The 57,671-nt window shown below is 60.8% G+C and carries 42 protein-coding genes, 5 rRNA genes and 1 riboswitch (2 of these 48 running past the window's edge); of the genes, 27 read left to right on the forward strand and 20 right to left on the reverse strand.

All coding sequences use genetic code 11. The features are described from left to right. The 3 genes from GJB56_RS25005 to GJB56_RS25015 all read left to right on the forward strand — a co-directional run. Positions 1-1,832, forward strand: a 23S ribosomal RNA gene (locus GJB56_RS25005) (it extends 1,303 nt beyond the left edge of the window). 159 nt (positions 1,833-1,991) lie between these two features. Further along, positions 1,992-2,108 (forward strand): 5S ribosomal RNA (gene rrf / locus GJB56_RS25010). Between the two features lie 381 nt (positions 2,109-2,489). Further along, a complete protein-coding gene (locus GJB56_RS25015) occupies positions 2,490-3,914 on the forward strand; it encodes an aldehyde dehydrogenase family protein (RefSeq protein WP_007732506.1) in 1,425 nt (474 codons plus the stop codon). A gap of 63 nt (positions 3,915-3,977) precedes the next feature. Here the strand turns inward: GJB56_RS25015 and GJB56_RS25020 are convergent, their stop codons facing one another. Genes GJB56_RS25020 through GJB56_RS25050 form a run of 7 tightly spaced genes read right to left on the reverse strand, consistent with a single transcriptional unit; the run spans position 3,978 to position 10,966 of the window. Further along, positions 3,978-4,739 carry an HpcH/HpaI aldolase family protein gene (locus GJB56_RS25020; protein ID WP_019746656.1) on the reverse strand — a complete coding sequence of 254 codons (762 nt, stop codon included), beginning with the start codon at positions 4,737-4,739 and terminating at the stop codon, positions 3,978-3,980. A gap of 34 nt (positions 4,740-4,773) precedes the next feature. Further along, positions 4,774-5,733, reverse strand: coding sequence for an aldo/keto reductase (locus GJB56_RS25025; protein WP_021334655.1), 960 nt, complete (start codon positions 5,731-5,733; stop codon positions 4,774-4,776). Then, positions 5,733-6,599: an ATP-binding cassette domain-containing protein gene (locus tag GJB56_RS25030; RefSeq protein WP_051253226.1), complete on the reverse strand. Its 867-nt coding sequence runs from the start codon at positions 6,597-6,599 to the stop codon at positions 5,733-5,735. Before GJB56_RS25030 ends, GJB56_RS25025 begins: the two co-directional genes overlap by 1 nt. Then, positions 6,596-7,429 (reverse strand): ABC transporter ATP-binding protein, encoded by an 834-nt coding sequence (locus GJB56_RS25035; protein WP_113684473.1) that lies wholly within the window; start codon positions 7,427-7,429, stop codon positions 6,596-6,598. Before GJB56_RS25035 ends, GJB56_RS25030 begins: the two co-directional genes overlap by 4 nt. 3 nt (positions 7,430-7,432) lie before the next feature. Then, positions 7,433-8,380 carry an ABC transporter permease gene (locus GJB56_RS25040; RefSeq protein ID WP_019746660.1) on the reverse strand — a complete coding sequence of 316 codons (948 nt, stop codon included), beginning with the start codon at positions 8,378-8,380 and terminating at the stop codon, positions 7,433-7,435. After that, positions 8,380-9,384 carry an ABC transporter permease gene (locus GJB56_RS25045; RefSeq protein WP_205318871.1) on the reverse strand — a complete coding sequence of 335 codons (1,005 nt, stop codon included), beginning with the start codon at positions 9,382-9,384 and terminating at the stop codon, positions 8,380-8,382. Before GJB56_RS25045 ends, GJB56_RS25040 begins: the two co-directional genes overlap by 1 nt. 4 nt (positions 9,385-9,388) lie before the next feature. Then, positions 9,389-10,966, reverse strand: coding sequence for an ABC transporter substrate-binding protein (locus tag GJB56_RS25050; RefSeq protein WP_113684474.1), 1,578 nt, complete (start codon positions 10,964-10,966; stop codon positions 9,389-9,391). 212 nt (positions 10,967-11,178) lie between these two features. Here GJB56_RS25050 and pdxA point away from each other — a divergent pair, with 212 nt between their 5' ends. From pdxA to rrf (GJB56_RS25080), 5 genes are all read left to right on the forward strand, one after another. Further along, a complete protein-coding gene (pdxA, locus tag GJB56_RS25060; protein ID WP_113684475.1) occupies positions 11,179-13,419 on the forward strand; it encodes a 4-hydroxythreonine-4-phosphate dehydrogenase PdxA in 2,241 nt (746 codons plus the stop codon). 28 nt (positions 13,420-13,447) lie between these two features. Beyond that, positions 13,448-14,215, forward strand: a complete 768-nt coding sequence (locus GJB56_RS25065; RefSeq protein WP_003941419.1) for a DeoR/GlpR family DNA-binding transcription regulator — start codon at positions 13,448-13,450, stop codon at positions 14,213-14,215. 640 nt (positions 14,216-14,855) lie between these two features. Further along, a 16S ribosomal RNA gene (locus GJB56_RS25070) occupies positions 14,856-16,373 on the forward strand. 347 nt (positions 16,374-16,720) lie between these two features. Continuing rightward, positions 16,721-19,855, forward strand: a 23S ribosomal RNA gene (locus GJB56_RS25075). A 152-nt stretch (positions 19,856-20,007) separates the two neighbouring features. Beyond that, a 5S ribosomal RNA gene (gene rrf / locus GJB56_RS25080) occupies positions 20,008-20,124 on the forward strand. Together the 16S, 23S and 5S rRNA genes form the textbook arrangement of a ribosomal RNA operon. A gap of 280 nt (positions 20,125-20,404) precedes the next feature. Here the strand turns inward: rrf (GJB56_RS25080) and pdxR are convergent. Continuing rightward, positions 20,405-21,796, reverse strand: a complete 1,392-nt coding sequence (gene pdxR / locus GJB56_RS25085) for a MocR-like pyridoxine biosynthesis transcription factor PdxR (protein ID WP_195849561.1) — start codon at positions 21,794-21,796, stop codon at positions 20,405-20,407. A gap of 49 nt (positions 21,797-21,845) precedes the next feature. Here pdxR and GJB56_RS25090 point away from each other — a divergent pair, with 49 nt between their 5' ends. The 4 genes from GJB56_RS25090 (at position 21,846) to GJB56_RS25105 (ending at position 26,075) form a co-directional block, all read left to right on the forward strand. Further along, positions 21,846-22,304 carry a carboxymuconolactone decarboxylase family protein gene (locus GJB56_RS25090; protein ID WP_113682033.1) on the forward strand — a complete coding sequence of 153 codons (459 nt, stop codon included), beginning with the start codon at positions 21,846-21,848 and terminating at the stop codon, positions 22,302-22,304. Positions 22,305-22,923: 619 nt separating this feature from the next. Beyond that, positions 22,924-24,372 (forward strand): hypothetical protein, encoded by a 1,449-nt coding sequence (locus GJB56_RS25095; protein WP_230091069.1) that lies wholly within the window; start codon positions 22,924-22,926, stop codon positions 24,370-24,372. Between the two features lie 129 nt (positions 24,373-24,501). Continuing rightward, entirely contained in the window at positions 24,502-25,200 is a 699-nt protein-coding gene (locus tag GJB56_RS25100) for a class F sortase (RefSeq protein ID WP_113682408.1), read from the forward strand. Positions 25,201-25,277: 77 nt separating this feature from the next. Next, complete coding sequence (locus tag GJB56_RS25105) at positions 25,278-26,075, forward strand: SDR family NAD(P)-dependent oxidoreductase (protein WP_020968280.1); 798 nt, start codon at positions 25,278-25,280, stop codon at positions 26,073-26,075. A 14-nt stretch (positions 26,076-26,089) separates the two neighbouring features. On the opposite strand, the gene GJB56_RS25110 is transcribed toward GJB56_RS25105, so the two are convergent. After that, entirely contained in the window at positions 26,090-27,211 is a 1,122-nt protein-coding gene (locus tag GJB56_RS25110) for a GGDEF domain-containing protein (RefSeq protein WP_019746669.1), read from the reverse strand. A gap of 175 nt (positions 27,212-27,386) precedes the next feature. Between GJB56_RS25110 and GJB56_RS25115 the strand changes: the two genes are divergently transcribed. Both GJB56_RS25115 and GJB56_RS25120 read left to right on the forward strand, forming a co-directional pair. Next, entirely contained in the window at positions 27,387-28,031 is a 645-nt protein-coding gene (locus GJB56_RS25115) for a GntR family transcriptional regulator (protein ID WP_042950544.1), read from the forward strand. Then, positions 28,031-29,305: an MFS transporter gene (locus GJB56_RS25120; RefSeq protein ID WP_029254359.1), complete on the forward strand. Its 1,275-nt coding sequence runs from the start codon at positions 28,031-28,033 to the stop codon at positions 29,303-29,305. Before GJB56_RS25115 ends, GJB56_RS25120 begins: the two co-directional genes overlap by 1 nt. A 49-nt stretch (positions 29,306-29,354) precedes the next feature. Here the strand turns inward: GJB56_RS25120 and GJB56_RS25125 are convergent, their stop codons facing one another. The 6 genes from GJB56_RS25125 to GJB56_RS25150 form a co-directional block, all read right to left on the reverse strand. Beyond that, a complete protein-coding gene (locus tag GJB56_RS25125; protein ID WP_113682034.1) occupies positions 29,355-30,926 on the reverse strand; it encodes a flotillin family protein in 1,572 nt (523 codons plus the stop codon). Between the two features lie 11 nt (positions 30,927-30,937). Next, positions 30,938-31,453: a hypothetical protein gene (locus GJB56_RS25130; protein WP_063315111.1), complete on the reverse strand. Its 516-nt coding sequence runs from the start codon at positions 31,451-31,453 to the stop codon at positions 30,938-30,940. A 148-nt stretch (positions 31,454-31,601) separates the two neighbouring features. Continuing rightward, positions 31,602-32,903: a M1 family metallopeptidase gene (locus GJB56_RS25135; protein WP_044480251.1), complete on the reverse strand. Its 1,302-nt coding sequence runs from the start codon at positions 32,901-32,903 to the stop codon at positions 31,602-31,604. Positions 32,904-32,914: 11 nt separating this feature from the next. Further along, a complete protein-coding gene (locus GJB56_RS25140; RefSeq protein ID WP_003941141.1) occupies positions 32,915-36,808 on the reverse strand; it encodes a Pls/PosA family non-ribosomal peptide synthetase in 3,894 nt (1,297 codons plus the stop codon). A gap of 122 nt (positions 36,809-36,930) precedes the next feature. After that, positions 36,931-38,784 carry a BCCT family transporter gene (locus tag GJB56_RS25145; protein WP_007727149.1) on the reverse strand — a complete coding sequence of 618 codons (1,854 nt, stop codon included), beginning with the start codon at positions 38,782-38,784 and terminating at the stop codon, positions 36,931-36,933. Between the two features lie 428 nt (positions 38,785-39,212). Continuing rightward, entirely contained in the window at positions 39,213-39,617 is a 405-nt protein-coding gene (locus tag GJB56_RS25150; RefSeq protein ID WP_019746677.1) for a hypothetical protein, read from the reverse strand. A gap of 39 nt (positions 39,618-39,656) precedes the next feature. Between GJB56_RS25150 and GJB56_RS25155 the strand changes: the two genes are divergently transcribed. Next, entirely contained in the window at positions 39,657-39,983 is a 327-nt protein-coding gene (locus GJB56_RS25155; protein ID WP_019746678.1) for a hypothetical protein, read from the forward strand. Positions 39,984-39,998: 15 nt separating this feature from the next. On the opposite strand, the gene GJB56_RS31450 is transcribed toward GJB56_RS25155, so the two are convergent. Continuing rightward, entirely contained in the window at positions 39,999-40,139 is a 141-nt protein-coding gene (locus GJB56_RS31450) for a hypothetical protein (RefSeq protein ID WP_003941170.1), read from the reverse strand. A 244-nt stretch (positions 40,140-40,383) separates the two neighbouring features. Between GJB56_RS31450 and GJB56_RS25160 the strand changes: the two genes are divergently transcribed. The 8 genes from GJB56_RS25160 (at position 40,384) to GJB56_RS25195 (ending at position 50,326) form a co-directional block, all read left to right on the forward strand. Continuing rightward, entirely contained in the window at positions 40,384-41,115 is a 732-nt protein-coding gene (locus GJB56_RS25160; RefSeq protein WP_113682035.1) for an SDR family oxidoreductase, read from the forward strand. A 150-nt stretch (positions 41,116-41,265) separates the two neighbouring features. Beyond that, on the forward strand, positions 41,266-42,633 hold the full coding sequence (locus tag GJB56_RS25165) for a purine-cytosine permease family protein (RefSeq protein WP_019746680.1): 1,368 nt from the start codon (positions 41,266-41,268) through the stop codon (positions 42,631-42,633). A 30-nt stretch (positions 42,634-42,663) separates the two neighbouring features. Then, positions 42,664-44,244: a hydantoinase/oxoprolinase N-terminal domain-containing protein gene (locus GJB56_RS25170; protein WP_113682036.1), complete on the forward strand. Its 1,581-nt coding sequence runs from the start codon at positions 42,664-42,666 to the stop codon at positions 44,242-44,244. Then, positions 44,241-45,350, forward strand: coding sequence for a DUF917 domain-containing protein (locus GJB56_RS25175; RefSeq protein WP_047889584.1), 1,110 nt, complete (start codon positions 44,241-44,243; stop codon positions 45,348-45,350). Before GJB56_RS25170 ends, GJB56_RS25175 begins: the two co-directional genes overlap by 4 nt. Positions 45,351-45,356: 6 nt before the next feature. Further along, the gene (locus GJB56_RS25180) at positions 45,357-46,415 is read left to right on the forward strand and encodes a DUF917 domain-containing protein (RefSeq protein WP_113682037.1); all 1,059 of its coding nucleotides are present in this window, start codon (positions 45,357-45,359) and stop codon (positions 46,413-46,415) included. Beyond that, positions 46,412-47,947, forward strand: coding sequence for a PucR family transcriptional regulator (locus tag GJB56_RS25185; protein WP_113682038.1), 1,536 nt, complete (start codon positions 46,412-46,414; stop codon positions 47,945-47,947). The genes GJB56_RS25180 and GJB56_RS25185 overlap by 4 nt, the downstream gene beginning before the upstream one ends. A gap of 60 nt (positions 47,948-48,007) precedes the next feature. Further along, positions 48,008-48,122: riboswitch (SAM riboswitch) on the forward strand. 53 nt (positions 48,123-48,175) lie between these two features. Further along, positions 48,176-49,501: an aminotransferase class V-fold PLP-dependent enzyme gene (locus tag GJB56_RS25190; protein ID WP_019746685.1), complete on the forward strand. Its 1,326-nt coding sequence runs from the start codon at positions 48,176-48,178 to the stop codon at positions 49,499-49,501. A 210-nt stretch (positions 49,502-49,711) separates the two neighbouring features. Then, positions 49,712-50,326 (forward strand): hypothetical protein, encoded by a 615-nt coding sequence (locus GJB56_RS25195; protein ID WP_020906017.1) that lies wholly within the window; start codon positions 49,712-49,714, stop codon positions 50,324-50,326. Here the strand turns inward: GJB56_RS25195 and GJB56_RS25200 are convergent. Next, on the reverse strand, positions 50,305-51,183 hold the full coding sequence (locus GJB56_RS25200; RefSeq protein ID WP_195849562.1) for a PaaX family transcriptional regulator C-terminal domain-containing protein: 879 nt from the start codon (positions 51,181-51,183) through the stop codon (positions 50,305-50,307). The genes GJB56_RS25195 and GJB56_RS25200 overlap by 22 nt on opposite strands. A gap of 143 nt (positions 51,184-51,326) precedes the next feature. Here GJB56_RS25200 and GJB56_RS25205 point away from each other — a divergent pair, with 143 nt between their 5' ends. Together GJB56_RS25205 and GJB56_RS25210 are read left to right on the forward strand one after the other, a co-directional pair. Beyond that, on the forward strand, positions 51,327-52,325 hold the full coding sequence (locus GJB56_RS25205; RefSeq protein WP_029254370.1) for an alpha/beta hydrolase family protein: 999 nt from the start codon (positions 51,327-51,329) through the stop codon (positions 52,323-52,325). Beyond that, positions 52,318-53,529, forward strand: a complete 1,212-nt coding sequence (locus tag GJB56_RS25210) for a saccharopine dehydrogenase family protein (RefSeq protein WP_070387091.1) — start codon at positions 52,318-52,320, stop codon at positions 53,527-53,529. Before GJB56_RS25205 ends, GJB56_RS25210 begins: the two co-directional genes overlap by 8 nt. On the opposite strand, the gene GJB56_RS25215 is transcribed toward GJB56_RS25210, so the two are convergent. Both GJB56_RS25215 and GJB56_RS25220 read right to left on the reverse strand, forming a co-directional pair. Then, on the reverse strand, positions 53,530-53,874 hold the full coding sequence (locus GJB56_RS25215) for a hypothetical protein (RefSeq protein WP_019746690.1): 345 nt from the start codon (positions 53,872-53,874) through the stop codon (positions 53,530-53,532). Positions 53,875-53,967: 93 nt separating this feature from the next. After that, positions 53,968-54,345 carry a hypothetical protein gene (locus GJB56_RS25220; protein WP_020906022.1) on the reverse strand — a complete coding sequence of 126 codons (378 nt, stop codon included), beginning with the start codon at positions 54,343-54,345 and terminating at the stop codon, positions 53,968-53,970. A gap of 63 nt (positions 54,346-54,408) precedes the next feature. Here GJB56_RS25220 and GJB56_RS25225 point away from each other — a divergent pair, with 63 nt between their 5' ends. Together GJB56_RS25225 and GJB56_RS25230 are read left to right on the forward strand one after the other, a co-directional pair. Beyond that, positions 54,409-54,987 (forward strand): CGNR zinc finger domain-containing protein, encoded by a 579-nt coding sequence (locus GJB56_RS25225; RefSeq protein ID WP_021342723.1) that lies wholly within the window; start codon positions 54,409-54,411, stop codon positions 54,985-54,987. Positions 54,988-55,146: 159 nt separating this feature from the next. Further along, complete coding sequence (locus GJB56_RS25230) at positions 55,147-56,754, forward strand: ABC transporter substrate-binding protein (RefSeq protein ID WP_021342724.1); 1,608 nt, start codon at positions 55,147-55,149, stop codon at positions 56,752-56,754. Between the two features lie 341 nt (positions 56,755-57,095). Here the strand turns inward: GJB56_RS25230 and GJB56_RS25235 are convergent, their stop codons facing one another. Further along, positions 57,096-57,671, reverse strand: partial view of an MFS transporter gene (locus tag GJB56_RS25235; protein ID WP_020968298.1) — the final stretch only. It continues 927 nt past the right edge of the window; 576 of the gene's 1,503 nt are visible here — the last part of the coding sequence; its start codon lies beyond the right edge, outside the window; its stop codon occupies positions 57,096-57,098.

Below are 57,671 nucleotides of genomic sequence, written 5' to 3' on the forward strand. Positions count from 1 at the left end.
TGGGCAGGTGTGTGGATGGGTAGGGGAGCGTCGTGTGGCCATGGAAGCGGCAGGGTGACCTAGCCGTGGAGGCCACACGAGTGAGAATGCAGGCATGAGTAGCGAAAGACGAGTGAGAAACTCGTCCGCCGAATGACCAAGGGTTCCTGGGCCAGGTTAATCCGCCCAGGGTGAGTCGGGACCTAAGACGAGGCCGACAGGCGTAGCCGATGGACAACGGGTTGATATTCCCGTACCCGTGTGAACGCGCCCATGGTGAATCAGTGATACTAACCATCCTGAAGCCACGAGAAGACCTTCGGGTCTCGAGTTGGTGGATGCATGGGACCTGATCTGGTAGTAGCCAAGCGATGGGGTGACGCAGGAAGGTAGCTGAGCCAGTCAGTGGTAATACTGGTGTAAGCGTGTAGGGCGTGACCTAGGCAAATCCGGGTCACACATAGCCTGAGACGTGATGCGTAGCCGATTGAGGCGAATTCAGTGATCCTATGCTGCCGAGAAAAGCCTCTAGCGAGCTTTCACACGGCCCGTACCCCAAACCGACACAGGTGGTCAGGTAGAGAATACTAAGGCGATCGAGATAACTATGGTTAAGGAACTCGGCAAAATGCCCCCGTAACTTCGGGAGAAGGGGGGCCCTGTTTGGTGACGACATTTACTGTCTGAGCTGGGTGGGGCCGCAGAGACCAGTGAGAAGCGACTGTTTACTAAAAACACAGGTCCGTGCGAAGTCGTAAGACGATGTATACGGACTGACGCCTGCCCGGTGCTGGAAGGTTAAGAGGACCGGTTAGTTCCTTCGGGAGCGAAGCTGAGAATTTAAGCCCCAGTAAACGGCGGTGGTAACTATAACCATCCTAAGGTAGCGAAATTCCTTGTCGGGTAAGTTCCGACCTGCACGAATGGCGTAACGACTTCTCAGCTGTCTCAACCGTAGACTCGGCGAAATTGCATTACGAGTAAAGATGCTCGTTACGCGCGGCAGGACGAAAAGACCCCGGGACCTTCACTACAGCTTGGTATTGGTGTTCGGTTCGGTTTGTGTAGGATAGGTGGGAGACTGTGAAACGGTGACGCCAGTTATCGTGGAGTCGTTGTTGAAATACCACTCTGATCGAATTGGACCTCTAACCTCGGACCATGATCTGGTTCAGGGACAGTGCCTGGTGGGTAGTTTAACTGGGGCGGTTGCCTCCCAAAATGTAACGGAGGCGCCCAAAGGTTCCCTCAGCCTGGTTGGCAATCAGGTGTCGAGTGCAAGTGCACAAGGGAGCTTGACTGTGAGACTGACAGGTCGAGCAGGGACGAAAGTCGGGACTAGTGATCCGGCACCGGCAAGTGGAAGCGGTGTCGCTCAACGGATAAAAGGTACCCCGGGGATAACAGGCTGATCTTCCCCAAGAGTCCATATCGACGGGATGGTTTGGCACCTCGATGTCGGCTCGTCGCATCCTGGGGCTGGAGTAGGTCCCAAGGGTTGGGCTGTTCGCCCATTAAAGCGGCACGCGAGCTGGGTTTAGAACGTCGTGAGACAGTTCGGTCTCTATCCGCCGCGCGCGTTAGAAACTTGAGGAAGGCTGTCCCTAGTACGAGAGGACCGGGACGGACGAACCTCTGGTGTGCCAGTTGTTCCGCCAGGAGCACCGCTGGTTAGCTACGTTCGGAAGGGATAACCGCTGAAAGCATCTAAGCGGGAAGCCTGTTCCAAGATGAGGTTTCTCACCCCCTCGAGGGGGTAAGGCCCCCGGCAGACCACCGGGTTGATAGGCCAGAACTGGAAGTGCAGTAATGCATGCAGGTGACTGGTACTAATAGGCCGAGGACTTACCACAAAGAAGCTACGCGTCCACTGTGCGGTATCTGAAACAACACACAGATACTGATGAGAAACTCTGTTTTCTCCGTCATCCATCCATCCGGTAACGGGTTCGGGTTGGTGCACGGTGAAACCAGGTGATCAGAAGTTGGTTACTGTGACAGTTTCATAGAGTTACGGCGGTCATAGCGAAGGGGAAACGCCCGGTCCCATTCCGAACCCGGAAGCTAAGCCCTTCAGCGCCGATGGTACTGCACTCGACAGGGTGTGGGAGAGTAGGACACCGCCGAACACAATGTAGAGAAGCCCCCCAACCAGTGATGGTTGGGGGGCTTTCTCGTACCCAAAACACCCCACTCTTACTGCGAGCGAACGGTACGTTCGTCGCCTCAGATCGACCGAACGTACCGTTCACACCATCACGAGCGAGCACGGCCGGCTCACCACCCCGTCCGGGACCGAGTGAACGACACTCTCACCGCCTCTAACGAGGGGAACGGTACGTTCACGCGATCCGCGAAAAGCCTGCGCTCACCACAGGTCTCGTCAGTCGACGGTCAATCGCGACACCAACCCGCCACGGAACCCGTAGAGCGTGGCTAGGCTCGGAAGAGGTGCCCCGTGTGATCGGGCCCACCTCACCTGTGCACGCGTGATGACTACGGAGGCTTCGATGACCGATATTCTCGACCGCACCAAAATCTATGTTGATGGCGCCTGGATCGAATCCACTGGCAGCGGTCGGATCGACGTTCTCAATCCGGCTACCGAAGAGCTGATAGGAACTGTCGCCGAAGGCACTGTCGAAGATGTCGACGCGGCCGCGAAGGCAGCACGAAAGGCGTTCCCTGCCTGGTCTGCACTATCCGGCGGTGAGCGCGCCGAATATCTTTCCAAGGCCGCGGCGATAATTGCCGAACGCACCGATGATCTTGCGGCGCTTGTTTCGCAGGATATGGGAATGCCGATCGGATTCGCGAAGCCCGTACAAATCGGAATGCCGCTCGCGAATTTGAATGCATTTGCCGAATTGGCTCGCACTTATGATTTCGACGCTCACGAGGTCGGGAATTCGCTGATTGTTCGCGAACCTGCGGGTGTTGTCGGCGCCATCACTCCCTGGAACTTCCCGCTCCACCAAGTTGTCTTGAAGGTCGGCGGTGCGCTCGCCGCGGGCTGCACCGTGGTTCTCAAGCCCACCGAGGTTGCGCCACTCATCACGTACGCTCTCGCTGACATCTTCGACGAAATTGGTTTGCCTGCAGGTGTATTCAACCTGGTGAGTGGCTACGGCCCGGTAGTGGGCGAAGCCATCGCCGGCCACCCTGAGGTCGACATGGTCTCCTTCACCGGATCGACTCGTGCAGGCAAGCGAGTGGCCATCGTTGCCGCGGACACCATCAAGAAGGTCTCGCTCGAGCTGGGCGGCAAGTCGGCGAATGTCATTCTCGACGACGCCGATCTCGAAAAGGCTGTCACGGATGGCGTCGCAAAGTGCTTCATCAATTCGGGCCAGACCTGTTCGGCGCTGACGCGTATGTTGGTTCCCGCGGAGAAGGTGGATGAGGCAGCGGCAATTGCTGCTGCAGTCGCCGCTCATTTCCCGGTAGGTGATCCGACTCAGCCGACTTCGGTGCTTGGTCCTCTGGTGAACGCGAATCAGCTGGGACGCGTTCGCGGATACATCGAGAAAGGTGTGTCGGAAGGTGCCACCGCGGTTGTCGACGGTCGCGAAACTGGTCTGGCCAGTGGATATTTCGTCGGTCCGACGGTGTTCGCGAACGTGACCGAAGACATGACCATTGCGCGCGAGGAGATCTTCGGACCGGTCCTCTCGATCATGGGCTACAAAGACGAGGCCGACGCAGTGCGTATCGCCAACGGCACCGAGTACGGACTGGCCGGTGGCGTTTGGTCAGGTGACCCCGATCGCGCGGATCGCGTCGCCCGGCAACTGCGGGCCGGGCAAGTCGAGGTGAACGGCGGCGCCTTCAACACGAATGCTCCGTTCGGTGGGTACAAGCAGTCGGGCGTCGGGCGCGAGGCCGGCACGTTCGGGCTCGAAGAGTTCCTCGAGATCAAGGCGATTCAGCGATAGTTTGTTCGAGAATGGCGATGCTCCCGTACCAAGTGCGGGAGCATCGCCATTTTTGTACCCGGATCAGGACTTGGCGGCATCCAAATGCTGAGCCGAGATGTTCGCCAGATGTGTCAGGTCCGAGGCCACGGTCGCGAACGTGTAGCCCTCCCCGAGCCGTTGTGCCGCAACCTGACCGGAAGGTGTGTGGATTCCCGCAGCGACTCCGCTGACGGCGGCAGCTTCGCGCACCCGGGTGAGCGCTGCTTCGAATTCCTCGGCGACGTCCGGATCGTTGGAGTGCTTACCGCCGACGGCGATTCGTAGGTCGGACGGCCCGACGTACACGCCGTCCAAACCGGGCACTGCGCAGATCTCTTCGACGTTCGCCAGACCCTGTGGGGTCTCGATCATCGCAAATACAACGGTGTCGCGGTTCGCGTCGGCGGGAACGGGGCCGATACGGAGTTGAGAGCGCATGGGTCCGTAGGAGCGGATGCCGAAAGGCGGATACTTGGCGGCTGCCACGGCGGCCGCTGCCTCTTCGGCGTTGTTGATCAGCGGAACGATGACGCCCACAGCGCCCGCGTCGAGTGCACGGCCGATGGGCGTCGGATTGTTTGCCTCGACGCGCACCATCCCGACAGTGGACGGTGACGAGTCGATGGCGGTGAGCCCGGCGACCATCCCCGAATAGCCGATCAGGCCGTGCTGCATGTCGAGGGCAATGTAGTCCCAGCCGACGTGCGCAATCCATTCGGTCGAGACCGGACTGTCGATGACGGACCAGTATCCGAGAATGCGTTCGCGTCCTCGGATACGTGCGGCGAATTCCTGTGCTGACATAGTGAAGAACTCTTCCTGATGAAGGTCGGGTGTTTCAGCGGTTGTAGTTGGGCATGGGGCCTCGTAGGGCGGCACCGACTAGGTCACACTCTTCGACGGTCGAGGCGTCGAGTGGACCTCGCCCGATGGCCGCGATATTGGATTCGAGGTGCGTAACTTTGGATCCTCCGAGGAGCAGCGATCCGGCGACGGGCTTGCTGACCAGCCAGCGCAACGCAAGCTCGGTCAGGGAGATGCCCGACTGTTCCGCGATCGCCGTCAGTTGTGCAATGGCGTCGAAGATCTGTGTGTTCCAGTATCGCTCCTTGTACATCGACGCAAGACGGGAGTCGCCGAATCGGCCGTCGACGGGGTTTTCCTCGAAGGTGTGGCGCCCGGTGAGCAGGCCCCCACCGAGTGGGTTGTAGACCATGGTGGTCAGTCCGGTCACGTCCGCGAATTCTGCGTATTCTTCTTCGATGCGACGCGCGAGCAAGTTGTAGAGCTGTTGTGCGACGATCGGTCGCGGAGCACCGACTGTGTCTGCGGTGTAGTTGATTTCACTGATTTGCCACGCGGCAAAGTTGGATACGCCGAGTGTGCGGATCTTGCCCTCGGCAACCAGTTCCGCGACGGTGGTAAGAGTTTCGGTCAGCGTGACGGTTCGGTCCGGCTGATGGAGATAGAACAGGTCGACGTAGTCCGAGTCGAGTCTGCGCAGACTTCCTTCGATGCTTGCTCGGAGTCCCTTTGCCGAGAGTGGGCTGTTGTCACCGGCATCGGGGTGTGGCATTCCTGCTTTGGTGGCCAGAGTGACGGAATCGCGTCGGCCATGGAGGAGCTTTGCCAGCATGCGCTCGGACTCACCGCCCGCATAGCCGTTGGCCGTGTCGATGTGAGAGATACCGGCGCCTAGTGCTGCGTCGAGCATCGATCCGGCACCCGATATGTCGACCGTATCTCCGAAGGTCATAGTGCCGAGCACCAGTTTCGGAAGCTCGAGTGGGGCGGTCATCAGGCAACTCCTCGTGATTCGGTCTGCTTGGCTAGCAAGTTCTTGGACAGGGCTGCCACCACGTGGCGTGGTTTGATGCCGACCATGGTGGTGGGATCGAGAGCAGCGCCTCGTAGTGCGCGGGTGTACGGCTCGCGCGGACTGGCGAGAACTGTTTCTGTGGAACCGGATTCGACGATGGCTCCTTTCGACATCACGACTACGGTCTCGCTGATTTCTCGGACGACGCCCAAGTTGTGTGAGATGAAAACGTACGTCAGACCGGTATCGGTCTGAATTTCACGTAGGAGCGCGAGTACCTGCGCTTGCACCGAAACGTCGAGAGCGCTGGTCGCTTCGTCGCAGACCAGGATCTCGGGTCCGCTGGCAAGTGCACGGGCAATTCCGATGCGCTGACGTTGGCCACCGGAGAACTCTGCCGGACGCCGGTGTAGTGCCGAGTTGGGCAGGCCAACGCGATCGACGAGTTCTGCTGCTGCCTTGGCGCGTTCAGACTTGCTCCGAACACCTTTGAGGCGCAGTGGTTCTCCGATGATGTCCTCGGCAGTCAGATGGGGGTCCAGCGATCCGTACGGATCTTGGAACACCATTTGAACGCGAGAGCGGAAGGGGCGCAGTGACTTCTCCGACATCTGCGCGATGTCATTGCCGTCGACGAGAATGCGTCCACTGGTCGGTGTGAGGAGTCGGACGATAGATCGAGCGATTGTCGACTTGCCACATCCGGATTCGCCGACGATGGCCAGGGTCTTGCCCTTTTCCACCGAGAAGCTCACAGCATCCACGGCTCGGAAAACTCCGTCGGGAACCGGATACTCGACAACGAGATCTTCGACGGCGAGAAGTGGCGTTTCGTGGGGGTTCATGCCGAGGCTCCGATCTGTGTTGAACGGGCGGGGTCGCCATCCCAAGGCCCCAGGTGCGGTATGGCGTCGAGAAGCTTTTGTGTGTAGGCGCTTTGCGGTGAGTCGACGAGAACGTCGGCGCTACCGGTCTCGACAAAACGTCCGTCCTTCATCACGTAGATGCGATCGGATACGAGTCGGGCGACTCCGAGGTCGTGGGTGATGACCAGCATTCCGATCCCGGTGCGTTCCTGCAATTCGAGCAATAGATCCAGAATCCCGGCCTGAACGGTGACGTCCAATGCGCTGGTGAGTTCGTCGGCCACGATCAGTTCGGGGCCGGCAGCAAGAGCTCCGGCGATGAGGACGCGCTGCAGCATTCCACCCGACAGTTGATGCGGGTACTTGTCGAGTTGCTTATCCGGATACGGAATGCGTACCTGCTCGAGCAGTTGCACTGCCCGCTCGATTTGTTGCTTCTTCGCGGTCACACCGCTGTGGCGCACTGCTTCTCGAAGTTGGCTGCCGATGGTGTGGACGGGACTCAGAGCCGTCATCGGGTCCTGGGGGATGAGGGCGATGTGTTTTCCACGAATATCGTTCAAGATCTTCGTGTTTCCGAGAATGTCCTGGCCTTTGAACACGGCTTTCCCGGAAAGAACGGCAAGATCGTCCGGAAGCAGCCCGAGGATTCCCATGGCCGTGGTCGACTTTCCGGAGCCGGATTCACCGATGATGGTGACGGTTTCACCGGCGTCGATGCAGAAGGACACCCCGTCGACGGCTCGGATGACGCCATTCGCCGTGACAAGTTCGATCTGGAGGTCGTCGACCCGTAGTAGATTGCCCATGTCTCACGCCTTTGCTTTCTGGGCGTTGCCACGCCCGAACAGGCTTGCGCCCAGTCGTTTCGAACCTGCAGGACGATCGCGCAGGCCGTCGCCGAGTAGGTTCACTCCGACGACCAGTAGCACGATCATCAGACCGGTCAACGTGACGATCCACCATGACGTGGTGATGTAGTCCTGGCCGTCGGCGATGATTCGTCCCCACGTTGCGAACGGACGTTGCGGTCCGGCGCCGAGGTAACTCAACGAACTTTCCAGCAGTACGGCCTGCGCGAGCAGCAGCAGGACGACGAGCGAGGCCTGCTTGACGATGTTCGGAATGACGTGACGAAGCAGAATTGCCATGCGAGTAAGTCCGAGGACTCGAGCTGCAGCTACGTAAGGCTTTTCGCGTTCGACGAGTACCAATGAGCGAGTCAACCGTGCGACCTCGGGCCACTGCGCGATCGCGATGACAAACGTGATGACGGGAATGGACGGACCGAACAGCGCAACGACGAGAAGCAGCATCATCAGCAGAGGCAGAGAAAGCTGTGCTTCGAGTAGGCGGGAGATGACGGTGTCGACCCAGCCGCCGAAGTACCCCGCGGCGGATCCGGCGACTATGCCGATGACCCCGGAGACGATCACGGCGAGAATACCGATCGTCAGAGACACCTGGCCGCCGTGCAGGATCCGTGAGAGGAGATCTCGTCCCAACTGATCGGTGCCGAACAGATGGCCGTCGGTGAGGGGCGGTAGCCGTCGACTGCTCAGGTTGGTCTGGTTCGGATCTGCAAGGGGGAGTAGTCCCGCCAATGCAACAGGAAGAATCACCAGGAGCGCGCAGATCGAGCCGGCCCAGATCTTGACTCGGCTGTCTCGCTTACGGCGCGTGGCTCCGGCGCGTGCGAAGTCTGCCTCGGTGACCGCGCTGGCGCGTGGAGTTGTTGGAGGTTCCAAGACGGTAGTCATCAGTTGGCGCCCTTTCCGAGTCGCACGCGTGGATCCAGGAGGGGGTAGAGGAGGTCCACTGCCAGTTGCACGAGCACGGCGAGAACCGCAGTGACAAGCACGGTGGCCTGGATGAGCGGGTAGTCGCGAGTCTCGAGTGCACGGACCACCAGCGAGCCGACACCAGGCCAGGCGAACACGACTTCGACCACCACGACGCCGTTCAGCATTCCGGCAAATCTGGTGCCCAGCGCGGTGACGATCGGAATCGCAGAATTACGCATCGCATATCGCCAGGTGAGTTCGCGTTCGGATACTCCGCGAGAACGTGCGACCGTGATGTACGGAGAAGCGAAGGCCGAGACCATTTCGCGTCGAACCATCCGGGAGATCAACGCGATCTGAAGGATGGCGATGGTGACGGTAGGCAGGATCAACGACGGCCATGTGGTGAAACCGGCTGCCGGGAGTACTGGGATCAAGACCGCGAAGATCGTCACCAGCATCAGGCCGCTCCAGAACTCCGGCATGGACTGCCCGCCGACGGCTACGACGTTCGCACCGAGTTCGCGTCGGGTGTCCGCGTGACGGGCCATCCACACGCCCAGCGGAATCGAGAGCACGGCGGTCAACAGAATGGAGCTGACGGCAAGGGTGATGGTGTACGGGAGACGGCCGAGGACAACGTCCATGGCCGGCGCCTGGAACGAGTACGACGTGCCGAGATTCAGATGGACGAGGTCCCACAGGTAGATCAGGTATTGAGAGAACACCGACTTGTCCAAGCCCATGTCAGCACGGATTTGTGCTAGATCCTCCGTGCTGGCCAGCGGTCCGGCCAAGGCGTAGGCAGGATCGCCGGGAGCCATTCGGATCAGGACGAACACTGTTGTGAGCGTGAGGAAGATCGTCAAGGCGCTCTGTGCCAAGCGTTTGAGCACGTATTTGGCGGTCGGGTTGATCCTTTTGCGCCGACGCGGAGAGATTCCGAGAGCGGTTTGCGGTTTCGGAGCGGTGAGAGTCATCGCCTCAGGCCTCCAATCGGACGGCGCCGAGGTCGTAGGAGTTGATCGGGGTCAGTGAAACATTTTGTACACGAGTGCGTTTCGCGAGGAGTGCGTTGGGTACGAAGCTCCACAGGCAAGGCCAGGTGTTCCAAATGTCTTGTTGTGCGGCGTCGAGTAGAGCGGTGCGCTTGGTCGGGTCTGGTTCACTGGATGCGGCTTGAATCTTCGCGGTGATTTCGGGGAAGACGTACCCGTGATAGGTGTCGCGAGTTGCTTCCTTCTCCGCTGTGCCGGCGTACATCCCCTGCAACGTGGTCAGTGCAAGTCCGGTTTGGTTGCCGTAGCCGTTGCCCAGCACATCCCAGTCGCCGGTCTTGCCCTGGCGCCAGGACGAGATGTCACCGCCCGGTTCGAACTGCTGGAGTTTGACGCGTACTCCCACGGCCTTCATCATTTCGAGTACCGATTCCATCACCGAGACGTCGTTGGTGAACTCTCCGGTTTCCCAGATGAAGGTGAGTTCGAGGTCGTCGGCGCCTTCGGCCTCGAGCATTTGCCGCGCTTTCCGTGGATCATATTGGTAAGTACCGGTTTTCACGGCTCCGTCCAAGGTCGACGGTGCGGGGCCGGTGGCCGGGACTGCGGATCCGATCAGCACGTCCCGAGCGAGTGACTCACCGTCGATGGCATACGTGAGAGCTTCTCGGACACGCGGATTGGACAGTGGGTGATCGGCGGGCTTGCGGAAGTTGAAGAACAGTTGGTTGATGCGTGTGCTCGGCACTGTGTCCACCTGGACACCAGGCAGGTCGGCGAGTTGTTCGGCGGAATCGGGACTGATCGAGTCGATGACGTCGACCTCGCCGCTCCGAAGTGCGACGACGCGGCCGGCCTCTTCGGGAATGAAGCGGACCTGAACACGACGAACGCCAGGGGCCGGGCCCCAGTAGTTGTCATTGGCGACAAGTGTGTAATCACCGGTGCCCCGGTTCGATTCGCTGACGACGAACGGTCCCGACCCGATTCCGCTCTGCAGTTCGTTGGGTTCGTTCGCAGCGGCCGGGGTGATCAAGATGTTGGACATGAGCGAGTCCAGAACCGGCACCGGGGAATTCGTCCGAAGGATGAAGGTGCGATCGTCGATGGGGACGACCGTCGGCCACTCGGGGAACTGCGGTGCGACAAACGATCCGCTGACCTGCTGGTACATCTGCATTGCCGTCGTGACGTCGTCGATCAGCACAGGTGTGCCGTCGGAGTAACGGATGCCCTCGCGGAGTCGAACCGTCCACTCGGTCGCGCCGGTCGATTCGAACCTGTCAGCGAGAACGAGTTGCGGTGTCAGATTGTCGCCGATCCGGGTGAGACCTTGTCTGACGCCACGTTGAGCCGTGACTGCTGCGTCGAATTGATTGAGTTTGTTGTCGAGGCTGACGAGCGAACGGTTGAGCCCGAGCACCAGGGTGTCCTGGGTCGGCTTCCCGGTAGGGCCGGCGCACGCGGCAGTCGTGCCCAGAAGCGTTGCGCCACCGATCAGCCCGGTGAACTGCAGAAAGGATCGCCGGGAGAGCTGTGGTGTTCGCAAACGAGTATTGGTCATCGGTGACCTTTCGATCCTGACGGGGCAGCGTGGGGGCGACGCTCCGAGCGGACTGTTGGTGAACAATCGCGTCGGGCTCTCGCTTGTAACTCAGCTCACAATGGCACTGTTGCGCACTTCGCGCAAGTCCCGTAACTTCGATTGCGTACTTCGCGCATCGGTTGCGATGCTGTGCATACTCGATTCAGACCGAAAGGGGGTCGAGGAATTCGATGAAACCACTGGTAATCATCGCTGATGATCTTTCCGGAGCCGCGGAGTCGGCCGCAGGATTTCTGCTCCGCAGTTCGGGCATATCGCTTCGACTCGGCCCAGGCGCGCCCGACGGATCAGGAGTGACGGTTTTCGATCTGCACTCACGGCGATCCGACCCCGCCAGAGCCTCTCGTGACGTGAGATCAGTTCTGCAATCGTCTGACGGCTCCGAGATCGTCAAGAAGATCGATTCCCTGCTCAGGGGCAACATAGCGGCGGAGGTTGGAGAACTCTCCCGCGACGGATCCCCGGTCATCGTCGCCGCCGGACTGCCCAGGCAAGGGCGCACGGTGCAAGGCGGGGTGGTGTTGGTCGATGGGGTTGCGTTGCACGCCACCGACCTGTGGCGCGCGGAGTCGAAGCCGGCTCCTCGGTCGATTGCGGAGGCGCTCGGCTCGTCGGCAATTACTTCTGGCGTATCGCTGGACGACATTCGCTCCGGGCGGTTGAGTCAGGTTCTTGCGTCGATCTCAGAAGCCGGGTCGGTGGCGATCTGCGACGTCGAGACCGACAGTGATCTGGAACTGATTGTGGCTGCAGCACAGGAGGTTCGGGGTTCTCGATTGGTAGGAACCTCGGCGCTCGCGACGGCAGTGGCACGACGACGAACCGTGCAGTCACCCGTCGTGCGTCCATCTCTTCGTGATTCTCGATTTACTTTGGTGGTTGTGGGGACGGCGGATGCGTCTGCCGGGGACCAAGTGGAATTGCTTCGGGATTCAGGTGCGCACCATATCGAAGTGAACAGTGCTGAACTCCTGGCGCATTCGGTCGATCCGCTTCCGATTCTGAACGCACTGGATTGCGGAAACGTCGTGGTTTCGGTAAGTGGACCTGTCGTGCCTGCAGAATCCGTCCATCTCGTTTCGGCTCTCGCCGATCTGATCGCTGCCGTCGATGCAGGATTCTCCCACGGCGAGTACCCGATCGACTTGGTTCTTACCGGTGGCGAAACCGCGCGCAGCGTTCTCGACCGCCTGCGGATCGACACTTTGTCACCGATTTACGAAATTGAACACGGCGCCGTGCTTTCCGTCGACCACACCGGACGGTACATCGTCACGCGGCCAGGCAGTTTCGGGAATGCACACAGTCTTTTCTCTATAACGAAGTTTCTCGCGCGCCCCATCCTGGTCGACGCTCCGGACAGTCCACCTTCAGACAACGAGGTCAATCCCATGTCAATCGAATCCACTCCACTGCCGCTGATTGCTGTCACGATGGGCGACGGCGCCGGCGTCGGACCGGAAGTGATCGTCCCCGCACTCCTCGACGCCGAAACGAGAAAGCGTTGCCGCCCTGTTGTTGTCGGTGACGCGAAGCGTTTGCGATTGGCTGCCACGGTGCTCGGAATCGACGTCGACGTGGTCGCGATCGAGGAGATCAAGGATGCTGAATTCAACGATGGACGGATCAACGTCATCGACCTGGACTTGCTACCCGAGGATCTCGCCTGGGGTGAACTGTCGGCAGTCGCGGGGGATGCGGCCTATCAATATATCCGCGTCGCAAGCGAACTCGCCGTACGCGGTGAAGTCCAGTCGATCTGCACGGCGCCACTGAACAAGGAAGCGCTGCATGCGGCAGGACACATCTATCCCGGACACACGGAATTGCTTGCGCACCTGACCGGTACCGAGGAGGTGTCGATGATGTTGTCGACCCCCAAGCTCAAGGTGATTCACGTGACCACTCACATCGGACTGCTCGATGCAGTTGCCAGGATCGAGCCCGGCCTGGTCGAGAGGACAATTCGTCGAGGTCACGAAGCTTTGGTGCGTACGGGCAATCCATCTCCGAAAATCGGCGTGTGCGGGATCAACCCGCATGCGGGGGAGAACGGGCTTTTCGGGTACGGAGAGGAAGAGCAGAAGATCATTCCCGCCGTCGAACTCTTGAAGGCAGAAGGAATCGACGTCCACGGCCCACTGCCGGCGGACACGGCATTCTTCCTCGCTGGACGTGGGGACTACGACTTGATCGTTGCGATGTACCACGATCAGGGGCACGGCCCGGTCAAGGTTCTCGGGATCGAGGCCGGCGTCAACATCACCGTCGGGTTACCTGTCATCCGTACCTCCGTCGATCACGGAACCGCTTTCGATATTGCAGGTAAGGGCATCGCCGAGGCCGGTAGTATGGTCGAAGCGCTGCGGCAGGCGGCCGAATTGGCAACCAGCACATTCGTTTCCAAGTAAGCACCAGGGTTTGTAGGGGGGAGGAGCGATGGCCATTCGGGAGTCGGAGGCGAGGCGGTCGGAGATTGCGAGGCTCGCTCGCACCAGCGGTCTGGCCAGTGTCGAGGATCTGTCTGCCCAATTCGGGGTGACTGCATCTACGATCCGTCGCGACCTGAGTCAGTTGACTGCCCAGGGAGTAATTGCTCGAACGTACGGCGGGGCGATTGCTCTCAACCCTCATCCGGAATCCTCCTTGCGTCAACGCGCAATGGAGGGATTCGACGCCAAACGGGGCATCGCCGAATGGGCTGCTGAGCAGGTCCGGCCCGGAGAAACCGTGCTCCTTGATGCAGGTACCACCGTCGGAGCGATGGGAGAGTTTTTACGTCACGTGACGAATTTGACGGTGATCGCTGCAGGGCTGACGGCGCTCGAGGCGTTAGCCGACGCTGATGGTGTTCGAGTCGAATGTCTCGGCGGGACGCTGAGGCAGCTCAGTCAAGGATTCGTCGGGCCGCTGGCGGAAGCGTCGCTGCAGAGGGTCTCGTTTGACAAGGCATTCCTCGGTGCCGATGCCGTTACCGCTGACCTGGGTATTTGTGAAGCTGAGCTCGATCAGACCCGGCTCAAGGAAATGATGATCGAACGTGCCGGCGAGGTCTACATACTCGCCCACTCCGCCAAGCTTGGTGAACGTCCTTTCCATGCGTGGGCGCCGATACCGCCGGGGGCCGTGCTGGTTACCGATGCTGCAGTAGACGCAAAGCAAGTCGCGTTGTTCGAGGATGCAGGTATCCGAGTCCAAGTGGTGTGAGTTCCCGCTGCGTGCCGATTCGGCCACGGTGTCCGGCGTCACATGATGTCCGAATTGGCGAAAATCGACTGAAACGGGCAATCTTGCTGGGGAAATGGATACCTCCGAGTCTCTGACCTGTGGATTTGTCAAAGACTTCGGCGGACGCGTAACTTATTCCAAGTCAGAGCGACACGGACACCGACTCCCACCTGCGAGGGTGAGTGACACGAGGTTGTACGAAGTGCCTGACCAAATTTCGAAGTAGTTTCCATCGTGTATGGTTGTGCTTCACCTCCAGTTCTTCCCCGAATGTTCAGCGGTTTGCGCCGGTGACCTGGTTGGGATAGGCTGGGAAAGTTGCCCCGGAGCGGCGGCCATAGGGTCGTGGTGATGGTGTGTGCGTGTTCTTTGAGAACTCAACAGTGTGTCGATGAATGTCAGTGCCAAATATTTTTTGGTACTTCGCATGTCGGATGATGTTCCGGGCCTTCGGGTTTCGGTTCTGATGTTCGGGGTGTGAGTATTTTTCGTCGGTGATTGTTCATTCTTCCGTCTGAATGGTTGCCGACACATTTTTTGCTAGTTGAGTTTTTTGCTAGTGATTTGACTCTTTTTGTCTATGACTGATTAGCAGTTTCGGCTGTGAAATCTAGAGTCTTCAACGGAGAGTTTGATCCTGGCTCAGGACGAACGCTGGCGGCGTGCTTAACACATGCAAGTCGAGCGGTAAGGCCTTTCGGGGTACACGAGCGGCGAACGGGTGAGTAACACGTGGGTGATCTGCCCTGCACTTCGGGATAAGCCTGGGAAACTGGGTCTAATACCGGATATGACCTCCTATCGCATGGTGGGTGGTGGAAAGATTTATCGGTGCAGGATGGGCCCGCGGCCTATCAGCTTGTTGGTGGGGTAATGGCCTACCAAGGCGACGACGGGTAGCCGACCTGAGAGGGTGACCGGCCACACTGGGACTGAGACACGGCCCAGACTCCTACGGGAGGCAGCAGTGGGGAATATTGCACAATGGGCGAAAGCCTGATGCAGCGACGCCGCGTGAGGGATGACGGCCTTCGGGTTGTAAACCTCTTTCAGCAGGGACGAAGCGCAAGTGACGGTACCTGCAGAAGAAGCACCGGCTAACTACGTGCCAGCAGCCGCGGTAATACGTAGGGTGCAAGCGTTGTCCGGAATTACTGGGCGTAAAGAGTTCGTAGGCGGTTTGTCGCGTCGTTTGTGAAAACCAGCAGCTCAACTGCTGGCTTGCAGGCGATACGGGCAGACTTGAGTACTGCAGGGGAGACTGGAATTCCTGGTGTAGCGGTGAAATGCGCAGATATCAGGAGGAACACCGGTGGCGAAGGCGGGTCTCTGGGCAGTAACTGACGCTGAGGAACGAAAGCGTGGGTAGCGAACAGGATTAGATACCCTGGTAGTCCACGCCGTAAACGGTGGGCGCTAGGTGTGGGTTCCTTCCACGGAATCCGTGCCGTAGCTAACGCATTAAGCGCCCCGCCTGGGGAGTACGGCCGCAAGGCTAAAACTCAAAGGAATTGACGGGGGCCCGCACAAGCGGCGGAGCATGTGGATTAATTCGATGCAACGCGAAGAACCTTACCTGGGTTTGACATATACCGGAAAGCTGCAGAGATGTGGCCCCCCTTGTGGTCGGTATACAGGTGGTGCATGGCTGTCGTCAGCTCGTGTCGTGAGATGTTGGGTTAAGTCCCGCAACGAGCGCAACCCCTATCTTATGTTGCCAGCACGTTATGGTGGGGACTCGTAAGAGACTGCCGGGGTCAACTCGGAGGAAGGTGGGGACGACGTCAAGTCATCATGCCCCTTATGTCCAGGGCTTCACACATGCTACAATGGCCAGTACAGAGGGCTGCGAGACCGTGAGGTGGAGCGAATCCCTTAAAGCTGGTCTCAGTTCGGATCGGGGTCTGCAACTCGACCCCGTGAAGTCGGAGTCGCTAGTAATCGCAGATCAGCAACGCTGCGGTGAATACGTTCCCGGGCCTTGTACACACCGCCCGTCACGTCATGAAAGTCGGTAACACCCGAAGCCGGTGGCTTAACCCCTTGTGGGAGGGAGCCGTCGAAGGTGGGATCGGCGATTGGGACGAAGTCGTAACAAGGTAGCCGTACCGGAAGGTGCGGCTGGATCACCTCCTTTCTAAGGAGCATTCTCCAATCCAATATCCACACAGGTGGATGGTTGGTTGGCAGAGCCTGTTTCGGATCCACTTGTGGTCCGGCAGGAGCTCATGGGTGGACGCTGACAAACTTGATCGTCGTACGGTTTCTCCTCTGTGGGAGGCCGACGAACAATATATCGACATACTGTTGGGTCCTGAGAGAACACGCGAGTGTTTCCTCTCTAGGAAGTAACGACAACACTGGAATGTGGGTCATACCGCGAATAGGTAACTGAGGTGACTTGGTTGGTGTTCGGCTGGTGCTCACGGGAGTTCTGGGGTTGTGTGTTGTTTGAGAACTGCACAGTGGACGCGAGCATCTTTGTTGTAAGTAATGAAGAGCGTACGGTGGATGCCTTGGCACCAGGAGCCGATGAAGGACGTAGGAGGCTGCGATAAGCCTCGGGGAGCTGTCAACCGAGCTGTGATCCGAGGATGTCCGAATGGGGAAACCCAGCACGAGTGATGTCGTGTTACCCGCGCCTGAATATATAGGGCGTGTGGAGGGAACGTGGGGAAGTGAAACATCTCAGTACCCACAGGAAGAGAAAACAACCGTGATTCCGTGAGTAGTGGCGAGCGAAAGCGGAAGAGGCTAAACCATGGGTGTGTGATAGCCGGCAGGTGTTGCATTCGTGGGGTTGTGGGGTTCATTTTGTCTGTTCTGCCGAGCAGGCCAACAGTAAGAAATCACAGGGTTAGTGGAAGTGGTCTGGAACGGCCTGTCGTAGAGGGTGAGAATCCCGTACACGAAAACTTTGTGACTGTTGTAATGGAAACCCAAGTAGCACCGGGCCCGTGAAATCTGGTGTGAATCTGTCGGGACCACCCGATAAGCCTGAATACTCCCTGGTGACCGATAGCGGACTAGTACCGTGAGGGAAAGGTGAAAAGTACCCCGGGAGGGGAGTGAAATAGTACCTGAAACCGTGCGCTTACAATCCGTCAGAGCCTTCGAACAGTTTACTGTTGGGGGTGATGGCGTGCCTTTTGAAGAATGAGCCTGCGAGTTAGTGGCATGTCGCGAGGTTAACCCGTGTGGGGTAGCCGTAGCGAAAGCGAGTCCGAATAGGGCGATCGTAGTGGCATGCTCTAGACCCGAAGCGGAGTGATCTACCCATGGCCAGGTTGAAGCGACGGTAAGACGTCGTGGAGGACCGAACCCACTTAGGTTGAAAACTGAGGGGATGAGTTGTGGGTAGGGGTGAAAGGCCAATCAAACTCCGTGATAGCTGGTTCTCCCCGAAATGCATTTAGGTGCAGCGTCGCGTGTTTCTCACCGGAGGTAGAGCTACTGGATGGTCTAGGGGGCCCACAAGCTTACCGAAATCAGCCAAACTCCGAATGCCGGTGAGTGAGAGCGCGGCAGTGAGACTGCGGGCGATAAGGTTCGTAGTCGAGAGGGAAACAGCCCAGATCGCCAGCTAAGGTCCCTAAGCGTGTACTAAGTGGAAAAGGATGTGGGGTCGCGAAGACAACCAGGAGGTTGGCTTAGAAGCAGCCACCCTTGAAAGAGTGCGTAATAGCTCACTGGTCAAGTGATCCTGCGCCGACAATGTAGCGGGGCTCAAGTACACCACCGAAGCTGCGGCATTCACGCAATAGCCCCCCTTCACTCTGCGGAGTGTTGGGCAGGTGTGTGGATGGGTAGGGGAGCGTCGTGTGGCCATGGAAGCGGCAGGGTGACCTAGCCGTGGAGGCCACACGAGTGAGAATGCAGGCATGAGTAGCGAAAGACGAGTGAGAAACTCGTCCGCCGAATGACCAAGGGTTCCTGGGCCAGGTTAATCCGCCCAGGGTGAGTCGGGACCTAAGACGAGGCCGACAGGCGTAGCCGATGGACAACGGGTTGATATTCCCGTACCCGTGTGAACGCGCCCATGGTGAATCAGTGATACTAACCATCCTGAAGCCACGAGAAGACCTTCGGGTCTCGAGTTGGTGGATGCATGGGACCTGATCTGGTAGTAGCCAAGCGATGGGGTGACGCAGGAAGGTAGCTGAGCCAGTCAGTGGTAATACTGGTGTAAGCGTGTAGGGCGTGACCTAGGCAAATCCGGGTCACACATAGCCTGAGACGTGATGCGTAGCCGATTGAGGCGAATTCAGTGATCCTATGCTGCCGAGAAAAGCCTCTAGCGAGCTTTCACACGGCCCGTACCCCAAACCGACACAGGTGGTCAGGTAGAGAATACTAAGGCGATCGAGATAACTATGGTTAAGGAACTCGGCAAAATGCCCCCGTAACTTCGGGAGAAGGGGGGCCCTGTTTGGTGACGACATTTACTGTCTGAGCTGGGTGGGGCCGCAGAGACCAGTGAGAAGCGACTGTTTACTAAAAACACAGGTCCGTGCGAAGTCGTAAGACGATGTATACGGACTGACGCCTGCCCGGTGCTGGAAGGTTAAGAGGACCGGTTAGTTCCTTCGGGAGCGAAGCTGAGAATTTAAGCCCCAGTAAACGGCGGTGGTAACTATAACCATCCTAAGGTAGCGAAATTCCTTGTCGGGTAAGTTCCGACCTGCACGAATGGCGTAACGACTTCTCAGCTGTCTCAACCGTAGACTCGGCGAAATTGCATTACGAGTAAAGATGCTCGTTACGCGCGGCAGGACGAAAAGACCCCGGGACCTTCACTACAGCTTGGTATTGGTGTTCGGTTCGGTTTGTGTAGGATAGGTGGGAGACTGTGAAACGGTGACGCCAGTTATCGTGGAGTCGTTGTTGAAATACCACTCTGATCGAATTGGACCTCTAACCTCGGACCATGATCTGGTTCAGGGACAGTGCCTGGTGGGTAGTTTAACTGGGGCGGTTGCCTCCCAAAATGTAACGGAGGCGCCCAAAGGTTCCCTCAGCCTGGTTGGCAATCAGGTGTCGAGTGCAAGTGCACAAGGGAGCTTGACTGTGAGACTGACAGGTCGAGCAGGGACGAAAGTCGGGACTAGTGATCCGGCACCGGCAAGTGGAAGCGGTGTCGCTCAACGGATAAAAGGTACCCCGGGGATAACAGGCTGATCTTCCCCAAGAGTCCATATCGACGGGATGGTTTGGCACCTCGATGTCGGCTCGTCGCATCCTGGGGCTGGAGTAGGTCCCAAGGGTTGGGCTGTTCGCCCATTAAAGCGGCACGCGAGCTGGGTTTAGAACGTCGTGAGACAGTTCGGTCTCTATCCGCCGCGCGCGTTAGAAACTTGAGGAAGGCTGTCCCTAGTACGAGAGGACCGGGACGGACGAACCTCTGGTGTGCCAGTTGTTCCGCCAGGAGCACCGCTGGTTAGCTACGTTCGGAAGGGATAACCGCTGAAAGCATCTAAGCGGGAAGCCTGTTCCAAGATGAGGTTTCTCACCCCCTCGAGGGGGTAAGGCCCCCGGCAGACCACCGGGTTGATAGGCCAGAACTGGAAGTGCAGTAATGCATGCAGGTGACTGGTACTAATAGGCCGAGGACTTACCACAAAGAAGCTACGCGTCCACTGTGCGGTATCTGAAACAACACACAGATACCTTGATTTCGATCATCCATCATCGATCACCCCTTGATATTGACGGGTGGTGGGTGTGTGGAGGATCTGGATCACAGGTTGGTTACTGTGACAGTTTCACAGAGTTACGGCGGTCATAGCGAAGGGGAAACGCCCGGTCCCATTCCGAACCCGGAAGCTAAGCCCTTCAGCGCCGATGGTACTGCACTCGACAGGGTGTGGGAGAGTAGGACACCGCCGAACACAACTTGAGAAGCCCCCCAACCAGTGATGGTTGGGGGGCTTTCTCATACCCAAAACACCCCGAAACATCCCGCACTCTCAGAGCGAACGGCACGTCCGTCGCCTCAGATCGACCGAACGTACCGTTCACACCATCACGAGCGAGCACGGCCGGCTCACCACCCCGTCCGGGATCGAGTGAACGACACTCTCACCGCCTCTAACGAGATGAACGGTACGTTCACTCCATCAGGGCAGGGCAGGGCAGGGCAGGTGAGCGGATGGGCAGATCCGACAGGCGTTATCGCAGAGCCGCCTGCAGCACCTCGCAGAGCACATCCAGCGTCCTGGAGTACTGCGACTGCGTCGGCGTGCTGTAACCGACGACGATGCCGTCACCGCCGACTGACGATACGTCGGGATGTCGGAAGACGGACAACCCTTCGAGCCCGAGATCGCGCGCCTGCGCCGCCGCAAGAACAGATTGTTCGGTGCCGGAGGGAAGGCGGATCACAGCGTGAAGACCCGCGGAGATCCCCTCGACCCTGACCCGGGGTACTTGCTGCGCAAGGGTCGCAACCAGTTGATCGCGTCGTCGTCGATAAGAGGTACGCATCTTTCGAATATGGCTGTCGAATCTTCCGGATTCGATGAAGTCTGCCAAGGTCAATTGATCCGTTGAACTTACCCAGCGTTCGTAGGGTCCCTTTGTTGCGAGGACGGGTTCGATCAGCCTGTCCGGCAACACCATCCATCCGATGCGAATGGCCGGCGACAGTGTCTTGCTGACAGTGCCGAGGTATGCAACGTGCTGCGGCGCGATTCCTTGGAGTGCGCCGACAGGTTTTCTGTCGTAACGGAATTCGCCGTCGTAGTCATCCTCGATGATGACGCCACCGGTAGTCGAGGCCCATTCGAGAGCGGTCGCGCGCCTCGCCGGCGTGAGGGGACCTCCGAGGGGAAACTGATGCGTCGGCGTCAGCAGAACACTCTCAGCAGGTGTTGACGCCAATTCGTCTGTGCAAGTGCCTGATTCGTCGACCGAAATGGGAATTGTCAGCAGTCCTTCGTCGACGAGCAACTGTCGGTGCAGGTGAAGGCAGAAAGCATCGACCGCAATCGTTCCTCCGAGTGCACGGGCGAGGAGGGAGATCCCGTGACCCGAGCTGGCACTGATCACAATGCGGCTCGGATCGACGCGAACGCCTCTGGTGCGGCTCAGGTATGTGGTGAGGGCGTTTCGGAGTTCGACTCGGCCTCTGGGATCACTGGTCGCGAAAGCGTCGGTCGGCGCGGTGGTCAAAGCACGTCTGGCGGACGAAATCCATGCAGTCCGGGGAAACGCCGACGCGTCCGGTGATCCGGGGAGAAGGCTGTAGGTCAAGCGCCGTCGGGTCGGTGATGGATCGACCTCGCGACTGTGTGTGCTGGCGAGCGTGGCGACGACGGTTCCGGAACCCGGCCGCGTGACAAGCCATCCAGCGGCGGCGAGCTCGGCGTAGCAGTCCGCAACGGTGTTTCGGGCAACTCCGAGATCGAGTGCGAGGGTGCGGGAAGGTGGGAGTCTGGTGCCGGGCTTCAACAGTCCACTGTCGATCGCGTCGCGAAGCGTCTGAAGCAGCGCAGCGCGAACCCCGATTCCCTGTGGCAGCTCGATATGCAGATCGAACCCAAGATTGGCCCATGAATTCATCACCGGATTGAACCATGTTTCGGGGTCTTTCCGGGGCTACGGTTTGAGTATGACTACAGCAACAGGACAACGACTGGATATCGCAAAGCTGGCACCCGAGGTCTACAAGGCGATGATTGCGTTGGATGCCGCTGCGCGCAAGGGACTGGAGCCGACGCTCGTCGAGCTGGTCCTCACGCGTGCGTCGCAGCTGAATCATTGCGCATGGTGCCTGGACATGCACACTCGCGACGCCCGAAAGGTCGGCGTGACGGAGCAGAAGCTCTACCTACTGAACGCGTGGGAAGAAGCGCGAGGGATGTACTCCGATCGCGAGCGCGCCGCACTCGCCTTGACCGAGGCCGTGACAGTCCTTACCGACGGTTTCGTTCCGGACGAGGTGTACAGCGAGGCGGCCGGCGAATTCTCGGACGAGGAACTGGCCCAGCTCATCAGCGTCATCTTCACGATCAATGCGTGGAATCGCATTGCGGTTACCACAAGGAAGGCGCCTCCGGTCCGAGACTGATCCGAGGCTCGTACTCCGCTCTCTGTCGGGGGCAGATTTCCGCCGTCGGAGATCCGGGTAATCGCCACAAAGAGGACTAAAAGATTGGTTAAGACTGTGAACAAAACCAACAGATTCTCTAGCTGTGAGGCAAATCACATTTGTGAATCGGTAGATTGTTCCGAGTATCTGCAAGTTGTCTGAATCCAGACAAAGCAGTCTCGGTTGGAAGTTCCGGTGAAGGGGTCCGCATTGCGGGCCCCTTCTTTTGTGTGCGCGCTGAAAACCCCCCTTCCTGTGAGTTTCCCCAGAATGTCCGAGTTACCGACCGGCTAGCGCCGGAGGAATGCCGGGAACGCCCCGGTTACGTGAGCCGATTTTGAGTTGATCGCGATAGTTGTGCGGTTGGACAAAGGTGCAGTCATCTTGTTGGCTAACTCGTCGTCCGGAGGTTCAAGCTGCGTACGAGGGCTCGACGATCGGGTGGACTTTCTTGAAACATGCACTACATTGCCATCTAGTAACTGGCTGATTGCCAAAAGCGATCAGCCGATCCTCTCGGAAGTGAGCGCTGGGTGGCGTGGCCTTGGGAATCCAAGCAACCTTCCCGCTACCGAAATGTCTTGAAAGGGAAGCTTTGATGACTGTGTCTGGTTCACGGCGTAGGCCGCTTGTTCTCCGGCTCTCGCTAACTGCAGCTATTGCCGTAACGGTGGCCGGTAGTAGCGTTGCTTTTGCTTCACCAGCTGTGTCCGCGCCGATGCCGGTGCGAACCGCGGCTGCTCCGGCGTTCACCGCCGGGTTGTGTGAGGGCACCGAGTACACGCCCTCAGAGCAGATGCTCGACATCTCCGGCATTCGGCTGGATCACTTCAACGACGGCAACATCGTGCCGATGTACGGCACCACCGATCGGGGTACATCGGCCGCGGTGGATGCTCCGGTCTGCGGTGTCCGCGACGTCGACGGAATTGCGAAGTCGGAATGGATGTACTGCACGGACTTCGATCTCGATCCATGTGCCGGCGTCGACGAAAACGGTTTGCCCGTGGACAAGCACAACGACGAGATGGGTGCGACGGTTCCGTCATCGGGCAATCCCGATCTGTCAGCCGACGATCTCGCTGTCATCAGTTGGTTGCTGCAGAATCCCGCCAAGCTCGACGGCGTCGTTTCGGGAAATGGCAGTGAGGATGCACGTTCGGCGCGGCAGACGCTGGTGTGGTGCGTTTCGGACTACGACAATCCGCTGATGGCCGATTTCAAAAGCCTGTGCGACAGGAACATCGGCGACGACGAGCGAGCTCGCATCGTCGAGATCATGAACGTCACGCAGACGCTCGACCTCGTTCGCAAGACGCCCGCGACGGGAACTTTGAAGGCAGGCGAGACTGCCGTATTCACCCTGAACACGAATATGTACCGGAAGCCGATCAATGTTCAGTCCTCGGCGGGCACCGAACTCACCGTCTGTGGCGACAACGCCAAGGCAACGTTGAGTGCAAACCAATTGACGGTCGACGGCCGCGGCGACGCACCGACTGCCGTGGATCTATGCCTCACCGCTGCGGACGGCGGTGACTACTCCGTGACCGCAAGCGTCATTCCGGATTCGGTCGAGAACCTGCACTGGAACACGGCAGGCGCACAGTGCCAGGTCTTCGCGTCGTTCGACACCGTTCGGCCGGCGTTGATGAATGCGTCTGCCAGCGTCGGATATGCAGCAGCGCCCACGACGACACCCGCAACGACGACACCGGCAACAACGACACCGGCAACCACGACGCCTGCAACTCCGGTCGTTCCGATTGTGCCCATCGTGCCGATTGTTCCGATCGTGCCCATCGTTCCGATTGTGCCGGTCGTGCCCGTAGTTCCGGGTGCGCCTGTTCCGTCGCAGCCGGTTGCAACTCCCGCTGCTCCGGCGCCGTCCGCTCCGAAGCCGGCTACCGGACCTCGCCCGGTTGCCATCGACGGTGGTGCCGCTGAACAGAATTCAGGCCGTAACGTTGCCGTCGCAGTGACGGGCCTCGGGCTTGTCGGAATGGCTGCCGCCGGAGCAGTTGCTCTCCGCCGCAAGCGTTCCTGACGCCAGGCAGATGTAGTAGACGTCGGCACCGATCACAGGCTGTGTGATCGGTGCCGACACAGATCAGACGCAGGGGGCGTCAATTCGCAAGAGGCGCCGGGGGTGCCTCATCCCGCAGGAGACAGTTCGATGACCATGTACGAGTCGGATCCCAATCCATCCAATCCATACGACGATCCCAACCATGATCAACCCACGAGGCCAGGCAAAGGGCGTCGTGTCGCGTTCATTCTGGCTCTCATCGCGGTGTTGGTCGCTGGTGCTTCCATGGCCTTCGTCGGCCTGCGATCCTCCGATGACGATGCTGCGATCCCGCCGAGTCCGGGAGTTGTCCTGTCGCACTCTGCGAATCCGGCAGCGCCTTCGGATGAGTTGATGACTCCCAACACCCTCTCGCTCGACCCGGTCGGTGTTCAGGCGTCGATCGTGGACGCCACCGTGCCGGAAGGAGTTCTCACTCCGCCGGAGAACGTCAAGAACGTCGGAATCTGGCTCGACGGCGCCTCGCTCGACTCGGTCACCGGCACGACTTTGATTGCCGGACATGTCAATTTGGCCGGCCAGGGTAACGGTGCACTGTTCGACCTGGGCACGATCGAACCGGGTGAAGTGATCCGTACATCCGACGCGACGGGCAAGAGCACGTCGTGGAAGGTGACTGCGGTGACGACACGCCCGAAGGCCGATGGCGTGGAGGAAAGCGTGCTGGCCGGCCCGGATGGCCCTCGAAAGTTGGCAGTCGTAACCTGCGGCGGCGAACTGCAATTCGAGGACGGTGTGGGTAACTACGCCGACAATGTCTACCTGTACGCGGATCTGATGGTCTGAGACACAGAAACAATCCAGTCGGTCCCCGATCCCTCTTCGTAGAGATCGGGGATCGCCTGTTGGATAGTGTCGCAGGTATGGATCTTCACCTGTCTGGAAAGCGTGCGATCGTTGCCGGTGGTAGCAAGGGGATCGGTCTGGCAATCGCCAGAGGTCTGGCTGCTGAAGGGGTCGACATCGCGATACTCGCGCGCACTGAGCAAACCGTCGTAAGCGTTGCACGAGATTTGGTTTCGGAGTTCGGAATTCGTGCGATCGGAGTCATGACGGATACGCGAGACGACGATGCGGTTCAGGCGTCGGTGCGGCAAGTAGTAAAGGAGTTCGGCGGCGTCGACATTCTGGTCAACTCGGCAGCGACTCCGTTCAGCGCCGGAAAGCCGACGGATTTCGAGGCGACCACAGACGACGTCGTGCGCGACGAAGTCGAAGTGAAAGTGCTCGGCTACCTGCGCACTGCGCGTGCTGTGGCGCCGTATCTGATCGATCAGGGTTGGGGTCGGATCATCAACATCAGCGGTTTGGGCGCCAGACAGGCAACCTCGATCGCCCACACGATCCGCAACGTCAGTGTGTCTGCGCTGACCAAGAATCTTGCAGACGAGCTGGGCCCCAAGGGAATCAACGTCACTGTCGTCCATCCGGGCGTGACGCGGACCGAGAGGTTGACCGCGCGGATTGCGCGCGAGTCGGAAGAATCCGGCCGCTCGCAGGCGGAGGTGGAGCGGGGTATCGCGACGAATTCGATACACCGGATCATCGACGCCGAAGAGGTGGCTGATGTCGTGACCTTCCTGGCATCGCCGCGAAGCATCGCGATCACCGGTGACGCGGTGGCAGCGGGTGGAGGAGTGCCGGGGCCGGTCTATTACTGAGAACTCACGTACTGCTACCTGCTCGCGGTGGTGACGATCGTGTGAACACGTCCGCCGCCGAGTCTCTTGCTTTCGTACATCGCCGAATCGGCGACTTTCTGCATGTCGGTGAACGCTGTTGCACGCTCTTCTCCGGCGACGAATTTGTGGGTACGCACGGCGATTCCGATGCTCGATGTCGACGGTATCTCGTCGGTATTCGAGTGCATTGCCGGTCCGATCGAGTCGAGCATCGGGCCGATGGCCGGCACGGAAAGTCTTTGAGCGAGGATGAATTCGTCGCCGCCGACCCGTGCGACAACAGCATCGGCATGTGCCCAGGCGGACAACCGCTGTGAAACCCGGAGAATTATGCGGTCGCCCACGTCGTGACCGTGTACGTCATTGATCGTCTTGAACCGGTCGATGTCGATCGCGATCACGAGTAGTGCCGCCGATTCCTGACGCTGGAACTCCGCGAGTACCTTCTCGACGTGGCGGTCGAGGCCACGACGGTTCAGGAGCCCGGTGAGGGGATCGAGGTCGGAGCTGGACGCGTCCATGCTGAGCATCGTCAGCACGATCTGCGAGATGAACGCACAAACCACGAGTGCGGTGACGACAACCAGCACTTTCGAAACACCGAGCGCAGGATCTCGCTCCGGCCCGAAGAGGATCGGCTGCGCAGCCACCACGATCATCACAACCGAGAAGGTCAGGTGTGCGATCTGCAACTTCGGATTGTGAAAATAGGCGATGTAGATACCGATCAGCGCGTAGATGACACAGGTAAGTAATCGCGCAAGCTGCGAGGAATCTCCAAGTACGGAAATTGTGACTGCGATGTCGCAGAAGACTACGAAACCGAACGAGCGGCGCTTTGTCGGGCCGAAGACCCACCATGAGACTCCGACCATGAAGCACGAGATCACGACAACAGTGTTGAAGAACAGCGCAATCGTGCTTGTCGGACCGGCCGGACTGAATCTGTTGAGTAGTGCGCACACGCCCAGTCCGATGACAATGATGCCAAGTAATAGCCGGGTGGCGGTCGTGAGGCCGTTGTCGCGGAGATAGCGAGTGAATCGGTCGTATTGATCGGGGAGGGCCAGCCACTCGCGGGTCAGGGTCCTCATGGACTTCATCTGCGACGTCATGAGTGCGTCAGTCTGCGATGGCGGGAGCGTGCGCCGTTCATCGTGAACTGACTCCTCTTCTGTCTGGCACCTTGCAATGCTAGCTGGATCGATGCCGTGTTGGACCGAGATGTTCGGATCGGCGACCCGAATGTCTGGGTTCCGCCAGCGTGGAGTATAAATACATCTTGTGTCTATGTTGTATTCCGCTTCGGAAAACGTCTTCCGCGAAGTCAAGGAGCTGATCCTTTCCGGCGAACTCGCCGGCGGGGAGCTGATCAGCGAGGGTGACATCGCCGCTCGGACCAATGTGAGCCGAACGCCGGTGCGTGAGGCGTTTCTGCGTCTCGAGTCGGAAGGTTGGATGCGCCTCTACCCGAAGAAGGGGGCGCTGATCGTCCCGGTCGCGGATGGGGAAGCGGAACACGTAGTCAGTGCCAGACAGCTCGTCGAGACTCAGAGCGTTCGAGTGGTGTCGGTCCGACCGCACGCACGTGAAGCGCTGGTCGCAGCGTTGCGCGCGAATCTGATCGAGCAACGGGAGATTGCTGATCGCGGGGACGTTGCCGCGTTCAGCGCGATCGATGCCGACTTTCACAAGATGATCGTTGCCGCCGGTGGGAACCCTTTGCTCGACTCGTTCTACGCGAGTCTGCGCGACAGGCAACGACGGATGACAGCGCGGTCGATCTCACGCGACCCCGGCCAACTGTCTCGCATCCTTGCCGACCACACCGCGCTTACCGACCTCGTCGAAACAGGCGATGCAGACGGATACAACACTGCCGTCCTCACACACATGCGCCAGGTGCACGGCCTCGGCTTCGAAGGAACTCTGTGATGAGCACCCAAACGATAGACGCTGGGACCGCAGCCGAACGTCGTCCAGGCAGTGAACGTGGCACCGGCGGAAAATGGCTGTGGCTGACCGTTGCCGCCAGCATGTTCGCCGCGGCCTGGGGCGGCAACGAATTCACGCCACTTCTGGTGATGTACCGACTCGATCACGGCTATTCGCCGGTGATGGTCGACTTCTTCCTCTTCGCCTACGTCGTCGGAATTGTGCCGGCCCTGCTGCTCGGCGGCCCGCTGTCCGATCGATTGGGTCGACGCCCGATCATGCTCCCCGCGCCGATCATCGCGATCGCCGGTTCGACGCTGCTCGCTTTCGGGGCCGACTCCGCTGCCGCTCTCATTCTGGGAAGAATCCTCTGCGGCATCGCCTTGGGGATTGGTATGGCCGTCGGCGGCTCCTGGGTCAAGGAGTTGTCCACGCAACCTTGGGATTCGACGGCGTCGGAAGGCGCGGGTGCCAGGCGAGCAGCGATGAGTCTGACTGCCGGCTTCGCCTTAGGGGCGGGTGCCGCGGGAATCTTGGCGCAGTGGGCGCCCCTGCCGAGTGTGTTGGCGTACGTCCTGCACATCGCGATCACCGTCCTCGCGGCCATGGCGCTGTGGCGTGCTCCCGAAACACGACCGGCACAGGCGAAATCCGACCGACGCAGGTTGATCGACGACCTCAAGATCCCCTCGGCAGGTCATCGTAGATTCCTCTACGTCGTTGTTCCGTTGGCGCCGTGGGTGTTCGGTGCTGCCAGTGTCGCGTATGCAGTTATTCCGGCGCTCATGACCGGGCACAGTGGCGATGCGCCCGTGGCCTTTTCGGCTCTGCTGTGCATGGTCGCGCTGACATGTGGCTTCGCTATTCAGTCGTTGGGGCGCAAGATCGATACCGACCGCAGCGCGCGCGGCGCCGTTGTGGCTCTGGTGTTTCTGGTGGTCGGTATGGCCGGCGCTGCTCTGGTTGCGTCGACGCTGACCGTGGCGATCGCGATCGTGGCTGCAGCGATCCTCGGTTGCGGGTACGGCATGGCATTGGTTTCCGGGTTGCTGGAGATCCAGCGAATCGCGGGGCCGGACGATCTGGCAGGACTGACCGCGGTGTTCTACTCGATCACCTACATCGGTTTTGCTGTGCCTGCGTTGCTGGCGATGCTGTCGGAAAGCATTCCGGCGCTGAGCTACACGGTGACTCTTCTGTTCGGATCAGCCGCCGCCGCTGCCTGCTTGATTCTGATTCTCTTCAAGTCGCGTTCACATCTTCCGAGCGCGTGATGCCGTCCGGTCCGCCGACACCTGCGAGGGTCGGCGGACCGGGGCGAAATCACGCGTCTACAGTTGCGGAACCGTTTTCCGAATTGTGGACCGAATTGTGTACCGAACCAACCGGAACCGATGCGGTCTTGTTCAGGCCGTTGAGCAATCCGGTGATATCGACGCCTGAGTTTTCGAGAGTTTCGATGACGCCGGCGATCACCTGGGGGCTGATGCCCAGGATCGAGCCGATCGAACCCTGGGCCCCGTCACTGCCGCCGACGATGGAGATGCGATCGATGTCGCCGACCGGCTTCGCTGCTGCTGCGGTGGCGTCGACCAATGCTGCCAGAACATCAGGCAGAGTGAGCAACTGCGCGGCCTGCGGGGTGTAGGAATTGAGCGCCTCGGCGATCTGACGCTTGCCGGCGGCCTCGGCTTCGAGCTTGGCACGCAAACCATCCGCCTCGGCTTGTTGCTCGGCACGAACCGCATCGGCCGCTACCTTGCGGCCGTCGGCTTCGGCTTCCAGACGTGCTCGAAGGCCGTCGGCATCAGCCTGTTGTTCAGAGCGAACGGCGTCGGCGACGAGCTTTCGTGCATCGGCCTGAGCGCCGCCGGCTTGCCTTGCTGACTCGGCCTGTGCCTGGGCGCGGAGGATCGCGGCCTGTCGCTCACCCTCTGCGCGTGCGATGGAGGCTTGGCGTTCGGCCTCGGCCGGTGCAATGACATCTGCCTGCAATGCCGCTTCCGATTGCTGGGCGCGACGACGCTCGACCTCGGTGCGAGCTTCGACGCGGGCCGCCTCGGCCTGCTCCCGTGCGATGCCGACGGCCTTCTCGGCTGTTGCCTGCGCGAGAGGTCCGGCCTGGTCGGCTTCTGCGTTCTCGGCTTCGGTCTGTGCTCGCAGGCGAGCGAGTTCGACGTCGCGTTTCTGATTTGCACTCGCGATCGCGGTGTCGGCCTCGGCCTGTGCGACCGAACCTGCCTGTCGCGCCTTTGCTGACTGGATCTGCGAATCACGCTCTGCTTCAGCAGTTCCGATCGCGGCATCACGTTTGACCTCGGCGATGCGGCGCTGACCGAGCGATTCGAGATAGCCGTTGAAGTCGGAGATTCCCGCGATCTTGATGACATCGACTTCCATGCCGATGCGGGCGAGGTCGCCGCCTGCCTCCTCGACCACACTGCGCGCAAGCGAATCGCGATTGGAGTTCAGATCCTCGACCGTCATGGTCGCGGTGATTCCGCGCAGGCTGCCTGCGAGGATTTCGTTGATCTGCTGCTGGAGCTCGTCCAGGTCGGAAGTCAGGAATCGTTGCACCGCTGTCTGAACCGCTTCGTCGGCGGAACCGATTCGTACCAGGCCGACTGCCTCGACGTTGACAGGAACGCCGTCGTTGGAGAGCGCATTCTTGAGATTGATGCTGACGTTGAACGGCTCGAGCGACATGATATCGACACGTTCGATGCCGGGAATCTTGAACCGGGCACCGCCGCGGACGACCTTCGGCTTGCCTCGTCCGGTGAAGACCGCCACTTCGTTCGGCGGGACCTTGACGTAGTTCTTCACGTAGATCGCGGGGAGAACAATGAAGATGATTACTGCGACTACAACCGCAATGATGATGATTGGCAGCATGTATCGAGTCCTTAGATCGCGTCGTCAACCGTGACGACGTGAAGGTATTGATCGTCTACATCGGCGATGTAGACGGTGGTGCCGGTGGTGAGCGCCATCGGCTGTGCACTGACGGCCTTGGCCTGCACGCGATTGCCTTCGGCGTCGACGAACGAGACTTCTCCCCAACCTTCGGCTGCGATGGTGAGGGTGACCGTGCCCAACAGTCCGTGGTATGAATTGCGCCCGATGTGCGAATTATCTTGTTGTTTAAGGAGATAGGGGAGAAGAAGGCCGCGCGTGACGACAACGAGAACGGCGGCGAGTGCGAGTGCTGCAATCACCGCTACCAGCGTCGGAGCGTCCGCGAGAGTGGCAGCTACGCCGCCGGCGCCGAAGCCGAAAAGTGCTGTGGCCAAAGTTGTCAGGCTCAGAAATGGCAGCCCGTCTGCGTGGCCGCCGCCCAGATCTGCAACCTCGCCGACGGCAAAGGCTCCGATCAGGGCGACGACCCCGATCACGAAACATATTGTGAATACAACGAACATCGATCCCCCGATCTACCTGTCGAGGAAGCGTGCCCTGAGAATTGTGTTGTCGGGGTCGTCCCTCGGCCCACCTCTATAGTAAAGGTAAGACAAAGCTAATCGGCGCATTCGGAATGTTTCGGCGTGGTGCTACGGCTGGGGGAAAGCGTCAAAGCCGAGGTAGCGGGCGTTGATTCAGCCAAGCATCCCAGAGAGGGCGCAGTGGGGTGTCGGTGAAACGTGAAGCGAGATCGGTGAATTGCTCGGTGCTGACCGTGCTGTGCCGATGCTTCGTAGTCCACTGGCGAATCAGTTCGAAGAACTTCTCGTCTCCGAGAACGCCGCGCAGGGCGTGCAGAGTCAACGCGCCCCGCTTGTAGATTCGATCGTCGAACATCAGGGCAGGCCCGGGATTGGCGACGATCAAGTCCTGAGATTTACGCCCGAGCCCTTGATAGGCGTTGGTCGCGAGTTGGTTCGAGGATGGGCCACCGGAATTCTCGGACCAGATCCACTCCGCGTAACAGGCAAAGCCTTCGTGTAGCCAGATGTCGCACCACTGCCCGAGAGTGAGGCTGTTGCCGAACCATTGATGGGCAAGCTCGTGTGCGACAAGACGTTCGGAACCGCGCCTACCCGTGCAGTGGTTGGCTCCGAAGATCGAGAGTCCCTGCGCTTCGATGGGGATTTCGAGTTCGTCGTCGGTGACCACAGCGGTGTAGTCGGCAAAGGGATACGGGCCGAACAGCTTTCCGAAGACCTCCAGCATCTGGGGTTGGCGCCCGAAGTCGACGTCGAACGCTGCGCGCAGCCGAGGTGGGTGAACGGCGAAGACCGGTACCGGCCCGGCGCTCACCTGTCGGTGCTCGTACTGACCGATCTGAATCGTCGCCAGGTAGGTTGCCATCGGTTCGGTCTGCTCGTAGACCCACGTCGTCTGACTCGCACGGGTCTGCTTGCGGATCAGCTTGCCGTTGGCGAGGGCATAGAACGGGGAATCGGTGGTGATCGAGATGCGGTACGACGCTTTGGAAATCGGATGGTCGTCGCACGGGAACCAGGACGCCGCGCCGTTGGGCTGACTTGCGACCAAAGTTCCTTCGTCGAGTTCCTCCCAGCCGACTTCGCCCCACAGGCTCTTGATCGGCTCGGGGTTGCCGCTGTACGCGATGGTGACCGACAGGGCACCGCCCGCGGGGATCTTGGTAGACGGCGTGAGGATCAGCTTGTTGTTCAAGTGCGCGTACTTGGTGCCGCGGGCACCGTTGACGGACACCTTGGACACCTGCAGGTTCTGCGCGAGGTCGAAGCTGAACTTGGATCGGCTCTCGGTGGTGACAGCGGTGATGACTGCCTTGCCGGCGAGACGGTTACTGAAGACCTTGTACGTCAGTTCCAGTTCGTACCGAGACACGCGGTAACCGCGGTTGCCGTTGTGTGGCAGGTACGGATCGAGCGGCTCTTCGAGCATTCTGTTCGGCTTCACGACGCCACCCACGGTGCAATCGGATTGCCCTGCCAGCGGGTGGAGGGCGGAACGGTGTCACCTCGCATCACCAGAGATGCAGGCCCTACCGTCGCTCCCGCGCCGATCCCGGCTGCGGGTAGCGCGACACAATGCGGTCCCAGCGTTGCTCCTGCTCCCAAGGTGACGGTGTCCATGGACATGATCCGATCATGGAAGAGATGAGTTTGCACGACGCACCCCCGTTCCACTGTCGCTCCGTCGCCCAAAGTCACAAGATCTGCCTCGGGTAGCCAGTACGACTCACACCAAACGCCCTTGCCGATCTTGGCCCCGAGCCCACGCAAGAAGATATTCAGTACGGCAGTACCAGTCGCCGCGCGAGCGAACCACGGCGCCGCGACGGTTTCGACGAACGCGTCGGCGACCTCGTTGCGCCAGACGAACGAACTCCACAGCGGATGCTCGACCTTTGCGATGCGTCCGACGACGATCCACTTGGCGGCGATGGTGATCGCGCCAGCCACTGCTCCGGCAACGAGCAGAATTACGCCGCTCAACAGAGCCGCGAACCAGAATCCGACGGCGCCGACCAGTGCTTCGAGTGCAAACAGAACACCGAGACCAATGCCGAACGTGACCATCACGGGGATCAGTCGGCAGGTTTCGACCACTCCGCGGGCGATCTTGAGGCGCATCGGCGGATTGAACGTGCGGGCGGCGTCGGTGTCCCCGGCAGCCCTTCTCAGACGTACCGGTGGACTACCCAGCCACGATGATCCGGACTTGGCCTTGGACGGGGTGGCCGACAGAACCGCCACGAGACCGTTCTTGGGGACGCGTCGACCGGGTGCGGTCATACCGGAGTTGCCGAGGAACGCACGCTTGCCGATCTTCGCCTGTTCGATGTGCATCCAGCCGCCGCCGAGGCCGTAGCTCGCAACCATGGTGTCGTCGGCGAGGAATGCGCCGTCGGCGACCGTCGTGAACTTGGGAAGGAGGAGCACGGTGGATGCTTCGACGTTCTTGCCGATCTTGGCGCCGAGGAGGCGGAGCCATCCCGGCGTCAGCAGGCTCGCGTAGAGCGGGAAGAGGAAGGTTCTGGCCGAGTCGAGCAGGCGTTCGGTCGCCCACACCTGCCAGCCGATGCGGCTGCGGACAGGGTGGTAGCCGGGGGTCAGCCCGATCGAGAGAAGACGAACGGCCACCAGTGTGACGACTGCGAAGACGAGCAAACTCAGGATGGTCGCGACGGGAAGCATGATCAGCGATTGGAGCACTGCACTCGCGAGCGTGTCGGTGTCGCGGATCCACCAACCGATCAAGGCGATTCCGGCCATCAGAGCGAAGATCGGCATACCGGCCAGGAAGACCGAGGTGACGCCGTATACCGGCACCCAGCCGGGTGCGCGCTTCGGATGTTCGGCCGGCCAAGGATGATTCGCTTTCCCGACCTTGGTGGCGGGGGAGCCGGCCCACTGCTGGTTTGCCTTCACTCGGCCGAACACCGCAGATCCGGGTTCGACGACGGCGTCCCGACCGATACGCGCGCCGGGCAGAAGCGTCGAGCGTGAACCGACGGAGGCGCCGTCGCCGATCTTGATCTCACCGATGTGAATGACGTCGCCGTCGATCCAGTGGCCCGAGAGGTCGACTTCGGGTTCGACGGAGCAGCCGTCACCGAGTTCGAGCATGCCGGTGATGGGAGGAAGTGTGTGGAGATCGACGCCGCTGCCGATGTCGGCGCCGAGGGCGCGGGCGTAGTAGAGCATCCACGGTGCGCCCGAAAGGTTGGCTGCGCCACTGGCTTCGGTGAGTCGCAGCGCTATCCACAGACGCAGGTGTTCACTACCACCTCGCGGGTACGTTCCTGGTTCCAACTTGCGTAGGAGCAGGCGCGCCCCGACGACGGCGATGGTCATACGGCCGATCGGCGTGATGAACACGATGAACGCCAACAGGATCCACCACCACGAGACCGTGGGTGCCCAGCTGACGTCGACGAACCAGCCGAGGACGTTGTTCGCGATCGCCAGCCACGTCACCCACTGCAGTCCGGTGAGCGTCGTGAGTGGAACGGTGACGGCGATCTGCGCCAGCTGAGTTTTCAAGGGTGTTGGAGCGACGATGCGCGGCTCCACAGTTTCGGTGGGTGCCAATTCGTCGAGATATTCGGCGAGCGATCCCAACCGTGGATGGTCGTAGAGTTGTGCGACGGTCACTTCGGGGAACCGCTCGCGCAGGGCGGTCACCAACTGAGCAGCAGAGAGGGATCCGCCGCCCACTTCGAAGAAGTCGTCGTCGAGTCCGGTGATCTGGGCTCCCAGGATCGATCCCCACAGACCGGCAACCCAGGCGGCGGTGCCGTCGAGGCCCAACGCGGCCCCGGCATCTTCACCGGCGCCGGGCAACGGCCACGGCAGCGCATTGCGGTCGACCTTGCCTGACGTACGCGTCGGAAGTTCGTCCATCAACGCCAGACGCGGCACGAGGGCTGCTGGTAGCTGCTCGCTGAGCAGTGCATGAGCGGCCTTGAGATCGAAGTCGGGATCCGTGCTGGCGATGTATCCGACGAGGAGCTGGTTGCCGGCTGCCGTCTTCTTCACGGCTGCGGCAGCGCCGCTCACACCCGGCAGATTCTGCAAGGCGTTGTCGACCTCACCGAGTTCGATGCGCCTGCCGCCGAGCTTGACCTGATCGTCCGCGCGGCCCTGGAACATCAGGCCGGTGGTCTCGAGCCGGACCAGGTCGCCGCTTCGGTAGGCGCGTTCCCACCCGAGCGAGGGCATCGACGCGTACTTCTCGGCGTCCTTCGCGGGGTCGAGGTAACGGGCGAGGCCGACGCCGCCGATCACCAGCTCGCCCACCTCGCCGACCGCGACGGGATTGCTCTGGGCGTCGACGACGGCAAGGTCCCAGCCGTCGAGGGGGAGGCCGATGCTGACGGGGCTCTTGCCGTCCATCAGTGCGCCGCAGGCGACGACGGTTGCCTCGGTGGGGCCGTAAGTGTTCCAGACCTCGCGGCCCTCGACGGCCAGGCGTTCGGCCAGTTCGGGTGGGCAGGCTTCGCCGCCGAAGATCAGGAGTCGAACGGCTTCGAGGGCCTCGGCCGGCCACAGAGACGCAAGCGTCGGCACAGTGGAGACGATGCTGACGTCACGCGAGACCAGCCACGGGCCGAGGTCCATGCCGCTGCGAACCAGCGAACGAGGAGCCGGGACGAGGCAGGCGCCGTGGCGCCACGCGAGCCACATCTCCTCGCAGGACGCGTCGAATGCCACTGAGAGTCCCGCGAGGACGCGGTCACCAGGCCCGATGGGCTCGTCCTGGAGGAACATGCGCGCCTCGGCGTCGACGAAGGCTGCGGCATTGAGGTGAGTGACCGCGACGCCCTTGGGGGTGCCGGTGGATCCTGAGGTGAAGATGATCCAGGCGTCGTCCTCGGGTTCGGGTTCGCGAACCGGTGGATGTTCGAGCCGCTTCGGCGCCGTCCCCGGTTGGATTCCGTCGCCGGTGATGATCGCCGCTACCTGCGCCTCGCCGAACACCAACTCGGCGCGCTCTTCCGGATCGTCGGCGTCGACGGGAACGTAGGCGGCGCCCGCCGCGAGGATCGACAGGATCGCGACGTACAGCGAACGCGAACCTGACGGCATCCTGATTCCGACGCGGTCACCTGCGCCGACGCCGGCATCACCGAGCCAGCGCGCACCGAGCGCGATCTCGTCGAGCAACTCCGAGTACGACAGTGTGGTGTCGCCGTCGTCGATGGCAGGTGCTTCCGGGTTGGCCTCGGCTGAGGCCCGCACGATGTCGATGAGCGTGCGCGGCGCAGGTGCATGCGCCGACCGTAGGAATACGGACGGAATCCCGAAAGATTGTTCCGTCTCCGACTGCGACTGGAGTGGCAAACCCGTTGGTCCTGTTCTACTCACGAAACTTAGAGTCCTGCGAACTGTCGAGTTGAAAGTCTCATGACAAGTTTGCGAGTTGGTGAACAGATATGCCTAATGCAACATGCCGAACGTGCCGGTCAGTCCGTACTGGCAGCTTGCGCGTGGCCTTCTGCCGAGTCGGCGAACTCGGGTGTGTCGAACACCTCTCCGCCCAGCGGATCGACGACCTTCGATTCCTCGGAGAAGTCGACGGCGCCGGTATCCGGGTCGATGTTGACCGCATGGGCGGGAACTTCGTGGACCGCGACGAGCATGTGGGCGTCGGAGGGATCCGTCATGATTCCGCTTTGTGACGGGGTGAGCCCGGCGAAGGTCGACGAGATCTTCAGATCGCGGAGCCGCTTTTCGGTGGGTTGCGGAACGTCGGTCGATGCCGAGGCATTTGTAGAAACCCGCAGGTAGCGTGGTGCCGACGCGACCTCGTATCGGAACGCCTTCAGCATCGACAGACATGCAAGCACCATGATGACCGAGAACGGTACCGCCGTGGCGATGGCAACGGTTTGCAGCGCCGTGAGCGATCCACTGCCACCCACGATGAGGAGAACTGCGGCCGCGGCACCGGAGAGGAACGTCCAGTAGACACGCGTGATCTTGGAGGTCTCCAAGCTGCCACCGGTCGCGAGGATGTCGATGACGATCGAGCCGGAGTCCGCGGACGTGACGAAGAAGAACACGATCACGACGATCGCGAGAACACTCGAAATCGTTCCGAGCGGAAGTCCGTCGAGAAGCGTGAACAGCGACGTGTTGGTGTCCACTGCGCCGGATGCGTCGAGCATCGTGCCCTCGTTGCGCTGACGCAGAATGCCGGAGTTACCGAAGATCGTGAACCACAACGAACCAACCAGCGTCGGGGCCAGCAGCACACCGAAGACGAATTCGCGGATGGTGCGGCCGCGTGAGATGCGCGCGATGAACATGCCGACGAACGGTGCCCAGCTCATCCACCAACCCCAGTAGAAGATGGTCCATGCGCCCTGCCAGCCGTCTTCGGCGAACGGGGACGTGCGCAGCATCAGTTCGGGCAAGGCTTGGACGTATCCGCCGAGGTTCTGCACCCACGACTGCATGAGGAACAGCGTCGGTCCCAGAATCAGGACGAACAGTGCCAGCGCGGCAGCGAGCATCATGTTGATGTTGGAGAGCCACTTGAGGCCCTTCGTGACACCGGAGACGACCGAGAAGGTCGCCATGCCCGTCACGATGACGATGATGGTGATGACCAACCAGTTGTCGGTCTCCACCCAGCCGAGGTAGTCGAGGCCGGCCGAGATCTGCTGGACACCGAAGCCCAGCGACGTCGCGACACCGAACAGCGTGCCGACGATGGCGACGACGTCAATGGCGTGGCCGATCTTTCCTTCGATGCGAGCCCGTCCGAGGAGCGGCTCGAGCAGCCAACGGATCGACAGCGGGCGACCCTTTCGGTAGGTCATGTATGCCAGACCAAGGCCGACGACGACGTAGATCGCCCATGCATGCAAGCCCCAGTGGAACAGCGTCAGTTCCATGGCTTGATTGGCTGCGGCGTCCGTGGATCCGGCGATCTGCCCGGCGACGGGTGGGGTCACGTAGTGCGAAAGTGGTTCGGCTACTCCGTAGAACACGAGCCCGATGCCCATGCCGGCGCTGAAGAGCATCGCGAACCACGAGAGCATCCCGAACTCGGGCTGCTCGTCGTCACGTCCCAATCGGATGTTGCCGATGCGGCTGATTCCGCAGTACAGCGCGAAGATCACGAAACCGGTGGCCGAGAGGATGTACCACCAGCCGACGCCGTCGCTGATCACGTTGTTGAGTGTTTCGAAAGCATCCGCGGCGGTTCCCGCGTAGATCACGGCAAAGGCGATCAGGGCAAAGATCACTATCGACGCGGGGATGAACACGGGTTTCCGTAGTTCACGCCACGCAGTTTTGACCGCAGTCATTCCACTCCTCGAACGTTCAGGCATTCACAGCGCCCATCAGGGCGGCCACGTGTCACGCGTAGGTGGGCGTTTCGCTCACACCATCGCAGGTCAAGACCGGGCTATTGCTTTGAAATTCAACGTAACGTCAAGTTTCGGTCAACTCAACTGGACGAAAGATGCTGCACTGTCGCGAAAGTTCTCACTGGATTCCGTAGTTCCGGTTGTAAATCGTTGGGTAATAGTGGCATTGGGCCATGAGTGGAATGCTGAACGGCGAATTCGATTGGTACGGTGAGTTGAATCGGTCGAGTCGACGCTCACCGATTGACCACATTTGTCAAACTCGGCGAAACAGCCTGTCTGTCAGGTGGTTAACTCCTGGCGTGCTTGCCCGATCGTGGCGGTCAGGTGTCGATACCTAACTGTGATTGTGATGGTCGCAACTATCAGTGATGCGGGCCCTGTTCGCCCCGCTGAGCGTCGATCAGATCCATCGCATCCTTCAGACCCAAGCCCGGATGCAGTTCGCGTAGTGCCTTGATTGCCGGAATACGGTCGTCAGTCGACGCGAGTGCGCTACGGACGTCGTCGGCGGGTATTTCGGTGGGGGCAGTTGTCCCTTCCCCCCACGCCGGTTGAGGATTGTTCCTGGTTCGCCAGGCTTGGACGGTGCCGTAGGCAAATCCGACCGTCGCGAAAAGCCAGATTGCCAGGCGAACCCAGTTACCGGTTGTCGGTTCCGTGGCCACTGTATGGATGGTGCTCGGACCGATTACGACTACGAGCAGGACGAGGCCAATCGTCTGGCCCCATCGCTCGACGCGCCTGCTCGGTACCCACCACTCGGCCATCGATCGATACTCGCACGGGGCTGCTGTTTCGGTGCGAACATGGTGATCATGGAGATTCGTGATGCGGTGGAGCGACTTCGAGCGGATTCCGGGACCTCGATGATCTTCGGTGAACCGCACCAGACCAGCGACGGATCGACGATCATCACGGTTTCGCGTCTACACCGGCGGTGGCGGGGCGACCCGATACCGGTGCCAGTGGGAGTGTTCTCGATCCACGAGGGTGAGCCGTCGTGGTCACCGGCCGTCGATCACACCAGGGCGGCTTTGATGGGGGAGTTCATCGGGTTGGCGGCCGCGGTGATCGCAACCCTGGCCGTTCTACGTCGACCGCCCTGGCCTGATGTGACGATTCGGAAGGGGTGACTCAATAGGGGCGACTCAGAAGGGGTGACCCAGAATTACGCCGATCAACTGGAACGGCATCGCGAGGAACATCGATCCGACGTAGAGCGGATAGCGAATCGGGTCGCCGGCGAGGTAACCCTCGGCGAGCCAGGCCATGACATCTGCTGATCCCATATTCGTTACTTCCCTTCGCGGTTGTGGTTCACCGACATTTTCGGTCGTGGGAGTTGTTTTGTTACAAGCGAACTCGAAGGAGGAGTGCATGTGACGGCAGTTTCGACGCAGCAAACTCAGTCAAGTGAGATCCCTGGGGGCGGCAGTCTCTACCGGCTTAGTCTGGATACTTAGCACCGTGGCGTAGTGAAATCTGTGCATTCTGCACATGTCGGGACAATTCGGTGAGCCTTACAGTCGCTAAATGACAACGACACCTTCTCCTCTCTCAGGCAAGACCGTCGTACTGATCGGTGGCGGAACAGGCATCGGGCTGCGGGTGGCGCACCTTGCCGTCGACGCCGGCGCGCAGGTAGTTCTCGGTGGCCGAATCGCATCCAAGCTGGAAGCAGCGGCCACGCAGCTGGGTGAGGCGGCGCACTGGTTCACCGTCGACACCTCCGACGACGACTCGGTGAAAGCGTTCTTCACCAACATCCCCAGCGTCGACGCTCTCCTCACCACGGCTGCCGATTACCAGGTCGGCTCGTTCCGTGAACAGAGCGTCGAGGAAGCGGCGTCGCCGTTCACCTCCAAGTTCTGGGGGCAGTACCGCGTCGTGCACGCTGCGCTCGACAAGCTGACATCCACCGCATCGGTGGTCCTCATGTCCGGTGCTGCCAGTGTGCGGCCACCTGCGGCTGCCGCGGCCTACGTTGCGGCCAATGCGGCAATCGAGGGGCTCGGACGGGGACTGGCGGTCGAGCTGTCGCCGATTCGCGTCAACACCGTTGCTCCCGGAACCATCGACGGGCATCTGTGGGCCCAGCGTCCGGCGGAGGTTCGGGAGGCGGCGTTCACCTGGAGTGCGGAGAACAACGTGCTCGGCCGCGTCGGGAACGAAGACGAGATCGCACAAGCGGTGTTCTATCTCTTCACCAACACGTACACAACGGGTTCCACGCTGTACCCCGACGGCGGGTACGCGTTGCGCTAGACCGTGCCATTTGACGACTGTGTGAAATGGCGACTGTGCGAAATGCATTGTCGTAACACGAAGAAACGCCAATTCGCCCATAGGCGTGACCCCGGCCACATTCGTACCGTCTTCTCCGAGAACACTTCCCAACTATTCGAGGAGTCCGTCATGAAAAACACATCAACGACCGCCGCCGGCGGTGAAGTGTCCGACGGTGACGACTACGCGCTCACCCGTGTTCCCGACGAAGCACGGTATTCGTGGTTCTCGGTGGCAGTACAGCGATTCGGTCAGGTTTCGGCACTCGCACAGTTCCTGCTCGGTGCGACGCTCGGCTACGGCATGACGTTCTGGAATGCCTTCTGGGCATTGACAGTCGGGGCGGTGATTCTCGAGGTTGTCTGTATTTTCATCGGCATCATCGGGGTTCGTGAAGGGCTCAACACGTCGGTGGTCGCACGCTGGTGTGGCTTCGGGCACGCTGGTTCCGCGGTGATCGGCCTGGTGATCGGAGTCAGCCTGATCGGTTGGTTCGGCATCCAATCTGCTGTCTCTGCATCAGGTTTGCACGGAATCATGCCGTTTCTGCCGCAGTGGGCGTGGGCCCTGGTCTTCGGCCTTCTGATCACCGCGATAGTCCTTCGCGGGTTCGGCTCCATGCAGCTGATCGCCAACATCACCGTTCCCCTGTTCCTGCTTCTGGTGGGTTGGGCCGTCATCGCCGAACTGCGTAATCACTCGCTGTCAGATCTGATGGCATCTGCTCCAGCCGGGCCGGAGCTCAGCTTCCTCGCCGGAACCACCATCGTCGCAGGCGGTTTCATTGCCGGAGCAGTGATCACACCCGACATGACACGATTCAACCGCACGGCGGGTGACGTCGTGAAGCAGACACTCGTCGGAATCACATTGGGCGAATACGTGATCGGATTGACCGGTGTACTTCTTGCGCATGCCGTTCGCAGTTCCGATATCGCCACGATCATCCTGTCGTCGGTCGGCTGGGTCGGCGTTCTCATCATTGTTCTCGGAACTTTCAAGATCAACGACTGGAATCTGTACAGTTCGGGGCTCGGCATCGTGAACTTCATCGACGTCGTGTTCGGGCGACGCATCAATCGCGCCGTCGTCACCGCTGTGGTCGGCGTGACCGGTTCGATCCTCGCGGCTGCCGGAATCCTGAACTCGTTCACCGACTTCCTGATCCTGTTAGGCGTCGGATTCCCGCCGATCGCCGGAATCATGGTGGCGGAGTACTTCATCGTCAAGACCTGGCGCAAGGACCTGGAAGAGAGTCGAGCCGCGGGTACCCTCCCGAACTCGGCGCCCACTTGGGTGCCGGCCACGTTGGTGATCTGGATCGTCTCGGCGCTGATCGGGCATTACAGCACCTTCGGTTTGCCGTCCATCAACGCGGTGGCCTCGGCATTCGTTCTCTACGTCGTCGCGGGTCGACTCGGCCTGATTCGCGGGGTCGGACGCACCACAACCGAAGCGCCGCAAGAGCCTTCGGGAACATCTGCGCTCACGCACTAGCACTGCAAACACTGTAGAAGGGAGTTCGCGATGCGAATCGGAATCGACGTCGGTGGTACAAACACCGATGCGGTCCTGATGGACGGGACCACCGTCATCGGGCATGTCAAACACTCGACCAGCAAGGACATCACCGGCGGAATCGGCGGAGCTCTGACGGCGCTGCAGCAGCAGTACTCGTTCTCTCCCAGCGCTGTTCAAGCAGTGATGATCGGCACGACGCACTTTCTCAACGCTCTCATCGAGCAGCGAGGACTTGCACCAACAGCGGCTCTGCGATTGGGGCTTCCGGCGACCGCAGCGCTTCCGCCGATGGTGGGGTGGCCGCGAGACCTGGTCTCCGCTGTGCAAGGAAGGCACTACCTCGCTCACGGTGGGCACGAGTTCGACGGTCGTCGTATCTCACCGCTGGATCCCGACGAGATTCGTCGCCATGCCGCCGACATGGCTCGCAGCGGTACTCGTTCGGTCGCAATATCGTCGGTGTTCTCTCCGGTCAATCTCGAATGCGAAGCGGCGGCAGCGGAGATCGTGCGTCAGGAACTCGGTCCGGACGTCGCAATTTCGCTCTCTCACGAGATCGGTCGAGTGGGTCTACTCCAGCGGGAGAACGCGACCATCATCAACGCTGCGCTGCGCGAGCTTGCCGATCACATCGTCGACGGTCTTGCCAGTTCTTTGGTCGAGCACGGCATCGCCGCACCGCTGTATCTGAGCCAGAACGACGGAACCTTGATGGACATCGAGTACGCAAGGCGTTATCCGGTGGCGACTTTCGCGTCGGGACCGACCAACTCCATGCGAGGCGCCGCTGTTCTGTCCGGTCTGGCCAGCTGTGCGGTGATCGACATCGGGGGCACCACTACCGACGTGGGCGTACTGACCAACGGTTTCCCCAGAGAAGCCACCACGGAGGTGACGGTCGCGGGGGTACGGACCAATTTCCGTATGCCGGACGTCTTCTCGATCGGTATCGGTGGTGGTTCGCTGGTGGATGCGGACGGACTCACAGTCGGCCCCGAATCTGTGGGATACGAATTGGGTTCACGGGCACTCGTATTCGGCGGTGGCACGTTGACGGCCACCGACATAGCCGTCGCGGCAGGCTTGGCCGACGTCGGAGATCGCAGTGCGGTGGCGCACCTCGACCGCGGTCTGGTGTCGACGGCACTCGACCGGATCTCGCGCCGGGTCGCCGACGCCGTGGAACAGATGCGGACCACGTCGGATCCACTTCCCGTTGTGGCGGTTGGCGGGGGATCGGTTTTGCTGGAGCACGAACTTCCCGGCCTGGGAACGGTGATTCGTCCTGAGCGCTTCGACGTTGCCAATGCGATCGGCGCTGCGATCGCGCAGGTCAGTGGTGAGGTAGATCGAGTCGAAGCGGTACGGGACGGGCGCAGGCAGATTCTTGCCGACGACGCTCGCCAGGAGGCGATCGATCGGGCAGTCGCAGCAGGCGCACGGCCCGAGTCGGTGCAGATCGTGGAGTTCGACGAGGTCCCGATTCCGTATCTGCCGGGCAACGCAACACGTATTCGAGTGAAGGCAGTCGGTGACTTGGCGCTGCACAGTGGTCTGGTCTCCACCGGTCAGGAAGGCTCACGATGAGTTGGACACTACGAACGGCAGACCTCGACGACCTCGCCAGGGGCGCAGCTTTGTTGGGGACCGGTGGCGGGGGAGATCCGTTCGTCGGCAAGATGTTGGTCACGCAGGCGCTCGGGGAAGCCGGTGAAATCACGATTCTGGATCCGGCGGAGCTCGACGACGACGCGTGGGTGATCCCCGTCGCGCAGATGGGTGCACCGACCGTCGTGGTCGAGAAGATGCCGCGCGGAACCGAACCCGAGCTGGCGCTGATCACATTGGAGAAGCACACGGGGCGAACTGCAGATGCCACGATGCCGATGGAGTGCGGCGGGATCAATTCGATGATTCCGTTGCTGGTGGCAGCGCGGCGCGGACTGCCGGTTGTCGACGCCGACGGGATGGGACGAGCCTTTCCTCAGCTCGAGATGGAAACCTTCTCGGTGTACGGGATTTCGGCGAGTCCGCTCGCCATGGCGAACGAGCACGACGAGGTGGCGATCTTCGACACCGGCAGCGACAACAGCAGATTGGAGGGCCTCGCTCGCGGGGTGACGTCGAGGTTCGGTGGGATGGCGCATATCGCGCAGTACTCGATGACGGGTGCAGATGTGAAGCGGACGGCGATCCCACGGACTCTGTCGTTGGCCTTGGCCATCGGTCGGTCCATCAGGCTTTCACGTGAGCAGCGGGTGGACCCGGTTCAGGCGCTGGTGGACGGTCTCTCCGACACGCTTTACGGATACGGGCGAGTTCTCTTTCACGGCAAGGTGATCGATGTCGACCGGCGAACCGATGAGGGGTTCGCTCGAGGTTCGGTGCGGATCGCCGGCGTCGGAGACGAAGAGCTGGAAGTTCAATTCCAGAACGAAAATCTGATCGCCGTGCAATCCGGAGTAATGGTGGCGATCGTGCCAGACCTTATCTGCATCGTCGAGGCCGACACTGCCGAGCCCATCACCACGGAGGGCTTGCGGTACGGGCAGCGAGTTGCGGTCATCGGGATCGCGACTCCGCCGATCATGAGAACACCGGAGGCACTGGCGGTCTTCGGCCCGGCAAGCTTCGGACTCGATCGCCCGTTCCTGCCGGTGGAGACACTCGAGCAACCTGTACTGGCAGAATAGCGAGCCGTGAGCAGGCTGCACGCGGTCCGGGAGGCCGACCTCGACGCGATCGCAGCGGGGGCGGTGGTCTTGGGCTGCGGTGGGGGCGGCGATCCACGCCTGTTCGTGGAAATGCTGCGTCCACTGATGACGTCAACGTCGGTAGAAGTCATCGCGCCGGACCAGTTGCCGTCCGGGGCGATGATCATGCCGGTGGGAATCGTCGGATCGGCCCTGGCTTTGGAAGAGCAACTGCCCTCCGGGCATGAGTTTGCCGACACTGCAGCAGCTTTGACGCGGTGGACTGGTAAACGTCCGACCGCGGTGATGACTTTCGAAGGCGGTGGACTCAACGCTCTCTCCGGCATTGCGGCGGCGTTGGCGTTGGGGATTCCCGTGGTCGACGCGGACCTGCTCGGTCGAGCGATGCCTCGGCTCGATCACTTCTCTCTCGCCGCAGCCGGGTTGGAATTGTGCCCGGTCACTCTCGCCCAGCCCGGCGGCCTCATTACCGTCGTCGACGGAGTGGATGTGCTGGGCGCCGAGGTAGCAGTGCGGTCGTTGATCGGGAGAACCAGCGGTTGGGGCGCTCTGGCGATCGCGTCGATCGATGCGCGGACTGTGCAGGGGGCGTGCATTCCGGGAACTCTGTCCCGAGCATATGAACTGGGTCAGCACGTCGGGGCACTAGGCAGTTGGCGGGAGATCGCCGAAAGCTCCGGGGGGCGAGTAATGGGGACAGGCCGGGTGCGTGCGGTGCGTCGTAGTCGCCCGAACGCCGGCGATCGTCGGGGCAACGTGATTCTCGAACACGATTCTGCGGTGATACGAGTCGAATTCGAAAGTGAGTTCCTGACCGTCGCGTCGGACGGCGAGATGATTGCGACATGTCCGGACATCGTGACGTTGCTCGACGTCCGGACCGGTGCCTTCGTCTCGTGCGAATCAGTGCACCAGGGGCAAGATGTGGCCGTGTTGGTTCTGCCCGGCCCTCAGTGGTGGGCGGAAGATGTGAGCAGGTTGAAAGTTGTCGGCCCGCGGGCCTTCGGGATCGACCATGACGCAGTGCTGATGGAGGCGCAATGAGCGCGAGTGTGTCGGCGTTGCTGAACAACCCGATCTTTGTCGGGTTGTATCGACTTGCCGGCGAAGGTGATCCCGTCGTGACGACAGTGGGAGCGCTCACCGGGGAATCGGCACAGTCAGCCGAGGCCGTGTCGGGTGCGGCGGGTGCAGGATCAGTTCTGGTGATTCTCGATCGAATCGACGTCGGGGAGTGGAGATTCGACGCTCTCCTTCGACGCACGGCGGCGACCGGCTGCCGGGTGCTCGCGGTACACAGCACTGCGGCGGAGGATGCGAATCTCTCGTTGCTTGCCGATCGCCTCGGACTGGTGGTGCTCGGAGTATCCGACCCGTGGCAGTTCAGCGTGGATCTTCGTGATCTTCTCTCGAATTCGCAGGCGGTGATGGCCGACGCGGTACTGCGGGCGACACACGCGGGCCAGCGGGCCGGCGGAAGCGTCGAGAATCTTCTGTCGGTGCTGCTGAACACATTTCAGCGTTCGTTCATCCTCCTGGACGCGTCCGGACGCCCGCTGACCGGCGCCGATTTGTTGTCCGACGCTGATCGAGCAGCCGCCGGTATGTTGTCGGGCCGCGGGGCGCCCACCACTGTTGAATTGGACTCCGGCGGGGTCCTGATTGCGTGCCCGGTGATGTCCGGCGCAGCCCGAGAGCCCTGGCTGGCGGTGCTGCTCCCGGTGCGTCAAAGCGTCGAAGAGGCTTCTCTCTCAGTGGTTCTCGACGTGGCCTCGTTGGCTGCCGGGCACCGACTGGCCGTTGCACGCATGGTCGACGAGCGTGAAGCGCGCCGGCGTAGCGCGCTACTCGGTGAACTGATCGACACGTCAGCAGACGCCACACCCGGACTGCTGCGGCGCGCACTCGACGCGGGTTGGGCACTGGACGGATGGCATATCGGCATCAAAGTCCTGGCGGTCGGTGAGGTCGACCTGGTGGCCAGGCGCAGTGAGGTCGCAGACGCCCTCGCCGCCGAGGGAATCGACGCCAATGTCGTGGAACAGGCTGACGGCTGGGCAGCGTGGACCACTCTGCCGGGCGAGCCGCGACCGGAGTCGATCACCAGGATCGCCGAGAGCATCCGTGCAGCTCAGGCGAGGTTGGAACCCACGATGGAGACCTGGGTCGGTGTGGGACGCGCACACGACGGTCCGGCTGGAATCGGTGCGTCCCTGTCTGAGGCCGGGGATGCCGCTCGGCTCGCGGGTTCGAGGTCGCAGACAGGCCGCTTCCTGCACGTGGACCGCCTGGGTCTGGCGCAGTTGCTGCTGGCGTGGACGCGAACCGACACGTTTCAGCCCGCAGCCGCGGCACTGCTCGCGCCGCTACGCGATTCGAATGGAGAGTTGCTCGAGACTCTGTCGACGTACCTCGACGAAGAATCGTCTCTGGCTCACACCGCAACCCGAATGGGCTTGCACCGCAACACCGTATCGAGTCGGATCGATAGAATTCAGCGCCTTCTCTCGGTGGATCTCGCAGATCCGGAAACGAGACTCGCGCTCCACCTTGCTTGCCGGACCATCGCGCCCTGACGGAGATCTTCGCGGCTTCGTCTTGACAAGCACGGGAGGTTCCTGCCATCCTCGTTGCCAGGTCACGAGTACCAGTGTTCAGCCCCGGCTTGCTGGTCGGCAACCCTCCTCCGCGGTGGGGTGCTCCGGGTGACGACCCGGCTGCGTTCGAAAACGAATGCGGCAAGCGCGGACTCTTCCGGGGCCATCACCCGACGAACGAGTCCTTGAACGTGAGGATTGTCTTCGATGACTGCTGTATTGAGTGCCGACACCTGCCGCACCACCGCGATTGCCAAGGTTTCGGGTGCTGACCTGCAGGTTCCATTGGTTCAGGGCGGCGAATGCTCCTACGCCAACTTCGACTACGCCGCGAGTGCGCCGGCATTGGCCCAGGTCACCGACCGTATCGCCGAGTTGCTGCCGACATACGCCAGCGTCCACCGCGGTGCCGGCTACGCGTCTCGGATCTCCACGCTCACCTACGAGAACGCTCGTGAATCCGTTGCTCGTTTCGTGAACTGTGCCGACGATCAGGTTGTCGTCTTCACCCGGAACACCACCGATTCGCTGAACCTGCTTGCGCAGTGCGTCCCCGGCAGCACCGTCGTCCTCGATGTCGAGCATCACGCAAACCTGTTGCCGTGGAACGACGCTCGTATCGTCACCGCTGCAGACACCATCGAAGAGACGATCGAGCGTCTGATCGGTGAACTGTGCACCAAGCCTGCAGCGCTGCTCGCAATCACCGGTGCCTCCAACGTGACCGGCGAGATCCTGCCGATTGCACGCTTGGCTGACATCGCTCATCGTTGCGGCGCACGTATCCTCGTCGACGCAGCTCAGTTGGCTCCTCACCGTCGCATCGACCTGCAGGAATGCGGGGTCGACTACATCGCTTTCTCCGGTCACAAGCTCTATGCGCCCTTCGGCGCGGGTGTTCTGGTCGGACGCCGTGACTGGCTCGACGAGGCTCAGCCGTACCTCGCCGGCGGCGGCGCCGTGCGTGAGGTGACCATCGAGTCCACGGAGTGGGCCTGCGCGCCTGCCCGCCACGAGGCAGGTTCCCCCAATGTTCTCGGTGCGGCAGCCATCGCGACCGCATGCGAAACCCTGCACGCGCTGGACTTCGACGTCATCGCCGAGCACGAGAAGGCACTCACCGCCCAGCTCACCGACGGATTGTCCGCCATCGAGGGCGTCTCGCTCGTGCGACTGTGGAATGACGCACCGGACGCCGTCGGAATCGTCACCTTCACCGTCGACGGATTCGAAGCGGGCGAAATCGCCGCATTCCTCTCCGCCGAGCACGGCATCGGAGTTCGCGACGGTCGCTTCTGCGCACACCCGGTTCTCGCACGCCTCGGCCTCTCCGGCGGTGCAGTTCGCGCCAGCCTCGGCCTCGGTAGCAGCTCGGACGACGTGACGCGGTTGGTAGACGCCGTGAACATCCTGGTTTCGAATCAGCGTGATTGGAACTACGCCAAGACTGCCGGTGCGTGGAACCCCGTGCCCGAGACCCGCCCCTTCCTCGGAGCCGCAGACGACAACGCCGGCGCAGCCGAGTGCGTCTGAGCTGAGCTCGGTCCCCGAAAACTCGAACGGACAACTAGCATGGCAGCCATGGCACCAGCGGATTTCCCCGCCACCCCTTCGAGAGTGAGCATCACTCTCGGCCAGTGGTGCCGTCGCCATGTCGATCTGTGCCGCACCTCGTCAGGAATGTGTTCGGGCTGACGATTCGTCTCGCTCATCCCATACTTTTCTGATTTTCGGAGGTCTCACATGTCTTCACGCGCTTCGCATTCTCTGCACGTAGCGGTCGAGTTGACCGGATCCGGTCACCATCCGGCAGCTGAGGGCGCACCCGGCAACCTGCCCATTATCGGCGGCGACTACTGGGTGGACCTCACCGAGGGCGAAAAGGCTCTCGATTTAGCTTCATTCCCTACCAATGTAGTTCGGATTCGCGCTGCGGACCTGCGTGAGGCACAGCTCGAACGCGCACGGATACGCGCTGCTGTCGCCGAAGAAGGACGCGATCCCGACAGCGTCGCAGTACTGGTCGATCTCGAGATTCTGATCGCGCCGGAAGCTCGCTCCGCCCGTAAAGAGCTTGCACAGTTGGACAGCGCGTTGACGGCGCCGCGGGTTCCCGTTTCGCTTCACTACGTCGGAACGCCTTCCGGTCTCGGCAGTTTGATCGCCGATATCCGAGCTGCCGAGGTCGCCGACGGCGTGACGTTGCTGCCTCTCGCATTGCCTCGCACGCTCGAGCATCTGGTGGACAGCACCATTCCGTGGCTTCAGGATCGCGGACTTGTCACACCGTCCACCGCAGTCGACGAGGTTCTCGGGCGTTTCGGACTGCCGCCCCGTCAGCGCACGCTTGCGTCCTGATCGTCACCGATTGCATCTGCGTACAGGTGGAACAGCGACGGTAAGTCGTCGGCACCGTCCACCTGTGCCAGAAGCGTCCAGCATTGCGCAGTGATCGACCGAGCCCTCGTGCCGATCCAGTTGGTGGGCAGTAGTTCCGGTGGCAACAGCGGATCCGGTTCCATGGCTCGCGTGAATTCCGCTGCGAGTTCGATGGTCATCGTGACAGCATCGGTACCCGGACTGTTCTGCAGTTTGTGCAGGCGTGCGGTCGCTACGTCGAGTAGCCGTTCGTATCCGTCAGCGACCTGGTCCAGTGGCCACAACTGCGCGGCAATCTTCACAGGGTCTTCGAGCATGCCCACTTTCAGATCTCGAGTGGTAAGAGAAGACAGGTGCTGTTCGACGTCGAGTTCGGCGGCCGCATCGCGAATATACGGTTCCCAGGCGTGCGGCGAGACGTACAGACCGCCCTGGACGAGCGCGCCGCCGAGGTAAACGACCCTGGTACGCAGCGCATCTCGCGCTTTCCGTGACGACTCCGGAATTGCGAATCCGGCCAGGTGCCAATACCCGTCCCACGGCGTCACAGTGTCGCGGTCTTGTTGATAGGCCAGCCGAACGAATTCGACGTCGGGTTCCATCTCGCGCAGGGCTTTCGGCGTTGCTCGTAGCGTGGCCTGCCGCCCGCGACCTTCCTGAGTGAACTTCCCCTCGGTGACCAACCGCTTGATGCACAGCCGAACCTGTTGATCAGTTTTGCCGAGGGCGTCGGCGGTGGCATAAAGGGTGCGTCCGTCGACAGTTCCGTCCGTGCGCAGTAGTCCCTCGATCAAGATCCTCGTGGGTACATCGACGTCCCTGTCGGTCATCGCCATGTCCTTTCCTCGCTTCTCGACATCTTCGCCCACAACTGTACTATCGAATGCAATACGATCGTTTCAAATTCGTACGTTAGGGCGGGAAGATGGCAGCGGAATCGATGAGTGAGGGCAAGAGTAAGCCTCGTTTACGCAGGTGGATGGTTACTTCCCTGGCGGTGGTCGTTGTTCTGATCGCGACTCTGGTGGGCTGGACGCTGTACCAGAACACCTATGACATCCGTGAGGAAAAAGTGACGATCACCGGGGGATCGGTGCCGCTCCAGGGAGTCCTTGCACTGCCCGAACACGGTGACGGTCCCTTCGGGCTCGTGGTTTTCGTCCACGGAGACGGCCCGGTCGATGCAACACATGAGACGTTCTATCGACCGGTGTGGGAGGCGTTCGCAAAGGCGGGGTACGCGTCACTCTCCTGGGACAAGCCGGGGGTGAATGGGGCACCGGGCAATTGGCTCGATCAGAGCATGGACGATCGCGCGGCAGAAACGGAAGCGGCAATCGAGTGGGCGCGGGGACGTTCGGATATCGATCCGTCTCGTATCGGTCTGTGGGGTGCAAGCCAGGCAGGGTGGGTGATGCCCAAGGTGGTGAACCTCGACCCGGACGTCGCGTTCGTCATTGCCGTGGGTCCCGCGATCAACTGGCTCCAACAAGGCGAATTCAATACCCTTGCAGAACTTTCCGAGAGAAATGCGTCGGCCGACGAGTTCGAGAAAGCGCGGGTCGATCGTGCGAAGAACTTGGATCAGTTGGCCCGTGATGCATCGTTCGACGATCTCGTGGCCTCCGGCGAGGCCGACGGTCTCACCGAAGACCGGTGGAACTTCATCCGAAAGAACTACCTCTCGGATGCGCGAGCCGATCTCGAAACCGTGAAGGTTCCGGTGCTCTTGATCATCGGCGGACAAGACGTCAACGTCGACGTGGCTGATACCGAAAGGGTGTACCGCGAATTACTCGACTCGCCAGGGCAACTGGTGGTCAAGAAGTACCCCGACGCCACTCACTCGATTGTGGAGAAGGACCTCGAAGACTCGGAATTGATGTCGGCTCTGGTGGCCGTTCTTGCTCCCCGTTCGATCTTCGCTCCCGGCTATCTAGCGGATCAGACTGCATTTTTGGAGGGAATTCATGGCTGACGGAATCACGGTTGTCGCACTGGGTGGTGCCGGTGCCATGGGCTCGGCAGCAGTTCGTCTTGCTGCAACATTGCCGGGAATCGGCAAGGTAGTAGTCGCGGATCGCGATATCGATGCTGCGAAGCGTCTTTCAGTTGAACTGGCGCAGGCGTCAGCGGAAGTCGAGGCGCGCAGCATCGACGTCACGGACGGTCGCACGCTACGTGAATTGCTTGACGGCGCAGACGTGGTCGTCAATACGGTCGGACCGTTCTTCCGTTTCGGCGTCGGCATTCTCCAGGCAGCGATCGAGACCGGGACTCACTATCTCGACATCTGCGACGACTGGGAGCCGGCCGTCGACATGCTGGAATTGGACTGTGCCGCGAGGGGAGCCGGAATCTGTGCGGTAGTCGGCATGGGCGCAAGTCCCGGGATGAGTAACCTCCTGGCCGCGATGGCAGTCTCGCGATTGGACGTGGTCGACGATCTGTATACAGCCTGGCCGGTTGATGTCGAGGGCGAGGACGAGTCGGTGGACACATTGAGTGCAGCGGCCGTTCACTGGATGCAGCAGATCAGCGGCACGGTTCCAGTGGTTCGTGCGGGGCGAATCGTCAACGAAGAACCGTTGCGTTCCATCGCACTCGAACTGCCCGGCGGACGTCGGGGGAACGCTTACGTGGTCGGGCATCCGGAGCCGGTGATGTTTCATCGGACCATCAATCCTGCAGGGCATTCGGCAAATCTGATGGTGATCACACCGGAAACCGTGGCGTTCCTCGACGTTCTCCGCTCCGATATCGACAAGGGGAGAATCGATCTCGACTCGGCTGCTGAAGAATTGGGCAAGCCCTCGCTCCGGCGGATGATCCGTGCTGCGCCTCGAATGCTCACGCGTGCCGGTCATGGATCCTTGCCGTTGTTTTTCGCCTCGGCGACCGGGGTGCGCGAAGGTCGAGAGATGCGCGTCGTGGCACGGATCGCTGACGATTCACCGGTATCGGAGTTACTGTCGGACATGGCCGGTGCAACCGGAATCCCCTTGGCGCTCGGCCTTGCTCAGGTGGTGTCCCGGCTGGCCGACGGAACGATTCGGGATCGGGTCGGTGTGCACTCAGCCGAGAGTGTCATCGACCCGGACGTTCTGTTCACTGCACTGGCGCGGTTGTTCGGTCGAACCGACTGGCGTGACATCGTTACCGTCGAATCCGAGTTTCGCTAGTCAGTTCGCGGCGTGCGATCCGATGCGACTGCGGATTTCGGTCTCGACGCGATCTGCGTCCTTGGGGCTGAATGAAGGCGCTCCGCGGCCGGCGAGGGTGAGTACCACCGCGGTCTCCTTCCACGGGCGTGAAAGATCCAGGCTGTACCACGAGCTGAAATCTGTTGTTCCCCAAATTCGTAAGCGTCCACTCAGCCATGACATGACTCCGAGGTCGACGGATTCGATCTGTGAGTACGGAACGAACTTGCTGACAAACGGGAAGTAATAGTGGCGGATCGTGACGCCCTGATCGTCGATTCGGACGGTCCTGTCCTCGTAGATCGTTGATGTCCCTGTACTCACAGTGAAAACCCGGTCCCTGCTGTTCGACGCTCTCGGCGGATGCCGAAAACCAACCATACAGTCTCTACTGGGAGCGGGTGGCCCGCCCGAGTCTCAGGCGCTGGTAGTCCTCGCGACGACGAGATCGCTCACCGCGATCTGAGCGTTGCCGATTGCCGCCTGAACCGGTTCGCAACTACTCGATGCTCTGGCGAGCGCAAGAACTGCGGTGAGTAAGGCGGCGTCGGGCTCTCCTTCGAACGGTCCGCTCTGGACGTCGAACTTTCCAGCTCGCAACTGCTTTCGGGCATTGATTCCAAGTTGTGAAATGACCTCGTCCATCGCTGTCAGGCACTGGGCGAGTGCGCCGATCGACCAGTAGAGATCGGCAGCGACGACAGGCGTCTCCGATGCCACGGTGCCGGCGCGGCGCAATCGGTGATGAGTGTCTCGGAGTATCTCGGGCAGTCTGTGGTCTGCGCAATGTTTCATCCCGCTGCCTTCGTAAGGTGTAAAGTTGGGTTATTCAATTACGGTAAGGCAGGGCGGTAAGGGATGCAAGTAGTTTTAGACGATTACGTCGTCGGTGCGTCGTTCGCGACCGACCTGGTCAACACCTCGCCCCGCGTGTGGGTGGAGGCAGGCGACGCGTTGCGTGATCCTCAGGCGCTTCACGATCTACTGGATGAACATGGACTCTCGCCGGATGCGCTCCGCAACGGGCGTCGGCTTACCAGCGGTGAACTTGCCGACGTGCAGGCACTCAGAGAGGAGATTCGTTCGATTCTCGATGCTCCGACTTCTGGTGAGCTCGTTGATCGCACTGATCAATTCCTGCAGACTGTCCCGCATCATGTTCGACTCGTGCCTGATGCCCAGTACGGCTATCGATGGAATGCGGTACCGGACAGCAGAATCGATCTCGCGGGTGAGCTTGCGTTGTTGATCGGCTACTCGTTGCTGGGGACTCTGCGCACATTGGGGTACGAACGATTCCGCCCATGCGCGTCGCCGACGTGCAACGGGGTGTTTGTCGATACAAGCCGGGGAGGGCGACGCCGCTACTGCATGCCGGCGTTGTGCGGCAACCGAATCAACGTCGCGAATCACCGTCAACGGCAGCGTCGTACTTAGTCGTCAACGATGGCGTCGCACTTAGCGCCTGCGATTGCCCGGTCGATAGTGACAATCGAACAGAGTACGGCCGACTGTATGGGGAACTTCAACGAGATACAGACCACGTCAGTCCCGCACGATTGTCGCCATGGCAACTCCTAGTAGATGGCGGCTCGTATGAAAGCCCGTTCTGTCTCCGCGACAGCAGTTATCAGCGTTGGCGTATTCACTCTGGCCGGGTGTGGCGGCGCATCCAGTCCCGAAGGTTCGGTCGGTGAGTATGCAAAGGACGGCAGTTTCACAACTGTCATCAACGCCGATCCCGGAAATCTGCACCCTCTGATCACCAACCTTACGTCGACTCAGATCGTGAACGCGTACTCGTACGATTCGTTGATCGACATCGATGCGCAAACCCGCACGGTGCGTCCGTATCTGGCGGAGAGTTGGCGTGAAGAAGGAAACACGCTGAAGTTCGTGCTCAAGAAGGGCGTCACTTGTGCCGACGGCACTTCCTTCACCGCGCAGACCGCAGCCGATGACATCAACTGGGTCATGGACCCTGAAAACGCTTCACCGCTACGAGGATCCACCGTGCCGTCGTCGACGGTCGCGTCCGCGAACGGTGACGAACTGACGGTCACTACAGCCGAACCGGCACCCTTCTTGCTCTCCCGAATAGGCTCGATGCGGCTTCCGTGCGCTGCGACGCTCGAAGACCCGGCCAGTATCCGTTCGAGTAGTAACGGAACGGGTCTGTTCAAGGTCACCGAAGTTGTTCCCAACGATCACATCACGATGGAACGCCGCGACGGTTACACCTGGAGTCCGAACGGTGAGACCACTTCCGACACTCTCGGGGTGCCGAAGACAGTGACGATCAAGATTGTCACCGATCCGAGTACGACGGCGAATCTTGTTCTCACCGGCGGTGTGAATGCCGCGGCGGTGACAGGTTCGGACGAGGAACGAGTCTTGGCAGCGGGTCTGGATTCGAAGACCTACACCACGTTGTCCGGCGAGTTCATCTTCAATCATTTCGCGGCCCTACCCACGGCAGACCGTGCTGTACGGCAGGCCCTTGTGCAGGCAGTAGACCTGGACGACTACACCGAGATCACCACCGGCGGTAAAGGAACCCGTGCACGCGCCCTCGCGGTTTCGGAACCCCTTGCCTGCGACTACAACAGTGTCGAAGGGACGATCCCCGATTTCGACGTCGATGCAGCAAAGAAAACGCTGTCCGACGCAGGTTGGAAGGCGGGTCCCGACGGCGTCCTGACGAAGGACGGGCGACCGCTTGCCCTCAACGTAATTTTCAACAACTCACGCGATACGAACTCCGCCGCCGCGGAATACGTAGCAACACAGTGGGAAGGACTGGGCGCGAAGGTGAAACTGACCGGCGGCGACTACAGTTTCGTCATTGCCAACACATTCAGCACCACCGACCTGTCGTCGTGGGACGTTTCCATCGGTTTGACGCTGGGGAGTGATACGCCGAGCATCTTTGCCAAGTACTTCACCGGCCCGCCCAAACCTGAAGGAGTGAACTTCGCTTCCCTCGACAACAAGAAGTACATCGAATTGTCCACTGAGGCTTCGCTTCTTCCCGGTGACGAGTCCTGCAAGGTCTGGGAGGAAAGTGAGCGCGCGTTGTTCAACGACATCGACCTGCTGCCGGTATCCACGACTCCCGCTCACATGTTCTTCAACGGCGCAACGTCGATCTACCCGCCGTCGAGCGGAATCCTTCCGGGCTCGGCGATCCGTGTCCTGAAGTAGGACCCTCGGCAAACGTTCACTTTCGGGTATTGATCATCCGAAGTGCAAACCGAAATACCACTGCAGCACCCGCACCTGCAGCCAGGCCGGCGACGACATCGGCAAGAAGAACACCGACGCCTATCCCCAGGACGGCAGCAGCGGCGACGGCAAGGGCGACGTCAGCACGAGGAGCGGCGATCGCGGCATCCTTTCCCCGAGTATCGAACGAGCACCCATCTCAACGGAGCATGTCACGAAACTGTCGTCTGCAGGTGTATCAACCGCAAAATGTGTGAAACGCGTCGGCCCCGGCGGAGTTGGACTCCGCCGGGGCCGTGCTGTGTGTGTTGCGCACTTGCTCAGTGCGTCGGGACGGATTCCTTCGACGTGGTCGGGGACGTATCGGTGTGCTGGCTACCAATCTCCTTGCGGGAGTTGGAGCCGTTGAACCGAGGGAGGAAACCGGCCAGGACGAGTGCGATGACGGCGGATCCGGCAGCGAGGGCCATGACGACGCGGAAAGCGTTCTCCGACGGCAGTGTTGTCCCACCGACGGACATGGTCATCTGGGCGATGACGACACCGGCGATGGCGCTGGCGAATGATGTACCGAGGGAGCGCATCAGAGTGTTGAAGCTGTTGGCCGCTCCGGTCTCGGACGGAGGAACAGCCCCCATGATGAGAGCGGGCATTGCGCCGTAAGCCATACCGGTACCGGCGCCGATGATTACTGCGATCACGATCAGTTCCCAAATCGAGTGCATGGCGAAAATGCCGATGCCGTAACCGATTGCGACCACAATGGCGCCGAGCATGAGCGTCACCTTGGGGCCGTGCGAATTGGTGATGCGTGAGGACAGCGGAGAGATCAGCATCATGATGATGCCGGAGGGAGCCATGACCAGACCTGCGGTGAGCATCGAACCGCCGAGGCC

Origin of the sequence: Rhodococcus sp. AQ5-07 (assembly GCF_009707305.1) — a bacterium.
GTDB classification, from domain to species: domain Bacteria; phylum Actinomycetota; class Actinomycetes; order Mycobacteriales; family Mycobacteriaceae; genus Rhodococcus_F; species Rhodococcus_F erythropolis.

Bases quoted from the DNA above. Each gene is read 5' to 3' on its own strand.
- GJB56_RS25110 (WP_019746669.1), bottom strand. From the start codon at position 27,211: ATGACGTCGCAGATGAAGTCCATGAGGACCCTGACCCGCGAGTGGCTG.
- GJB56_RS25020 (WP_019746656.1), bottom strand. From the start codon at position 4,739: ATGTCAGCACAGGAATTCGCCGCACGTATCCGAGGACGCGAACGCATT.
- GJB56_RS25130 (WP_063315111.1), bottom strand. From the start codon at position 31,453: ATGTTCGTTGTATTCACAATATGTTTCGTGATCGGGGTCGTCGCCCTG.
- GJB56_RS31450 (WP_003941170.1), bottom strand. From the start codon at position 40,139: ATGGGATCAGCAGATGTCATGGCCTGGCTCGCCGAGGGTTACCTCGCC.
- GJB56_RS25225 (WP_021342723.1), top strand. From the start codon at position 54,409: ATGCAAGTAGTTTTAGACGATTACGTCGTCGGTGCGTCGTTCGCGACC.
- GJB56_RS25125 (WP_113682034.1), bottom strand. From the start codon at position 30,926: ATGCTGCCAATCATCATCATTGCGGTTGTAGTCGCAGTAATCATCTTC.
- GJB56_RS25090 (WP_113682033.1), top strand. From the start codon at position 21,846: ATGACTACAGCAACAGGACAACGACTGGATATCGCAAAGCTGGCACCC.
- GJB56_RS25035 (WP_113684473.1), bottom strand. From the start codon at position 7,429: ATGGGCAATCTACTACGGGTCGACGACCTCCAGATCGAACTTGTCACG.
- GJB56_RS25170 (WP_113682036.1), top strand. From the start codon at position 42,664: ATGCGAATCGGAATCGACGTCGGTGGTACAAACACCGATGCGGTCCTG.
- GJB56_RS25175 (WP_047889584.1), top strand. From the start codon at position 44,241: ATGAGTTGGACACTACGAACGGCAGACCTCGACGACCTCGCCAGGGGC.
- GJB56_RS25115 (WP_042950544.1), top strand. From the start codon at position 27,387: ATGTTGTATTCCGCTTCGGAAAACGTCTTCCGCGAAGTCAAGGAGCTG.
- GJB56_RS25050 (WP_113684474.1), bottom strand. From the start codon at position 10,966: ATGACCAATACTCGTTTGCGAACACCACAGCTCTCCCGGCGATCCTTT.
- GJB56_RS25205 (WP_029254370.1), top strand. From the start codon at position 51,327: ATGGTTACTTCCCTGGCGGTGGTCGTTGTTCTGATCGCGACTCTGGTG.
- GJB56_RS25230 (WP_021342724.1), top strand. From the start codon at position 55,147: ATGAAAGCCCGTTCTGTCTCCGCGACAGCAGTTATCAGCGTTGGCGTA.
- GJB56_RS25030 (WP_051253226.1), bottom strand. From the start codon at position 6,599: ATGAACCCCCACGAAACGCCACTTCTCGCCGTCGAAGATCTCGTTGTC.
- pdxR (WP_195849561.1), bottom strand. From the start codon at position 21,796: ATGAATTCATGGGCCAATCTTGGGTTCGATCTGCATATCGAGCTGCCA.
- GJB56_RS25220 (WP_020906022.1), bottom strand. From the start codon at position 54,345: ATGAAACATTGCGCAGACCACAGACTGCCCGAGATACTCCGAGACACT.
- pdxA (WP_113684475.1), top strand. From the start codon at position 11,179: ATGAAACCACTGGTAATCATCGCTGATGATCTTTCCGGAGCCGCGGAG.
- GJB56_RS25195 (WP_020906017.1), top strand. From the start codon at position 49,712: ATGTCTTCACGCGCTTCGCATTCTCTGCACGTAGCGGTCGAGTTGACC.
- GJB56_RS25165 (WP_019746680.1), top strand. From the start codon at position 41,266: ATGAAAAACACATCAACGACCGCCGCCGGCGGTGAAGTGTCCGACGGT.
- GJB56_RS25120 (WP_029254359.1), top strand. From the start codon at position 28,031: ATGAGCACCCAAACGATAGACGCTGGGACCGCAGCCGAACGTCGTCCA.
- GJB56_RS25210 (WP_070387091.1), top strand. From the start codon at position 52,318: ATGGCTGACGGAATCACGGTTGTCGCACTGGGTGGTGCCGGTGCCATG.
- GJB56_RS25100 (WP_113682408.1), top strand. From the start codon at position 24,502: ATGACCATGTACGAGTCGGATCCCAATCCATCCAATCCATACGACGAT.
- GJB56_RS25155 (WP_019746678.1), top strand. From the start codon at position 39,657: ATGGTGATCATGGAGATTCGTGATGCGGTGGAGCGACTTCGAGCGGAT.
- GJB56_RS25150 (WP_019746677.1), bottom strand. From the start codon at position 39,617: ATGGCCGAGTGGTGGGTACCGAGCAGGCGCGTCGAGCGATGGGGCCAG.
- GJB56_RS25040 (WP_019746660.1), bottom strand. From the start codon at position 8,380: ATGACTACCGTCTTGGAACCTCCAACAACTCCACGCGCCAGCGCGGTC.
- GJB56_RS25200 (WP_195849562.1), bottom strand. From the start codon at position 51,183: ATGGCGATGACCGACAGGGACGTCGATGTACCCACGAGGATCTTGATC.
- GJB56_RS25095 (WP_230091069.1), top strand. From the start codon at position 22,924: ATGACTGTGTCTGGTTCACGGCGTAGGCCGCTTGTTCTCCGGCTCTCG.
- GJB56_RS25105 (WP_020968280.1), top strand. From the start codon at position 25,278: ATGGATCTTCACCTGTCTGGAAAGCGTGCGATCGTTGCCGGTGGTAGC.
- GJB56_RS25065 (WP_003941419.1), top strand. From the start codon at position 13,448: ATGGCCATTCGGGAGTCGGAGGCGAGGCGGTCGGAGATTGCGAGGCTC.
- GJB56_RS25145 (WP_007727149.1), bottom strand. From the start codon at position 38,784: ATGACTGCGGTCAAAACTGCGTGGCGTGAACTACGGAAACCCGTGTTC.
- GJB56_RS25015 (WP_007732506.1), top strand. From the start codon at position 2,490: ATGACCGATATTCTCGACCGCACCAAAATCTATGTTGATGGCGCCTGG.
- GJB56_RS25045 (WP_205318871.1), bottom strand. From the start codon at position 9,384: ATGACTCTCACCGCTCCGAAACCGCAAACCGCTCTCGGAATCTCTCCG.
- GJB56_RS25190 (WP_019746685.1), top strand. From the start codon at position 48,176: ATGACTGCTGTATTGAGTGCCGACACCTGCCGCACCACCGCGATTGCC.
- GJB56_RS25160 (WP_113682035.1), top strand. From the start codon at position 40,384: ATGACAACGACACCTTCTCCTCTCTCAGGCAAGACCGTCGTACTGATC.
- GJB56_RS25025 (WP_021334655.1), bottom strand. From the start codon at position 5,733: ATGACCGCCCCACTCGAGCTTCCGAAACTGGTGCTCGGCACTATGACC.
- GJB56_RS25185 (WP_113682038.1), top strand. From the start codon at position 46,412: ATGAGCGCGAGTGTGTCGGCGTTGCTGAACAACCCGATCTTTGTCGGG.
- GJB56_RS25135 (WP_044480251.1), bottom strand. From the start codon at position 32,903: ATGCTCGAAGAGCCGCTCGATCCGTACCTGCCACACAACGGCAACCGC.